Below are 40,473 nucleotides of genomic sequence, written 5' to 3' on the forward strand. Positions count from 1 at the left end.
TGGCTAGATTTTCTCTTATCTTACTTATTAGCTTTTGTGCGGCTTTATGGAATAACTCGAAAGCACAATCAAAAATAGATAGCCTTCTTCCTACACGTGGTTTTTGCATTACTGCTCCTAAAGCCCAGAAAATCGATGATTTTATTAAGTTTATCCAAGAGGAACTCGCTCCGCGACATGTAAATACGTTGATTCTACGCGTTGATTATAATTATCAATTTGAAAGTCACCCTGAACTCAGAGACCCTGAGGCACTTTCTAAAAAAGATGTTAAAAAACTGGTAAAGGTTTGCCAGAAAAACAATATCAGTATCATTCCTCAAATCAATTTATTAGGGCATCAATCTTGGGCAAGCACTACAACAAATCTCCTAAAGGTATATCCAGAATTTGATGAAACTCCTGCTGTAAAAATGCCTGAAAAATACGTTTGGCCTAATCCAGACGGATTGTATTGTAAAAGCTATTGTCCTTTACATCCAGGAGTACATAAAGTAGTTTTTGAGCTTGTGGATGAAATCTGCGAGGCATTTGAAAGCGAGGCATTTCATGCAGGAATGGACGAAGTGTTTTATATTGGCGATGATAAATGTCCACGATGTTCGGGAAGAGATAAAGCAGAGTTGTTTGCGGGAGAAGTAAATGAAATCAGAAATCATTTGGCATTAAAAAACAGAAAACTCTGGATTTGGGGCGACCGTCTCATTGATGGCAAAACAACGGGGATAGGTATGTGGGAAGCTAGCTTTAACAATACTCACAGAGCCATTGACTTGATTGCCAAAGACGTTACCATCTGTGATTGGCACTATGAACGTCCCGACCAAACGGCTGTTTATTTTGCGATAAAAGGGTTAAACGTAATCACTTGCCCTTGGAGAATGCCCAAATTTGCAGTAGCTCAAACACAGGATATGGTGAAATTCAGACAGTCAGCAACATCAACCATGAAACCACATTTTCAAGGAATGATGCAAACGGTTTGGTCTAGTGCTGAAGGTTTTTTAGATGAATTTTATGGAAGAAATTCCAATAAAGTAGCGGAAGAAAACACTTCTGCTAATTGTTTTAGAGCGATGTTTACAGAGATAAATCGCCTTGACAAATAACAATCTAACTTTATAAGCTGATGGAAACCAAACGTATTTTTTCAATCGATATATTCAGGGCATTAACAATGCTGTTAATGATTTTTGTAAATGACCTCTGGACATTGAAAGATATACCTCTTTGGTTAGAACACACCGAAGCCGAGCAAGATGGTATGGGGTTGGCTGATACGGTATTCCCGTGTTTCTTATTTATTCTTGGCATGGCTATTCCTTTTGCCATTAAAAATCGTATTGCCAAAGGCGACACTCCTCTACAGCTAACCAAACATATCATTACACGTTCGATAGCGTTGCTAATCATGGGCGTGTTTACAGTAAACGTACCAGAAATCAATGAAACAGCCACGGGGATGAGTAGTGAAGTATTCCAGATATTAATGGTGCTAGGCTTCTTTTTGATTTGGAATGTTTACCCCAAAACTGAAGGGTTGAAAGGTAAAATATTTTTAGGGCTACAGGCTTTAGGAGTAATCCTATTATTGATATTAGCATATATTTTTAAAGCTGGAACTCATGAAAATTTGGCAGGGATAACGCCCCAGTGGTGGGGAATTTTAGGGCTTATTGGTTGGACTTACCTCACGGCAGCCATCATTTATTTATTTACCTATCGAAAAACATCTTTACTCGTTTTTTTTACAGTATTTTTTAATCTCTTCGCCATTGCTGGTCATGCAGGATTGTTACAAAAAATTTGGAGTACTGGCCCTTCTGATTGGATTTTAGCCAATGGTGCTTTCTTTGCTTTCGCTTTTGCAGGTATCATGGCTAGTGTGTTGCTAGAACAATATGCTAGTTCTGAAAATCGTCAAAGATTGGCAGGGATTTATGTGATAATCGGTATCGTATTATTAATACTGGGCTTTGTACTAAGACAGTATTTTATTATTTCTAAAATTTTAGCAACGCCTACTTGGGTTTTCCTTTCCTGTGGTATTTCCTTTATTTTTTATGCTTTAATTTACTACGTCGTTGACATCAAAGAGAAGGCTCATTGGTTTAGAAGCATCAAAACTGCGGGTACTAGCACGCTGACTTGCTATTTGATTCCTTATTGGTATTATAGCATCGCTAACTTATCAGGCATTGCCTTGCCCGCTTTCCTCACTACAGGTATAGTAGGTTTAGTAAAATCATTGATTTACTCGTTTATCATTATTGGTATTGCTACTTTGCTGGGTAGAATAAATATTAAGTTAAAAATTTGAGGTTTGTGGCTCGACTTGGAAAGTCGTGCTACTCATCCTTTTAATTTATCTTTAATCAAGTCTAGGTTATCCTCATACGATGCCCCAATCGGAATTTCTATTCCTTGGATAGAAACTGTTTGTCTGGCTATTTTTTCTACTTTGCTATAAGCAATAATGTAGGAACGATGGATACGGACAAATAGCTTTTCTGGCAATACTTGTAAAATATCAGACATGGTTTGACGACTCAGCAACTTACCATTTTTCAACATAAAAGTGAGGTAATTCCCTTCGGCTTCGATGTAGAGTATATCATCAAAAAACACTTTTTCTTCTTCATAGCCCGTCTTGATAAAAATAAAATCTCGCTCCTCTCCTTCTTTCAATTGTTTGATAGATAGTGCCTTGTTGCAAGCTTTCATAAAACGAGCTAGCGAAAAAGGCTTTAAAAGATAGTCGAGGGCATCTAACTCAAAACCTTGAACAGCATATTCAGAATAGGCCGTAGTAAATATTACCATCGGTACTTTCTGCAAACAGTGTACAAACTCTATCCCCGATATGTCGGGCATTTTGATGTCTAAAAAAATAAGATCTATTTTATTGTTTTGTAGATATGGAATCGCTTCGAAGGCATCAGTAAAAGTTGCCTTCAAATCTAGAAAGGGAATTTTGGAGGCATGAATTTCTATTACTTCTAATGCTTTGGGTTCGTCGTCGATAGCAATGGCTGTCATTTTTTTATTGAGTAATTGGTTTCTTGAGTGATTAGTGATTGGTAAATAGTGATTAGAAATTTGTTTATAATTGATTACATTTTTCAAGTGTAATATATTTAAAGTAAAACTAAGTTACAGGCTTTTTGGATTAAAGTAACCACATGAATATTACTAATTATGTCAATCTATTTTAGGCAAGTACATCTAATCACCAATCACTATTTACTAATCACTAAAAAATAACAAACGTTAGTGCTACAAAATAATCTTGCTCTGATTGTTGAATATCTAAGCTATATCGTTGGGGGTAAATCAACTCTAGTCGTTTTTTTACATTTTCTAGCCCAATCCCAGACGAGTGTTTTTCTGTGTCATTTTCCTGTTTAGGGTGTAAGGAATTATGTACTTTAAAATAAAGTTTATTGGCATCAAAAGTAAGCGTAATATATATCCAAGAGGGTTTTCTGAAACTAATACCGTGTTTAAACGCATTTTCTACAAATGGATTCAGTAACATGGGGGCTATGTAAATTTCATGATTGAGTGTCTGTATATTTACCCGAATTTCTATCTCATGAGATTCATCCAACCGCATTCGTTGAATATCAATAAAATTCTCTAAATACTCTATTTCTTTACTAAGTGGAATACGGTCTTGGTGGTTTTCATGCAACATAAACCGCATCATATCGCCTAGTTTCTGAATGCCATTAGATGTCTTCTCTGCATTTTCTTTTAGTGCAACGGCATACAATGTATTTAAGGCATTGAACAAAAAATGGGGGTTGATTTGTGTGCGTAGGGTATTTAGTTCAGCCGATTTCTGAAAGACCTGTGTTTGTAATTGCTTTTTCTCTTCAAAGAACATCCACCTAATAATAGCAGAGACCCCTCCTAATACGTTTGGTAACATAACAGTGTCAAAACCAATAAAAGTTCTGACATAAATTTTACTCCAGAACAAATAGAGGACTACAAAATAAGTAAAAATCAGCAGGAAAGGTACAATCAGGTTTTCACGCTTGCTGTAATTAATTTTTCCAAAATAAGGAATTACCTTTTTATAACAGAAATGATGTATTCCAATGGTTAAGAATATCAGGATAACCCCTATAACAAGTCCTGAGCTTCCCACAATTAGGTTTGCTACTTCTCCAAAAAGGGTAAAAAAAATAATGATAACAACACTTATCCCTAAAATAATGTTACTTAATACCTGATGCTTAGCCTCCTTTTTTGCTTCATATAGCTCGGCGGTATAGTAATATAACTGAGCTATGACTTCGTACATAACAATAATAGCCATTACTGCAAAAGAGTCTGTTAATACATGTAATTTCCTATAAAGCGAAAACACCTTAAAACCAATTGGGTTGTTGAAAAACTCATCGTAGCGAAACCGCCAGAAAAGTTTATACTCTTTATATACATAACAACTTGCTATAACCAATATCACTGATAAGAGTAGCAGGATAATCGTTGTAATATCAATGTTCTTCTTTTTGATTTCAGGAAAAACAAGAAAATGAAAAATAGCCCATGCTCCAGCAAAAAACACTGCAGCGGCTATGGTTGGAAAAATGTTATTTACATATTGGTCATAGCCCGCTAAGTCTGCCCAGATAACACTGTTATCTACAGGAATATTTTGGAGGTATTCTATATCAGAATCAAAATCAGAAGCGATACCAAAGAGCCTCCTGACGACGTAAAGAGTAATGGCTAAAAGAATAAAAAACAATTCGTAAGGTCTGAGTCTCTCGTGTGCATTCATGTCGTTTTTTTTTCTTCAAAACTAGTATGCTAGCCTTTTGCGTATTTTAAAATGTTTTAAACACATAGATATTTGGGGTGAAATGTAAGATGTTATCATTTTTGAAGGGTAAAGTGAGTATTATTTTATCAAAGTGTCCTGTTTTTTCCCAAAAGAATAATAGAAAAGGACAGAAAATAAAAAAAATATATTTTTTTATTAAATAATTTGGTATTAGAAAAATACAACGATTTCCCATATCTCTATCCTGATTGATATGCTTTAAAATTGTCTTTTTCTCGTGATAATTGGCAATTTATAGGGTTTTAAGCTGCTATTTTGGGTATATATATCATTAGCAATTTTTTTATACCTCCGCGTAGTGGATGTTGATTTACAGCATATTCACCCTAATTAACTATTCAAATCTATACATTCGCTTGTCTGTTAAAAAGTATGGTATAACACTTTATTTCAGCTTTTTACGTAATCAAACCTGCTAGTCTATGGATTCAATTTGTTTCACTAATCTTTCATTTTTTTTTCACAATATACTAGCTAGGCTATACAACGCATACTTAATTGTTTTTTTATTTTTTTTAAATATGCTCCCTTCCTATTTACCTTCTCAAAAAAATAATTAAAAAAAAATTACAATTTGATGAGTATCAAAAATTGTACTATTCTGATATTTAACAGTACTTACAGGATGGTACATGATGGTCAGCGAAACCTTAATAGGTTATTTTACAATAAATAATTCATAAAATACAAAAATGCTTTTTATGAATTAGGTAAAATAAGCCTTTAATAGGCTAGCAAAAACAAACAATTTCAAGATTATTAAACCATAAATCAAACTTTTTTTATCCCTAAAAGCTAGTCTCAAAGGGTTTTCCCGAGTCCAAAGTATCATTAAATCACTATATAAAACAAACTATTTTCTATGAACAAAACTGTACTCCTTCATAAATTAGTCGAAATGTGTTAAGAAGACACATACTCAACCAAGCCACTTTTGATTACCACAATAATTGCTACGATTACATAAGATAACACTCTAAAAAGAGTTTCATCCAATTTCAACTTAAAATTAATGAAGGTCAAAAATCTTCATGTGAAACCTGTTTGTTTAAAATTAACAAAATCAAAAAATTAAATCACAATCCTATAATATACATAAACCATAAAGAATGATGTATCAATACTCTTTTCGTTATTTTTTTGTCATGCTTGGCATCGTGTTCACTTTGCTTAGTAGTTGTACTAAAGAAGAGCTGGATATATACAAACGTCCAGAAACATTAGAGCCACCCATTTATCAAACACTCCAAAACAAAGGGAATTTCACCACACTGCTAGGAGTTATTGATAAAAGTGGCTATCAACGTACCCTTAGTAGTGCTGGCTATTGGACATTTTTTGCACCCAATGATGAAGCCTTCAAAGCTTATTTTACGACAACAGGTCTTACATTGGCTAGCTTAGATTCTACGAAAGCTCGCGAACTTATACAAAACGTTTTAGTTTTTAATGCTTTTGACAAATCTCGTCTAGCCGACTACCAGTCACCCCTTGGCTGGCAAGAATCAAGAGCTTTCAGAAGAAAGACTGCCTTTTATACAGGCTTCTATGACGAAACTACTTTTGATGGTACGAAATTAAAAGCTGTTTCATTAAATCGCCCTAATAACAACTATATCGTCGGTGATAACAACAACAAGCATATTTCATATTTCATTGATGAGTATTTCACTGCCGTAGGATTAAGCGCTGCCGACTACAATTACTTCTATCCAACTTCAACCTATGCTGGTTTTAATGTGATGGAAGCAAAAGTAGTGAATGCTGATATTTTTGCTGAAAACGGTATGATTCATGAAATTGATAAAGTATTGACTCCTCAACCTTCTATCGATGAGTTTTTACGTACTAAACCTCAATACAGTGTGTTTAGAAACCTGATTGAGAAATATGCTGCTACGTATGCCTTGAACGATGCCATGACGACTAAATATAGTAACCTCACTGGCAAAGGCGACAAGGTATATGTAAAGACATTCAATAAACAAGCTAGTAGTGGTAAGTTTTTGACCTTTGCGACTAACTGCGAAAACTTTTTGAAGAATGCTGATAATGATTCACAATTAGATATGTGGACGGCCTTTATTCCTACTAATGATGTGCTGACACAGTATATCAATACTGTATTATTAGAAAACTATACGTCATTGGATGCAATGCCTCCGGGAATTGTTATCGATCTTATCAATGCGCACTTATTTCCAACTACAGTTTGGCCAACTAAATTCAAAAACAGCTTTAACGCATTGGGCGAGGAAGCTCGCTTTGATGCCGCTAGCAACGTTATCGAGAAAAAAGTATTGAGTAATGCCATGCTTTATGGTACCAACAAAGTACAAGAATCTAACCTTTTCTCTTCGGTTTATTCAAAGGCATATCTAGACCCTAAGTACAGTATCATGACAAGAATATTGGATATGGACTGGAAAAATACCATTCTTAACCCACGAGTAAACTATACTTTGTTCATGATTAGTGACGAAGCATTCAAAGCGGCTGGTTATGACTATGACCCTTCTAAATTTGTATCAAACGTGGCTAACAGTGAATGGGGCTATACAGCACCGGGAACTACTACTCGTACATCGGGTACTTCTATGTTAGCCAACCTTCAAAGAATTGTGGCTACTAGTGTTGTTTATACACCACAAAACCAATTGAATGATTTATCAGGAAAAGGCGTAATTGATGCAATCAATGGTGAGTATATCAAATACGAAAACAACAAAGTAACCTCAACAGGTATCAAATCGGCTCCGTTAAGTATTGTAAAATCTAAAACTGCTTCAAACGGAAAAGTATATTATACTACTGGCTTATTGAATTTTGCACCAGCTAATACTAACATTGCCGACCCTATCGGTAAAGACCTTTCAGTATTAGGTGCTACTTCAGACTCACCTTACTATAATTTCTATCAATACCTTAAAAACTCAACCATTTTCACGGCTGCAACATTTGCGATAAGCAACGTAAACGAGGGTAGTTTTTATACATTCTTTGTGCCAGACAATGCGGCGATTCAGGCAGCAGTAAATGATGGCGTTTTACCGGGAACAGGTACTGGGGCAGTAAAAACACCAAATTTTAATCCTACAAGCTTGCTTGATAAAAAGAAGGTAGAAGACTTCATCAGCTATCATATCTTAAACAAAAAATCAATTGCACCAGACGGTAAAGAATCAGGAGCGATGGAAACTTTGCTTAAGGATGCTGTAGGAGACCCTGTAAAAGTTACCGTACTCAATAGTGTAGGTTCGATGCAATTGGCAGATGCTACTTCAAAGAAATCTAATGTTAGAGTTGACAAAAGTAACAACCTTTCTAACAGAGCGATGATTCATTTGATTGATGGTTATTTAAAGGCCAACTAAACCCCAACGGTATACGACTAGTGGATTTATAGGTCATACAACTCGTTTAAAAAAACTTGCAAATAAGCCAATGAAAATTTTTACCAAATTACTAATAATAACAGGGGTATTGCTATTATGCCAACATTTGTCAATAGCACAAACACCTAATTTACATACTGTTAGAGGTAAGATTATTGACCTCAAAGATAGCTCTGCTGTGATAGGTGCTACAGTAGCTGAGATTGACCGCGACAACCGTATCATTAAAGGGGTAAGCTCGGATGTGGAAGGGAATTTCGTTATCAGGGTTTCTAATGCCAATAACAGACTCTCGATTTCGAGTATCGGTTACAAAACCCAAAAGATTGATATCAAAGGACGTACTTCGATAAAAATCTGGTTTGAGGCTACCACTTCAGACCTTGACGAGGTAGTCGTTTCGGCTCGTCCAACTGATAACGGGTTGATGTCTGTTTCTGAAAGAAATACTACGATTGCCGTTGCGAAAATTGATGCAAAGGCCGTGGAAGATATGCAGGGAACATCTATCGACCAAATGTTGCAAGGTCGTTTATCAGGGGTAGATATTACGGCTGCTTCTGGTGACCCTGGTACAGGGATGCAAATCAGAATCAGGGGTACGTCATCAATCAACTCATCAGTTGACCCTATGATTGTAGTAGATGGTATGCCTTATGAAACATCTATTCCATCTGACTTTAACTTTGGTAGTGCCGACGAAATGGGTTACGCTTCTTTATTAAACTTAGCACCCTCGGACATTAAAAATATTGCAGTGTTAAAAGATGCTGCTGCTACAGCGATGTGGGGTTCAAGAGCAGCCAATGGGGTAGTAGTAATTAATACGAAAAGAGGTACTGTTGGTACACCTAAGGTTACTTATACTTTCAAAGGTTCTGTTTCTAAACAGCCAAATGCTATTCCAATGCTTTCGGGTGACCAATACTCAATGTTGATTCCTGAAGCTGTCATGAATAGAAACGGTGTGCCATTGAATACACAAACAGTAAAAGAATTTCAGTATGACCCAAATGACCCTTATTGGTTCAACAACTACGGACAAAACGTAAACTGGGTAGATGCCATTACACAAATTGGTTATTCACAAGACCATAATGTTTCTATTACGGGTGGTGGTGAAAAAGCTAAATATTATGCTTCTACTGGATACTTTACTCAAAAAGGAACAACGATTGGTACTGGCTTAGACCGTTTGAATACGCGTATCAACCTCGACTATAACGTATCAAACAATATTCGTTTCAAAACCGACTTATCGTTTACACACTCGTCAAATGCCAGAAACTATGTTTCAGCGTTAACAAGTAATAAAGATTTAATTCGTTCGGTAGCCTATAGCAAAATGCCTAACATGAGTATTTTTGAATACAATGATTTAGGAACATTGACAGGTAATTACTTTTCGCCATTAACCAATATTCAGGGTGCTTTTCCAGGGACTTATAACCCTGTTGCGATGGTTGAATCTGCGAAAAACAATATTATTTCAGAAAGAATTATTCCTCACTTTCAAGTACAGTACGATTTAGTACCTGAAAAATGGATAGCTACTTTTGATATTCAGTTTGATATTAACAATAACAAAACAAACTCTTTCTTACCACAAGTTGCTACTGGACAAACATTTACTAGCCCTGCGGTAAACGTTGCGACAGATGGCGATGCTGATGGTTTTGCGGTAACCACTAAAACAAGTTTGATTTATACGCCAAAATGGAAAAACACCAAACATGACTTTACAAGTTTATGGGCGTTGAATACTTCAGATATTAAATCTGTTTGGCAAGAAGCTTATGTTACCAATACGGCATCATCTGATTTGACAGATGTTACCAACCCAGCTCGTTTAACTACTTCAAAATTATCATCAGGTGTTTCGCAGACTCGTAACATTGGTTTGTTATGGAACATTCACTATGGCTTTTTAGACCGCTATATCTTTGATATTGGTATTCGTGGTGATGGTAATTCTCGTTTTGGTCCAGATTATCGTTATGGTTTATTCCCTTCTATTTCAACAAAATGGATTATTTCGGATGAACCTTTCATGAAAAGATTCGACAACTTAATTGAGCACCTAGGCTTAAGAATGAGTTACGGACAAAGTGGTAATGCTCCACGCAAAGACTATCTGTTCTATGGTAAATACAATACTTTGGGTTGGTCTTACCTTGGTTCTGCTGGTGTTGTTCCACAAACGATAGAATTGAACAACCTCCGCTGGGAGCGTATCATTGGTAGAAACATTGGTATCAACTTAATTACTCGTAACAGAAAATTAACGATTGATGCTGAATTCTATAAAAACAGTACTAAAGATTTATTCTTTGAAGACCTACAGATTCCTGCCTTTACTGGTTTCAACACGGTACAAATGAACGTGGGTACAATGGAAAACTCTGGTTGGGAGTTCAGCTTAAACTTGAATGCCTACAAGACCAAATCATGGTTGGTAGATTTCAACATGAACATTGCTCATAACGTCAACGTAATCCGCGAAATCTCTGATTTATATCCTCGCCAGGGTGGTATTTCAACGTTGAATGGTGCTTACATGACTTATATGCAAGTAAACAATCCTTTTGGTTCATTCTATGGCTACCGCTATTTAGGGGTTTATAAAGACAAAGCTGCTACGGTAGCGAGAGGTAAAAGTGGTGAACCAATCATTACGCCAGATGCTCAGTCAGTTTATATGCGTTTCAATTACCCACAAACTGACTATGTATTCCAACCCGGAGATGCGATGTATGAAGATGTTAACAAAGATGGTAATATCAACTACATGGACTTAGTGTATTTAGGAAACAGTAACCCAGCTTTCACAGGTGGATTTGGAGCAAGTGTTACTTATAAATCTTTCAAATTGACTACCTTCTTCAACTTCCGTAATAATTACGACGTAGTAAATGCTACCCGTATGAATACTACTAATATGTATGGTTTCGGAAATCAGAGTACTGAAGTATTGGCTCGTTGGAGAAAAGAAGGTGATGAAACTATGGTACCACGTGCTTTATACAATACTGGTTATAACTGGTTGGGATCAAGCAGATACGTTGAAGATGCTTCATTCGTACGTTTCAGAACAGCTACTATAAGCTATACATTCAAGAAAGAGCTTTTGAAAACCTTGAATATTACAGCCTTGAGAGCATATGCAACCGTAGAAAACTTAATGACTTGGACTAACTATAGCGGGCAAGACCCAGAAGTACAGATGCGTGGGAGTGACCCATTCAGAGTAGCGACGGATAACTCGATGACGCCAGCACCTAAAACGGTGACCTTTGGTATAGCGGCTACTTTCTAAGTATAATCAATACAGATACAACAATTATAGATAAAAATACAATGTTGAAAAAGATATTTTATAACCTGATTTGTGTATGCTCATTACTGATTGCTAGTTCTTGCGACAGTTGGTTAGCACTGAGCCCACAAGACGGAATCGTACAGAGTCGATTCTGGCAAAATAAAGAACAAGTAGAGTCTGCGGTAAGTGGTATCTATGCTTCTTTGATAGATGGTTTGCCTGAAAAAATGTTTATTCTGGGTGAAATCAGAGCAGATATGGTTACTAGTTCATTCAGAATTACCAATGCTGAACTAGACATCATGAGTAGTAATATTCTACCAACGAATGCCTTGACAGACTGGAGAGATTTCTACCGTATTATCAATTACAGCAATACTGTAGTAGCATTTGCTCCAAGTGTATTAGACAAAGATAAGACTTATACAGAAGCTGCTTTAAAAGGACACGTTGCTGAAGCAAAAGCAATGAGAGCGTGGATGTATTTTTATCTGGTAAGATTATTCGGAGAGGTGCCATTGAAATTGTCGGCAACTAGTAGTGATGATGAGATTGTTGCGTTAGCAAAATCGGGTAAGGATGTTATCCTTGCACAGATTGTAAAGGATTTAGAAGAAGCTGAGAAGGATATTCCAAGTACTTATGGCAACAAAGAAAAAGACCATAGTAGAATAACTAAACACATGGTAAATACCCTACAGGCTGATGTGTATTTGTGGATGGAAAAACCAACTGAAGCCTTGGCTGCTACTAATAAAGTAATTGCAAGTGCTAAATTCGGTTTAGTATCAAGCCCCGAAAGAAGTATATCTTGGTTCAATACTATCAAAGCAGGAAATTCAAACGAAGGTATCTTCGAGTTGGCTCATGGTAGTGATTATGTCATCAGATTTGTAGCTACTACTTATCCTTTCTATGCCATTTTTGGTTCGGGTGCTTCTAGTACTTATAGAAGATATCAGGCTACCACTTATGTAACTGAAACACTTTTTACGGAAGACATCATAGACCCTACTAATTATGACACACGTGCTGATGATGCTTCTTTAAGCACAGCTACGGGAGTAATTAGAAAATACGACCGTCTGTCGGGTGATACTCCTTTCAACTTTATCGTGTATCGTTATGCAGATGTCCTTCTGATGAAAGCCGAAGCGTTGGCTTTGTTGAATAGAGGAACAGAAGCTTTAGCGATTGTAAAGCAAATTCGTCAGAGAGCTTGGGCAATTCCACAAACTGAGAAGTCGCCAGAGCCTACCAATATTGATGGTGTAGGCGGTGTGTTGGAATATATCTTAGAAGAACGTGCCAGAGAATTTGCCTTTGAAGGAAAACGTTGGTTTGATGTCCTTAGAAATGCCAAAAGAAGTAATTATAAGCGTCTTGATTTATTGATTGATTTAACAGCCAGAAGTGTTCCTAGCGAAAGACAACAATCTGCGATTGCTAAAATCAAAGACCCTAATAGTCACTATTTGCCGATTTATCTATACGAACTTCAAACAAATACACTTTTGGTTCAGAATCCATTCTATAAGTAACCATCAGAGGTTAAAACAACATTTTTTCAAGATGATTTTGAAGACATTAAAAAAATAAGAAAATGAAAAAGTTAATACAATCGCTCACATTACCATTACTTAGCCTATTAATAGGGCTAGGTATTATGAGCTGTACGGACGTAAAAATTGTTGAAACCACTACGGGTGATGCCAACCTATATAGTTACCTCCTGAAATACCCTGAAAAGTATTCAGATTTTGCCAAAGTTATTGACAAATCTGGCTATAATGGGTTCTTGGATGCTTATGGAGCTTATACGATGTTTGCTCCTACTAACACTGCCGTAAAAGCCTATTTAACACAGATTGGCAAAACTACCGACCAGCTTACTAAAGAGGAGGCTCAGGCTATCGTGAAAATCCATGTTATCAGAGATACCCTTACTACCAACTCTTTTAAAGATGGTAAATTACCACTAGTAACGATGTATGGACAATACTTGCTATCGGGCGTAACGAATGGTACTGAAGGTTCAAGCTATACATTAAATCGCCAAGCGAATATCGTAGAGTCGAACATCAAAACTGGTAACGGTATGTTGCATATTTTGGATGCTGTATTGAAACCTGCGACTAAGACAATTGCACAATTTGTGGGTGACAATCCAGACTATTCAATTTTCACACAGGCATTGAAAGAAACTGGATATTATGATTCGCTAAATGTGATTAACGAGAATATCGATAAACGCTTTATGACTTTGGTAGCGGAGTCGAACACGGTATTAGCAAAAGCTGGTTTTACCGATTATACGAAGCTGAAAGCGAGATATTCGAAGACGGGTAATCCAAAACTTAAAACTGACAGCCTTAATATTTATGTGGCATACCATATCCTAGATGGAGCTAAATACTTGGGCGATATTATTACCGCTACTTCACACATTACAAAGGTATCAACTGAACCTACAGTAGTTAGTTCTAAATTAGAGGGACAAACTGTGTTATTGAACGATGATATTTTTAATGGAATCAGAGAAGTAGGCGTTGAATTGTCACGTACACTAAGCGACAACACTGCCACTAATGGTGTAGTACACAGCAGTTTGGGCGACTACAATGTAAAATTACGTTTGCCTATCAGAATTGACTGGGACGTTTGCGATTTCCCCGAAATCAAAAAGCTTTCAGCATATTATGGCAAAAAGACTTATGCTTTCCCTGTGGGTACGGTATTGAAAGACATCACTTGGGCAAATGCCAGCTTCCCTCCTACGTATGTATATGCTGGTTCTGAAAACGCAGCCAAACGAGACTATTTACAAGTACCGATGGGTGTACCTAGTAGAAACTTATGGCTTGATATGAAAACGCCAATTATTCCAAAAGGTAAGTACAAAGTATGGATGTGCTACAGACGTCAACGTACATCAAACAGCTTTACGATTACTTGTACAGGAGCAATTGATGGTGAAACGCTTACACGTCCTTTCTTATTTATCGACCAAGTTCCTTCATTATCAGCGGGAGAATTAGAATCACTAGGCTGGAAAATTTTTATGTCACCTGGAACAGACATCAATGCTGCAGCACGTTTGCTTGGAACAATTGATATTAAAACAACTGACAGGCATACTTTCCGTTTGCAGGCTATCAATGGTACGCACTCGCCAAACAACATTGATATGATTCAGTTCATTCCAATCAACCAGAATCAGCTTAGTCCTCGCCATTTACCAGACGGTACGCTGATTAATGAGTAACAGCTTGTATTTCGATGATAGAAACTGGTCAATAAAGAGACTTATATTATAAATATTAAAAGCATTCAAATGAAAATAAGATACTTATACTTTTTACTAATTGCCTTTTGGGGAACAATCCTACTATCGTGTAAGACATGGGATGACCGTTTAGTATCTGCAAATGATGATTTAGGGAAAACCTTATTTGCTGAAATTAGTGCACAAACTAACTTAAGTAAGTTCAAAGAGCTTTTAGAGAAATCGGGGTACAGCAAAGTGCTTTCTTCTTCTAAAAACTATACGGTGTGGGCTCCTACCAACGAAGCTTTAGCTAGTTTGAGTACTACCATTATCAATGACTCGGTAGCATTAAAAGCCTTTGTTGGCAACCATATTGCTTTGCAAAGTCATGTTATGCCTACAACTACCACTACTGAATCAGTTGGTTTAGTAAATGGTAAATATGTTACTTTCGGAAAGGATATTTTTGGTACAGCAGCCATTACATCGTCTAATAAATATGTAGGCAATGGAGTATTGCATATTATTGGTTCGGCGGTTCAGGTATTTCCTTCGTTGTGGGAATATGTTAATACGACCAAAGGCACTTACGCTCAGAACTCAGCTATTATCAACCTTACTTCACAAGTATTTAATGCTAGTAAGGCTACGATAGATAGTATTAGTGCTACAACTGGTTTGCCAGTATATCGCCCAGGAACAGGTTTTGAAACAGTAAACGCTTTCACTCAGAAAGTATATGATTTGAATGATGAGTCGAAAAAATATACTTACTTCCTTTTGGCTAACGATGTGTTTAATCAAGAAGTAACGAAGATTTCTCCATATTTCAAAACAAGTACCACTGATAGTACCTACAGAAAAGCCGCTTATGAAACCATCAAAGATTTAGCCATTGAAGGGGAATATTCAATCAATCAACTACCTGCTACTTTAAAATCAAAGTTTGATGTAACTCTTGCGATTGATAAGTCGGCCATCGTGCAAACGATAAAAGTAAGTAACGGAACAGTGTATGTATTGAATAAAATTGGTGTAACTATCAACGATAAGTTTAAGCCCATCATTGTTGAAGGTGAAAATTATGCTAGCAGAATGACGACAGCATCAAGCCTTGCCTCTACTGTAATTGCGGTACGTACGCTATTAAACCCATTGACTAATACAAATTTCAAATCGGTCTTTGTAGTTGGACATGGAAACAGCGGTTTTTGGCTTCGTTACAACTTGCCAGAAACACCATCTATCAAATACAAAGTGTATTGGGTAGCCGTAAACGATTTGTACGGTTCTAACACAGCAACGGGGGAAACAGCCACTTTTGCCATTAACCAAAAGTTATCGATGGGCTCGTTGAGTTCAGCAACCTTTGCTTATCCAGCAGCGGCACTGCCAGTGAAGAATTATACAGAACAATTACTCGGTGAGTACACAGTAAGTTCTTATGGTACACTAAGCCTATATTTAGTAGCCAACGGAACCAATGCCATGGCCCTTGACTACATTAAGCTTGTACCAGTTCTTTAGTTTGCTACATAATATTTTGCCAAAAAACGAACGATGATTCTAATGAAGTATTTCATAAAAAATATACAAACATTCCCCAAAACGACTGTCGCTTTAGCATCTTTTTGTGGATTAGTGCTGTGCGGCTCGGCTGTACAGGCTCAGGATACCCCAATTCAGGAAGTAGTTAAAATTCATCCAAAATATAATACCGAAATTTCGGGGGTTATTATCAGTGCATCAACAGGTAAACCTGTGACGGGTGCAAGGGTGTATTACAAAAGCATGACTTCGTCTATTACTGCTGAAGATGGTACATTCAAATTAAGTATTCCTAGCCCAATGGTTTCAATTTCGGTTGAATGTCCGGGGTATGAAAGTACTGAAATTGCTGTAGCTAAACGTAGTAAAATCAACATTGTTATTCAAGACCAAACTGGGCTTGAAAAATCATATGTTTTGCCTACAGGTATTTCAATTGGAAAGCGTGTAATAGGTGCTGCAAGTTCATTGCCTGTGCCTGATGCTTGGTCAAAAATCACAGATTCTCCAGATAGCTATTTACAAGGCAGAGTAGCGGGTTTAAACAACACTCGCTATTCGGGTACTGCAAACAGCGGGACATTTACTACTTTGCGTGGGTTAAATTCATTGCAAGGTACAAACCGCCCGCTTTATGTAGTTGATAATATCATTTATGATGCTGGCGTATATGGAAACTCACTGAATAGTAATTATTTCGATAATCCATTAGGATACATTGATGTAAGAGATATTACGAACATTACTGTATTAAAAGATGCCTCAGCGGCAGCATTGTATGGAACGAAGGCAGCGAATGGCGTGATTTTAATTACGACGTCAAGAGCGAAAGAACTAGGAACAAAAATTGACTTTGCGATGTATGGCGGAGTAAACATGGCTCCTAAAGACTTGCCTGTAATGAATACAAATAGTTATAGAAGTTATTTATCAGATATTTTATCTTCATCGGGCTATTCAAATTCACAGATTGAAAGTTTGCCTTATATGAATGATAATAAGGCAAACAATCCTGACTATTATACATATCATAACGAAACTGATTGGCAAAAGAAAGTATATGCTAGCAAGCCATTAACCAACATGTATTTACGTGTAACAGGTGGTGACAACATTGCAAAATATGCCCTTTCAATCAATTATCTGAGCAATAAAAATGGTGTGGCTGGTTCTACTTTAGAAAAATACAGTACCCGTTTTAATGCTGACATGAACCTTAGCCGTAAGCTTACTGCTGCTGCAAATTTGAGTTTCTCTTATAACGAGGCTGAAACAAAAGATTTTGGTTTTGCTTCTAAGACCAACCCCATTTATTTATCATTGGTAAAAGCACCTTTCTTGACAGATTATAGTGTTTCAAATACTGGGATATTCTCGCCATTTTATGCAGACGAAGATATTTTCTCAGTAGGTAACCCTGCGGTGGCTGCTACCAGTACTATTGGGGGTAACAAGGCGTATCGTTTCTTTGGTGTACTTGATTTCCAATATGCTTTTTCGAGTGCGTTAAAAATCGGGACTAATATTGCTGTTACGTTTGATAAAATCAAAGAAAACCGCTTTATACCAAACTATGGTTTAGTGAGCGATACCCTTAAAAATGTACTGGCTCTTAATCAGTTAAGTTCACAAACGAAGCGTTTGTTCAATGTTTCAAACGAAACGTATTTAGCGTTTAATAAGACTTTTAAAAACGTTCATGATTTATCAGGACGCTTAGGAGTACGTTTTATTAATTCAAGAGTAGAACAAGACAAAATCTTTGGGTATAACTCAGCTACTGACCAATTAATCAGTGTGGGTAATGGTTCTGTTATTTACAATGATATTAAAGGGGGTATTGGTACATACAACTGGATGAATACCTATTTAAACTTGAATTATGTTTATTCAGACAAATATTTCTTATCATTCAACGTAGCCATGGATGCGTCGTCTCGCTTTGGTAAAAGTGTATCAACCAGCGATGCTATCAGCATAGGCAACACGCCATTTGCATTGATGCCTTCGGTTTCTGCGGCTTGGTTGCTTTCGTCTGAACAATTCTTAGCAGATGGGCCTTTCGATTTATTAAAACTTCGTGTATCTACTGGTCGTGTTGGTAATGATGATATTGGCAACTATGCTTCTAAGCAATATTATGTTGGACAAAACTTACTGGGTCTTCAAGGTATCGTACGTGGAAACATTGCTAATCCGAACTTGAAATGGGAAAGTGTATCAAAATTCAATGCTGGTTTAGATATGAATATTCTTCATGAGCGTATAAGCTTAAGTGTTGATGTATTTAGCAATAAAACAACGGATATGATTGTGGCTGAAAAATTGCCAACAGTAACGGGATTAAGTTATGTAATGACAAACAGCGGAGCCATGAGTACTACAGGGGCTGAAGCTAGTTTGAACATTAAATTATTGAACAAATCAGACTTGAAGTGGGATTTTGGTGTTACTATCGCTCAATCAAAAACAAAGTTGGATAAGCTACCGAACGGTAATGCAGACATCGTTTCTAACTACGGACAGGCTTCGTTCTTGAGCAGAGTAGGTGAAAGCCCAAATGCATTCTATGGTAATGTTTCAAAAGGTGTATATGCTACAGATGCTGCTGCGGCGGCAGATGGTTATATGTCAAGACTGGCTGATGGTTCTTTAAGAGCTTTCAAAGGTGGTGATATAAGATTTGAAGATGTAAATGGTGATAAAATAATCGATGACCAAGACAAAAAGATTATCGGTGACCCAAATCCTGATTTTTATGGTGGGATTAACAACCGTATCATCTATAAAAACTGGACGTTAGATGCCCTTTGTAGTTTTGTATCTGGTAATGAAGTATATAACTATACACGCAGAGTGTTAGAGTCGGGTAATGGTTATTTAAACCAATCGCAAGCAATGGTAATGCGTTGGAGAGGAGAAGGACAAATAACAGATATTCCAAGAGCTACGTATGGTGACCCTGTTCAAAATTCACGTTTCTCGAACAGATGGATTGAAGATGGTTCATATTTTAGATTAAAATCAATTTCAGTTTCTTATAACTTCTCTGTCAACAAAAGTCTTTTGAAGTATTTAACCGTGTATGCTTCGGCAAACAATGTGTTAACACTGACAAAATACCTTGGGTATGATCCAGAATTTAGTTCAACAAATGCAGTAGTAGGACAAGGCGTTGATAATACTTTAGAGCCTATCCAAAAATCATTTCACTTAGGCGTTAAAATAGGTTTATAAGATTAAGCCTAACAGAATCCTCAGTAAACTGAAATTATTAATCGTTAAAATTATCGAAATAAGATGAAATCAATTTTTAGAAAAATAATCATCAATCTAGGTGTACTTTCTTGTGTGTGGATTGGTACTTCTTCGTGTTCAAAGGTATTTGACCTTGACCCTGAGGAAGCCCTAACTACCCAACAAATGTATCGTGACATCTATGATGCCGATGCTGCCATTATTGGCTTATACGGTAAGTTTTCAACACTTGCTAAACAATATGTAGTATTGAACGAACTTCGTGCTGATTTGCTCGATGTTACTGAAAACGCTGATTTATCACTCCGTGAAATCAACAATCACAGCGTTTCAGCCAATAATGCTTATGCTGACCCTCGTCCTTATTATGAGGTGATTCTTAACTGTAACGATATCTTGAAGAATTTCAAGATGATGGTGGAGTCTAACAAAATAAAAAGAACTGAATACAACCAACGTTATGCCGACGTAATAGCCCTAAGAAGCTGGCTTTATTTACAATTGGCTATTCATTTCAATAATGTACCCTACATTACTGAAACAATAGAACAAGTTTCAGACGTTTCGGCTATTGCTAGTAAGCCTACTATTCCATTAAAGGAAATGGTAAAACAGCTTATTACGGCAATGGAAACGATTCCAAGTGTGTATCTTGACCCTTATTCGTTAGATAATACTTTTGTTTCAAACAACGTGGATGGCTACTCTCCTACTACTTTCTTTATTGAAAAACACGTTTTGTTAGGCGATTTGTACTTATGGGACAACCAATATAATAAGGCAGCAACAATGTATAAATATATCATGACTACATCTGACCGCCTTGGTTTTGAAGCAACAGATATTAACGTTTGGTATCATTTATACAAAATTACTCGTGGACAAATATCAAGTGGTATGGGTCCAGTAGCGGTAAGCTATGATAGCAATATCAACGACGAAAGTAGATTACTTGATAACAACAATACTGGATGGCGTTCACTTTTTGCACGTGACCGTTCGAACACTAACTACAATGGTACTTCTAATACATCATCTATCTCGCGTGACCCTGAATGGCTTTGGTTACTACCATTTGATAATAAGTTTTTACCTCAAAACCCGTTCATTGACCTTTTCTCGAACGTAGGTGGTAGTTATTTATTACAGCCTTCGCAACAAGCGCAGGATATGTGGAATACGCAAACACAAACTAATAATTTCTCGTTTGATGCTCGCGGAAGAATGTCGTACAAAATGGTCAATGGTAGACCAGTTGTGTATAAGTACTTATACAACTATCTTAATCCAAACTTAACAGGTTCTGTACTTAGTTTAGTGGGTAAAAGTCTGCAAGAAAAGAATGGTCGTTGGTTCTTGAACAGAGCAGCTAACGTACATTTAAAATTTGCAGAAGCAGCTAATCGTGAAGGTCGTAGAAAATTAGCCTTTGCTTTAATGAATAGTGGTGTTGCCAATATTTATAATGGTTCATCTAGTGATAAAACCAACTTGATGAATACGTTTGATGTTCCTCCTTATGACTTTGACGCAAGAAACGGTGATGCCCCAGTTCGTTATCGTTCATCATGGCACTTAGCTACGGGAATCAGAGGTAGAGCGATGTTGAAGGATGTAGCAGTAGTTGGTGACAGCACGTTATCTATTGAAAATTCTATCATTAATGAAGGCGCTTTGGAGTTAGCTTTTGAAGGACACCGTTGGAGCGACTTGTTAAGAGTAGCCCTTCGTAGAGAAGACCCAACTTTCTTGGCTGATAAAATCTATGATAAATTAAGAAAAGCTAATAACCCTAACGCTGCAGCAATAAGAAGTAAATTGATGAATAAAGACAATTGGTTTTTGCCTTTTAAGATTCAATAGATATATTGAATAGGCGGAGATTTGTCAAATATCACATACAGATTGGTCAACTTTTAAAAAGTTGACCAATCTAAAAGAGCCTAATAAAAATCCATCCGTTCTTATAGAGTGGATGGATTTTTGTTTATTAATCTCTCCTAACCGCACTTCCATATTTTTTATACAAAACCAGCGATACGATAGCGGTAACAACAATCAATACCAACAAAGCCATTACTGTTTTAACATCCTTGAATACCGAGCTAAGAATGCTGAACAATAATGATTCAATAAAGAAAATAACCCCTGTGTATATCCACCATGCATTATAAGTAGGTAAATTTTCAAGTTCAATATTTACGGTAAAGTTATCTGAGAAGAAAAGCGTTTTCCATTTAGGGAAATCCCAAAGTAATAATCCGATTGAGGCTATCAATAATAGGAATGTGATATAAACTGTCCCCGCAAAATTCATCGAAAAGGTTATCAGAAAAATGTTGGTAATGATACCTAAGAAGATAAGGTTTCCGAGGGTAGCAAACCGTTGGGTCATCAATAATAAGGCAGCAATTATTTGGGTAAAACCTAAGAATTGCCAGTAGATACCAGTTTGGTACATGGCTTCAAAGAAGAATCCGATTGGGTTAGAAATTGGGATAGTTGTAAAACGATTTCCCATTAATTTAGTCAATCCAGAGGGGACAAAGGCAAAACCAATGAGGTACCTCATCCAAATCACAAAAAATGAAAGGTACTCGTTACGTCGTACACTAAGGTAAAGGTTGAATAGTATATTCACAAAGCTGTGGAAATGGTTTAGTTGAAGATATTCAAATATAGCGAATTTATAGCTTTGACAACTTTTAAAAGTTGTCAAAGCTGTATTTCTCACTACACATTCCAAACGCTACACTCCAAATCAATGTGCTTCTAACCAATTCAAGCCAACGCCCATACCTGTTTCCATTTTTACAGGGAAAGGAAGCGCATTTACCATCAATTCATTTACTTTTTCTTTCATCAATTCCAGTTCTGATTTATGTACATCGAATACTAATTCGTCATGCACTGTCAGAATCATGCGTGATTGCAATTTTTCTTCTTTGATAAAGTTGTTTACTTTAATCATCGCCAACTTAATCATATCCGCTGCCGACCCTTGAATCGGTGCGTTTACGGCGTTACGTTCGGCAAAACCACGCTCTACCATGTTGTTTGAATTGATGTCACGCAGGTAACGTCTTCTTCCCAAAATGGTTTCTACATACCCTTTATCACGGGCGTCGATTACAGCAGTATCCATGTATCGTTTAATGGCAGGGAACTCTCGCCAGTAGCTATCAATGATTTCTTTGGCTTCAGTTCTAGAAATAGCAATTTGCTGTGCCAAACCAAAAGCCGAAACGCCATAGATAATACCAAAGTTTACGGTTTTGGCTTTTCTACGCATATCAGAGGTTACTTCATCCAAGCTTACATTAAATACCTTGGCTGCCGTTGTTGCGTGAATATCACGCCCTTGGTTAAAGGCTTCAATCATCGACTCGTCTTTGGCAACAGCCGCCATGATGCGTAATTCTATCTGCGAGTAATCGGCTGAAAGAATTAAAAAGTCGTCATTTTTAGGAATAAAAGCCTTCCTGATTTCACGGCCTCGTGCTGTACGAATAGGAATATTTTGCAAGTTAGGATTGGTACTTGACAAACGACCAGTAGCGGTAACAGCCTGATTAAATGACGTATGAATACGACCAGTTCTTGGCGAAATCATCAATGGCAGGGCATCTACATAGGTAGATTTAAGCTTTTGTAATTCTCTAAAATCCAGAATCTTACGAGCAATCTCGTGTTCAGATTCCAATTTAGACAATACCTCTTCACCCGTCATATATTGACCAGTCTTCGTCTTTTTGGCTTTAGGGTCAAGTTTTAGTTTTTCAAATAAAATCTCTCCTAATTGTTTTGGCGAGCCAATATTAAATTCTTGTCCTGCTAATTCAAACACTTTGGTTTGTACCTCTAGCATATCTTTCTCCAAAGTTTTTGACATCACTTTCAAGAAATCTATATCTAGCTTCACTCCCTCCATTTCAATATCACAAAGCACTTGGGTCAGAGGCATTTCTACTTCTTCCAATAGCTTTACTGCACTCGGGTTTTGGGCTAGAATAGGATGTAACTTCCCTTTTAACTGTAAAGTAATATCAGCATCTTCAGCAGCGTATTCTTTGATTTTCTCAAACTCTACCTCACGCATATTGCCTTGTTTAGCACCTTTTTTACCAATCAGCTCTTCAATCGAAACAGGAGTATATTGTAAAAAATCTTCTGCCAAAATATCCATCCCGTGGCGTTTTTCAGGTTCGATGATATAATGTGCCAGCATCGTATCATACGTTTTACCTTTTACCTCCACACCATATTGAGAAAGCACCATTAAATCATATTTGATATTCTGAGCTATCTTTTCAATTTTCTCATTGGCAAAAATAGGCTTAAATTCATCTACGATGGCTTGTGCCTCTTCCCTGTTTGCTGGAGTAGGTACATAATATGCCTCACCTGCTCGATACGCAAACGACAATCCTACTAATTCGGCTTCTACGGCATCTACACTGGTTGTCTCGGTATCAAAACATATTTCATCTTGTAAACTCAAAAAATGAATTAACGATTGACGTAGTTCTGGTGTATCAATCAAATGGTATTGATGTACCGTAGTATTAATTGTTGCTTTTTGATGGGATGCATTATCATCACCTTCGGTAATATCAAAAAGCTCTAATTTCTTTTCTTCCACAATACTTCCGAACAAATCAAATTGTCCAGTCGCCGTTTTTGCTTTCCCAGAAGCAATAGCTTTTTTCGGTTCCGTATTGATTGAAACTTGCTCAGTGCTTTCCTCACCTAATAATCTTCTGCGTAATGTTCTAAATTCTAGTTCGTCTAAAAGTGGAGAAAGTAGTTCTTTGTTTACCTCACAAACTTTTAAATCTTCCTCATCAAAAGTCACAGGCACTTCACAGTGGATAGTCGCTAATTCTTTAGATAATAACCCTTGTACTGCAAAATTTCTAACGTTTTCCTGCTGTTTTCCTTTCAGTTTATCTACGTTTTCGATAAGGTTTTCCAAAGTACCATACTCCTGAATGAGTTTCTGAGCAGTCTTCTCTCCGATTCCCGGAATCCCTGGAATATTATCCGATGCATCTCCCATCAAGCCCAAGGTATCAATTACTTGCGAAACATTCAGAATACCCCAACGGTCTAGAATCTCTTTTACACCCAATACCTCCGCTGGTTTACCCATAAAAGCAGGCTTATACATAAAAATACGTTCTTCCACGAGCTGACCGTAATCTTTATCGGGTGTCATCATGTAAATCTCCATATCTTCATGTTCGCGAGCTGCCCTTTTGGCAATCGTTCCGATAATATCATCGGCTTCGTAGCCCTCCATGATTAACATGGGGATATTCATGGCCGCACAAAGACGTTTGATATAGGGAATGGCAATGGTAATATCTTCTGGTTGAGCCTGACGCTGAGCTTTGTAAGCTTCAAACTGAATGTGTCTGAAAGTCGGAGCAGCCGTATCAAAAGCCACACCAAGGTGCGTAGGTTTTTCCTTCGTGAGTACTTCCAACAAAGTATTAGTAAACCCAAACACCGCACTGGTATTCAGTCCTTTAGAAGTAATACGAGGAGTTTTCTGGAAAGCAAAGTGCGCACGATAAATCAAGGCCATTGCGTCGAGAAGAAATAGTTTTTTCATCTGATTGTAACGAAGAGTATATGTCTTGAAAGACAAGATTTCCTCAAAAATACCAAAATCTATTGGTTCTGTTTCACGAAGATTGAAAAGATGGTTAATATTGTGTAAATAAATGAAAAGAAGATGTTACGAAAAGTAAGAATACAGAACTTCAAGAGCCTTAAAGATGTGACGCTCGAACTCCAAAAAGTAAATCTCCTGATTGGTCCAAACAATTCAGGGAAGAGTAATTTTTTGAAAGGGTTGGAGTTTTTTACAAAAGAAGATAAAAGTATATATGACAGTACTTTACTTTTTAAGAGGAATTTGGAAAATATTTTAAGCATTTCTTTCTACATAGAAAATTATAACAAAAAAAGATTAATAAAACTTGAAGGTACAAGTGATAAATTCGGTTTATTCGTATCAGAAGAAATTAATATAAATCTTTCTAACAAAAATTTAGAAGACACAATAGTTCTTGTTAAAAATGGGCATGATTCAATATCTTCTTATGTTGAGGAATCCAACATTTATAAACCAGACCCAAATACGTTTACAAAACTTGCGGATTTAAACTCGGCGGATAAATTATTACCTAACTGCTCAAACTTAGTTCCTTTCTTATTTAATTTAGGTCAGAATCATAAAAAGTTATTCAAAACCCTTGAGGATAATTTAGCCAAATGTATAGAGGATTTAGTTTCAATTGGTACACCAGCAGAAGGAAATAAATTAAGATTAAAGCTTTTTGATAAAGAGGATAATGATTACTGGGCAGACGAAGTCTCCGAAGGCGTTTTATACTTTCTAGCTCTTCTCTGTATTATCCACCAACCTAATCCTCCAAAATTATTATTATTAGAAGAACCTGAAAAAGGGATTCATCCACGTCGTATCCATGAAATCATGAAATTTATTTTTCAATTAGTGGAAGATAAAGATATTCAAGTAATTATGACAAGTCATAATGAACATGTTTTGGAAGAATTTAGCACAATGCCAGAATCAGTTTTTATTTTTGATAAAGATGAAGAAGGAGCAACTTTTGTCAAAAATCTTCAAAAAGATATTATTGAACCTAGTATTGTTAAAGCAAAAGAATTTGGTATTGAACCAATTGATTATACAGACAATATTGGCGATAATTGGTTTATGGGCTTAATGGGAGGTGTACCAGCATGAAAGAAAAACTAACCTACACCTTACTTGGCGAAGGATACGCCGAGTATGCTTTTATAGAAATATATTTGAAAAGAGTTTTTGAACAAAAAAACTCAAATCGTCAACCGGTTTCAAGTAGATTAATGAGACCAAGTGGAGGTAAATCAAGTTCTTCAAAAGTATTAGCCAATCTTAACAAACTCTGTCAAAATTCATTTATTGATAGAAAAGATATTGAATTGTTTATTGCAGGAGTTGATTTAGACAAGCCTGATTTCGATGAAGATTTACCGATTTATCAAACAAAAGCTAAAGAAATGGAGCTAAAACTTGGGAAATTATATACATCTTTCAAGAACAAAATCATATTATTTGTACCCATTCAAGCTATAGATTATTGGATTTTATATCAAAAATATCAAGTTGATAAAGCTTCGGCAAAAGTGCCAAATAATTCTTTAGAGTCAAACGACAAAGATACTGTAAAGAAAGAGTTGTATGGTATATCCAATCCTGATTCAAACAAAATCGAAACAGTTGTCAAGAAGATTACCGAAAAAGCAGACTTTGAAGAACTAGCCAAACAATCAAAAAGCTTCAAGCTTTTCCACAACCAAGTCAAATTATTTATAAAGAATCTCTAAACACAATAACGGCTGTTTCCCTCCCAGAAAACAGCCGTTATTTCTTTACATCCTTTCAATACTCATCTTTCAACATCTTTACAAAATCATCTTCATAGGCTTTTAGGGCCTTTAATAATGCTTGTAATTCGTTGTATTCCGACGAGCCTTTTTTGGCATTGTAAAGTTTGTCTGCTCGTTCCGAGGCCTTTTCGTATTCAGCTTCGTTTTTAATCTTTATCATCTGATTTATCGGTAATTGTTATTGAGTTTTTTCTTCCCAAATTTTACACAAATTTATAATAGTTTCCGTAGCTTTTTCCATATCCTGTACAGAAACCCATTCGTGTTTTCCATGAAATGCATGTTCGCCTGCAAAAATATTCGGGCAGGGCAATCCCATAAACGAAAGCCTTGACCCGTCTGTACCTCCTCTGATACTCATCTGTTTAGCTTCGATGCCACTTCTTTGAATAGCTTCTAAGGCATAGGCTGTTACTTGTGGTGTTTTGTCCAATACTTCCTTCATATTGCGGTATTGTTCAAATACTTCAAAGATAGCTTTTGAATGTGGATAATTAGCCAAAACGCCCTCCATTATTTCTTTCAATTTAGCTTCGTGGGCATGTAATTTTTCTTCGGAAAAATCGCGGATGATAAATTCAATCGTAGCTGTTTCTACCATGCCCGAAATACCAACAGGGTGGATAAAGCCTTCCATGCCTTCTGTTGTCTCTGGCGATAAACTATCTTTTGGAAGATTAGCCACAATATCTGCTGCAATTTTCAACGCACTTTCCATTCTGCCTTTGGCAAAACCAGGGTGTTGACTTACACCTTGAATCGTGATTTTTACGCCATCAGCCGAGAAGGTTTCATCTTCTAATGAACCCAACGTTTCGCCATCAATCGTATATCCAAAATCTGCCCCTATTTTTTGTAAATCTACTGCGGCTGTCCCTCTCCCAATTTCTTCGTCTGGCGTAAATAAAATCTTGATAGTACCATGTGCTATATCAGGATTATTGACTAAGTGATAAGCCGCATCCATTATCTCAGCTACACCAGCTTTATTGTCTGCACCCAATAAAGTTGTCCCACTTGCCGTTATAATATCGTTACCATATTGATAAGCCAAATCTGGATGTTCTGCCAATTTAAGGATTTGTGAATGATCATCTGGTAAAACAATATCATGTCCTTGATAGTTAGGATGAATAATAGGTTTTACGCCTGCACCCGAACAGTCGGGGGAAGTATCCACATGTGAACAAAAGCAAATGACAGGAACATTTTTGGCTGAATTGCTAGGAATAGTAGCATAAACATAGCCAAATTCATCTAAATGGGCATCTTTCACACCCATTTCAATCAACTCCTGAACTAAAACTTTGCTTAAATCCTTTTGTTTTAAGGTAGAGGGTTGAGAAGAAGAATTGGGGTCAGACTGCGTATCAATTTGTACGTATCTCAAAAATCTTTCTGTCGATGTATTTTTATAATTAGTTAGCATTTAGCGTGTTTTAAATTGTCTGTTTAATTATTAAGGTATTTTATTTACAAAGGTAACAAAGGTTTAAATTTTCGTGATTAACTTGCGACGAGATTATTGCAGAATATAAGGTTCTTATTGAAAAATAGAATTTTTTCAACAACTATCTAAATTTTGCAAAGAAAAACCGACTTATCCATTAGAAAGAGGATTTTTCATTTAATTTCGTATCAACAAAATAAAAACATATTTTTTCAAGATAAAGCCCAATAAATTATAGGTTATGTCAGAATTTGCAGAACTCTCGTTAGGTGACAAAAAGTATCAATTTCCTGTAATAACAGGAAGTGAAGATGAAAAAGCAATTGATATTGCCAAACTCCGTGATGAAACAGGTCATATCACCATTGATTCTGGTTACAAAAACACTGGAGCAACAAAAAGTGCTATTACGTTTTTGGACGGTGAACTAGGGATTCTTCGTTATAGAGGTTATTCTATCGAAGAATTAGCAGAAAAAGCTACTTTCTTGGAAGTTGCTTATTTGTTAATCTACGGTGAACTACCCACTACAGAGCAATATGCCGCCTTCGAAAACGAAATCAAAATGCACACCATCGTTAACGAGGATATGCGTAAAATTTTTGAAGGTTTCCCTGTAAATGCACACCCTATGGGCGTACTTTCTGCAATGGTTTGTGCAATGTCTGCTTTCTACACAGGCGACAAAGCGGGGGCTGATGAATTAAACATTATTCGTTTAATGGCTAAAATGCCTTCAATGGCTACTTGGTCTTACAAAAAGTCTCAAGGTCACCCAGTAAATTATCCAAACAACTCGTTGGATTATTGTTCAAATTTCTTGAACATGATGTTTGCTTTACCAGTTGCTCCTTACCATGTTAATCCTGTGGTGTCGGCAGCTTTAAATAAATTATTGATTCTTCATGCTGACCACGAACAAAACTGTTCTACTTCTACAGTTCGTTTAGTAGGTTCTTCTCATGCTAGTTTATATGCTTCAATTTCGGCAGGTATCAATGCACTTTCTGGTCCATTACATGGTGGAGCAAACCAAGAAGTAATTGAAATGCTAGAAGCTATCAAAGCAGATGGTGGTGATACTTCTAAGTACATTGCGATGGCGAAAGATAAAAACTCTGGTTTCCGTTTGATGGGCTTTGGTCACCGTGTTTATAAAAACTTTGACCCTCGTGCTAGAATCATCAAAAAAGCAGCAGATGATGTGTTAGCAGCTTTAGGTATCAATGATCCAGTATTGAAAATTGCTTCAGAATTAGAAGCAGCAGCTTTGAGTGACGAATACTTCGTAGCACGTAAGCTATATCCAAACGTAGATTTTTACTCAGGTATCATCTACCGTGCTTTAGGAATTCCAACTGATATGTTTACAGTAATGTTTGCGATTGGTCGTCTTCCGGGTTGGATTGCACAGTGGAAAGAAATGAAAGCTAACAAAGAGCCTATCGGTCGCCCACGCCAAGTATATGTAGGAGCTACTGAACGTGCTTATGTTGATCTTGCTGATAGAAAATAGTTTTTTCTTGATAGATATATTGAAAGAGGTGTTTTGCGATAAGTAAGACACCTTTTTTTGTTTTTTTTTATTGTCTGTACCATACCACTTCAAGCACATAAGTGACTGACAATCATCCTTATGACTAGCGAGGGACTTAAGTCCCTCGCTAGTCATAAGGATGCGAACCTCACTCATATAGTCAGATAAGGACACCAAAAATTACTCATGGCATGACTTTGATAGTTTTATCATAATTGCCAATAAATTGGAAGTCATGCCATGAGTTACTACTAGTTTGAGGGAATACAGCCTTTTTTTATTAGATTTGTTAAAATCTAAAATCCTTCATCAATCATGAAAAAAACGCTTCTATTTTTAGTTTTAGTATTATCTCATCTATCCTTTGCACAGAAAGGTAAGGAGAAAATTTTGGTTACCGACATGACCAAAATCAAACAAGCAGGCAATGTGTCTATCTCGCCCGATGGCAAAAGAGCTATTTATGTATTAAGAACCAACGAAGGTAGCGAGACTGATAAACTAGACTTTGATTATCGCTCGCATTTATGGCTTACTGATTTTCAAACGGTTAAACAGTTAACACGTGGTACTGAAAGCGTCGGCGGTGCTACATGGTCGGCAGATAGTAAACAGATTGCCTTTGCTCGAAACGTTAAAGGAAAATCACAAATATTTATTATGCCCTTGGATGGCGGAGAGGCTTATCAATTAACAGACTTCAAATACGGAGCTAATAATCCCCAATGGTCGCCAGACGGCTCTAAGATTCTCTTTTCAATAAGTGTTACTTTCTCTGATATTCTGAAAGATTCCTTGTTGAACCCCACTAAAAAACTGCCTTCATGGTCAATTGAAAAAGCGGGTTTTAAAAACAACGATTTCTTGAAAGGTGATAAAAAGATTAAAGCTAATCCAAACGGAAGCATCGAAGAAATCAGGGCTTATCTTGAAAAAGATGTGGAAGACAAGAAAGCTAAGGTGATTAACCGTCTGAATTTTCAAGGAGAATCTACCACTGAACCTGAAATTCGTTTTAGCTTATTGTTTGTCATTGATGCGAAAGAAGGAGCAAAACCTGTTCAGATTACAAAAGGCTTCTGGTCGTATAGTGGTGGAACGTGGTCGGCTGATAGTAAAAAAGTATATGCTTCGAGCGGTAGAGATAGTTTACAACACCCCGACCGTGAGCTTAATTCAGCTATCGTTTTATTAAATGCTGATGGTTCGGGTCTAAAACAGCTTATTGCTGAAAAAGGTATTTCGTATAGTGGTGCTACACCTTCGCCTGATGGAAAATTGTTGATTGCTACGATGTCTAAAACAGATTGGTTAGGGTTTAATCAAATTATTTTAGCCAATGCCGATGGTACGAATAAAACAAATGTGGTATTTGATAGGGCTGCCAATAATTTTGAATGGACTGACGACAGTAAGTATGTGTATTTCACAGCAAGCTCAAACGGCGGTACTCCTATCTACAGGTTAGATGTGCAAAGCAAAAAGATAGAAAGATTAAGCGATTTTGATTCAGGCGTTAGCAGTTTTGACATTTCTAAGGAGCGCATTGTTTTTGCAAAAACAGAAGTAAAAAACCCTTCTGAGATATACACGGCTGACATTCTGATGAAAAATGCCATCAAATTGAGTGCGCATAATGATGAATGGCTACAAAATAAAGCCTTGAGTTTTCCTGAGAAACGTGTATATAAAAACTCTAAAGGACAGTCGGTAGAATACTGGATTATGAAGCCTAGTAACTATGAAGCTGGTAAAAAATATCCTTTATTGTTAAATATGCATGGTGGCCCAACGGCGATGTGGGGACCGGGAGAAGCGTCGATGTGGCATGAATTCCAATATTTCTGTGCACAAGGTTATGGACTTGTCTATGCGAATCCAAGAGGTTCGGGGGGCTATGGGAAAGATTTCCAGTTTTCAAATTATCAAGATTGGGGTAAAGGGCCTACGGAAGATGTATTAGCTGCCGCAAGCGATGCTGCTAAAGAAAGTTGGGCTGATACTTCTAAACAGGTAATCACAGGAGGTTCGTATGCTGGCTATTTAACTGCATGGATTATTTCGCACGACCACCGTTTCAAGGCGGCCTTTGCACAAAGAGGTGTTTATGAACTCTCTACCTTTATGGGTGAAGGTAACGCTTGGCGACTAACGCCTAATTATTTCGGGGGTTATCCTTGGGAAGAAAACATCAAACCTATCTTAGCAAGGGAATCTCCGTATACGTATATTGATAAAATCAAAACGCCGTTTTTAATCAAGCATGGTGAAAATGATTTAAGAACTGGCGTCATACAATCTGAAATGATGTATAAATCATTAAAGATTATGGGTAAAGAAGTGGAATATGTACGAATGCCAGGAGGTACACACGAGCTTTCGAGGTCGGGAAATGTTCGTCAGAAAATTGATAGAATGCTTAGAATTTATGAATTCTTTGAAAGATATATCGGAACAAAGTAAGTAAATGAGTATTTTTACTATAGAAATGGGGAAAATCAACATGATTTTCCCCATTTCTTTTTTGCCCATCTATTCCTTAATAGACGTATACTTATGCAATCGTGTAAAAAATGCCACACATTAAAGGAATTATCAAGATGGAATAGGTTTTTTCTATATCTCTACATCAAACAGAAGAATAATATTTCTATCTCTTCATTAAAATTATTAAAACATGAAAAAGCTATTTTTAACATTCGCCATCTTAGCTACTGCTTTAGTTGCTACAACTCAGAAAGCTGCTGCTCAATTCTCATTAGGTATTCATGGTTCATATTTCGCACCTGATGCTAAAGATGCTAAGGGTCTTTATGGTGGTGGTTTACAAGCAAAAGTATTTGTAACTGAACAATTTGCGGTTGGTGTGGGTGTAAAATCTATCCAAGAAGAATTTAAAGGCACTGGTTACGAGTTCACTAATACCATAATTCCTGTTACTGGGATGCTTGAATACTATTTAACAAAAGGTATTGTTCGTCCATATATTGGTGCTGAAGCAGGGGTTTTTACGTCAAAAGTAAAAGGAAATGTATTAGGTGTAAGTTCTGAAAGTAGTTCTTCAAAATTCGGAGCAGCTCCAAAATTTGGTATCGCTATTCCAATCGGGAATCTAGGTATTTTTGCAGAAGGTACTTATAACTTTATCTTCGATAACAAAAACGGAAATGATAATGGCTCACCTACTAATGCAGACTTTAGTACTTCTTCTAAATTCTTCATGGTAAATGCAGGTTTGACTTTCGGATTCGGAGGAAAATAATTTAAGTGATTAGTTTTAATCAAAAAAAATGCTTCGCTGTTCGGCGAAGCATTTTTTTATTCTTTTACTGGTAAACTCATTGGTCTGGTAGCAGTTGAATCCAACCTAAACCTTCCTTCTGAATCTCTTACAACCATCATATACATTGGTTTTCTGCTTAATAACACATCAACCATTGATGTTTGTTGAGTACTATCTACACCCATTGGTGTTTCATCTTCCTCTTCATTCAAACTCACAACACCATCGCCAAAAGAAAGTACTTTAATCTTAACTGAGGCTGTTCCTATACCTATCAACCCTAAATCTTTAGCTGCTGCATAAGAAACATCCAAAACTCTTCCTCTACTATGTGGCCCTCTGTCGTTTACTTTCACTACCGTCACCAAACCATTTGAAGGATTGGTTACTTCTAATAAAGTACCAAATGGAAGGTATTTATGAGCAGCGGTTCTGCGAGTGGCTTTGTAGCGTTGACCGCTTGAAGTTTTTCGCCCTTCGAACTTACTAGCATAATACGAAATCTTTCCATGTAAAGTCTTCTTAGGTTTGGAAGGAGTTGATAAACTAGTAATTGTGGCTGTAAAAAGCAGGAAAACTGTTTTTAAAATCATAATAACATATTTAGAAACCTACCGCAAAAGCCTAGCGATGTAGTACAATTGATATTGAAAAAGATTATATCAAATCGTTTTACAATAAGGGTTTCGTGAAACAATCATTTAATATTCAGATACGCTACCGTTAACTTAAACCTTAAAAAATTGCAAAAAAAATTCACCAAATACTATTTCTTTAAATACCATTTGTTAAATCAAGGCTGCAATTTACACTTTTTTATCCAAAATTCGGATGTATAGACCATGACAATCCTTAACAAGTATCAAGGCTAAATCTATAAAATCAGGGTAATATCTTAATTTCTCAACTATTTTCACTTCAACCACTACTCCTATTCCGTTTGTAAATTAGCTGATTATCAGCACTTTTCAAATTTTCAGGCAATAATTCTCCTACCCTGCCTACCTATCACCTATCTTTTATGAAGTTTTCACATTAAATTTTCAAAATTTGGCTAGTTTAACAAACTTTAACAAAAAATCTACAAAGTATATTTATTAAAAAAAGAGGTTTCGTTGATAACGAAACCTCTCCAAAATTTCTTTTTAATCTATTCTACTACAAAGCTCCCGCTTTTATTTCTTCCACTACTGCTGGGTCTAACAAAGTAGAAGTATCACCTAAATTATTGGTTTCTCCTTCGGCTACTTTTCTTAGAATCCTTCTCATGATTTTTCCAGAGCGTGTTTTTGGCAAGCCACTTACAAACTGGATTTTATCTGGCTTGGCGATAGGCCCAATTAAACGGGTTACAGTCGCTAAAATATCTCTACGGGTTAAGTCAGAATCATCACCTTGCACTTTTTCGCAAATGACATACGCGTAAATACCTTGTCCTTTAATATCGTGTGGATACCCTACTACCGCAGACTCTACCACACCCAAGTGCATATTAATCGCATTTTCTACCTCTGCCGTACCAATTCTATGACCCGATACATTGATTACATCATCTACACGTCCTGTAATTCTGTAATATCCGTCTTCATCACGCATACAGCCATCGCCAGTAAAATAAAGATTTTTATAAGTAGAAAAATACGTTTGGATACAACGATCATGATCGCCATAGGTAGTACGGATAATCCCTGGCCACGGGAACTTGATACATAAATTACCAGAAACGCCGTTGCCTGTTATCTCCTCTCCTTTTTCATCTACCAAAATTGGTTGTACCCCCGGCAAAGGTAAAGTGGCATAAGCTGGTTTTGTTTTGGTAACGCCCGCAATAGGTGAAATCAAAATACCGCCTGTTTCGGTTTGCCACCAAGTATCTACTATCGGGCATTTGCCTTTACCGATATTTTCGTTGTACCAGTTCCAAGCTTCTTCGTTGATTGGCTCTCCTACTGAACCTAATACTTTCAACGAACTTAAATCTTTTCCGTTGACATAGTCTAACCCAAAGCCCATCAATGAACGAATGGCTGTTGGTGCTGTATATAAAATATTAACTTTGTGCTTATCAATCACATCCCAAAAACGACCCGCATCTGGATAAGTGGGTACACCTTCAAACATCAAAGAGGTTGCACCATGACACAATGGCCCATAAACGATGTACGAATGTCCCGTAATCCAACCAATATCTGCCGTACAAAAATGAACCTGCCCTTGCTGATATTGAAAAACATTGGCAAACGTATAGGTAGCATATACCATATAACCTCCACAAGTATGTACTACGCCCTTAGGCTTGCCTGTTGAGCCTGAAGTATAAAGGATAAACAACATATCCTCTGCATCCATTTCTTCTGCTGGACAATCAGACGATACCGTTTTTACTTCATTTTCCCACCATACGTCACGTCCCTTCAACATTGAAACGGGTGTGCGGGTACGAGTAGAAACGATTACTTTTTGTACTGATGGACATTGAATTAAAGCATCATCTACTGTTGACTTCAACCCAATCTCTTTATTTCCTCTGAACGAACCGTCTGAAGTAATGACAATATTACATTGTGCATCGTTGATACGGTCGGCGATTGACTGTGCCGAAAAACCTCCAAAAACTACCGAATGGATTGCTCCAATTCTAGCGCAAGCTAATACTGCAATAGCCAATTCTGGAATCATTGGCATGTATATACAAATTCTATCTCCTTTTTTAGCCCCGTGTTTCTTCAATACATTGGCAAACTGACAAACTCTTTGATGAAGCATTTTGTAAGTAAGCGTCACTGATTCCTCATTAGGGTCATTAGATTCCCAAATGATGGCCGCTTGGTCTCCACGGGTTGCCAAATGACGATCAAGTGCATTCTCAGTAATATTCATTTTACCACCAGCAAACCATTTTGTAGTAGCTGTTGTAAAATCCCATTCCAATGTTTTTTTCCAAGGCTTACGCCATTGAAAATTTTGAGCTACCTCTGCCCAAAAACCTTCAGGGTCTGTTACTGACTGATTATATGCTGATTCGTAATCTTCAAAAGAGCTAATTTGTAAATTCATCATTAATTTGGATATATAAATTGTATGATATTGACTCGCTTCAGAATTTAATATTTTGTACCGTAAAAGTACAAGACATTTTTTTTATTCAAATACACTTTTTTAGGTTTTACGCTAAAATAATATAGCTATTCTTACTAAACAAAGTATAGTTTTTTGATTGATATTTTGAACTTTTACCATAAAAGTATCTTATTTTGCTTAAAAAGCTGTCAATGGCATATCTATAAGGTAAAATACAAAATCTTGTAAGCCTATGCACACTCCTGCCTTCTAATTTGAAACAATCCCTAATGCCAAAGTATTGATTTTTGCCACTAATGTTCTTGTTGAAAACGGCTTTGATACATACAAATCCGCGCCTGTCAAATACCCTTTTTCAATATCTGCTTCTTTGTTTTTGGCACTTAAAAACACAATTTTGATATGCTGAAACCGAATGCTTTCTTTGATAATTCTACATACTTCATAGCCATCCACACGGGGCATCATAATATCTAATAGAATAATAGAAGGCACTTCTTTTTCAATAATTTCTAAGGCTTCAGAGCCATCACGTGCGATAAAAACACTGTAGCCTTCTTTCTTCATTAAAAATTCTAAAGACATCAAAATGCTAGGTTCATCATCAACGATTAATACTTTTATTATCTTTTTCATATCTTTATTTCAATAGTATATGTGATTATTATTGATGGGTAAGCTAAACAACCGAAATCATAAAAGTGAATTTCGCACCCTTTCCGACTTCACTTTCTACCCAAATTTCTCCGTTATGTAACTCTACAATCTTTTTGGAAATAGCCAACCCTAAGCCACTCCCGATTGGTTTTTTAATGGTTTGATCTTCTGCTTGAAAAAATTTATCAAAAATCAACCGCTGGGAATGCTTATCTATTCCAGCGCCATTATCTTGCACACTGATATAAATATTGTTGTCTGCATAATGGGTTGCTAATATAATTTCTCCTGTGTGGGGTTCGCAATATTTAATAGCATTCGATAATAGATTGACCACTACCTGAATCAGCTTGTCTCTATCAGCCTTGAACCTCGGTGCAAAACGGTCGGGAATAAAAGCTACCTTTATTTCCTTTTCCTTAGCTTGTTGATATAGGGCATCGATAGAATCTTTTACAATCTCTTGAATATCAACATCTTCTAAAATCAGCTTTTGTTTGCCCGATTCGTATTTTTCTAAATCCAGCACTTGGTTGATTAACCTGCTGAGTCTGTCGGATTCCTTTACAACGGTGCTTAAAAAATGTTCCCGTTCCTCCAAGTCCATATCAGGGTTATCATAAACAATTTCTGATAATGCCCTGATGGAAGTAAGTGGTGTTCTGATTTCATGGGCAACGGTAGACAGAAAATCGTCTTTGAGCTTATCCGTCTTTTGCAGTATCTCGTTGGCCTCTTTTAGTTCGGTGGTGGCTCTTTCTAACGCGACAGATTTTCTTTTTAGTTCTTTATTGGCAGACAATAAACTTTGTGAGGATTTCAGGATTCTAATTACTTCTTCAGTCGAGATACTTTCTTCTTTTGATACCGACGAAATCATCATTCTGGCCGAAGCTGTTCCTACAATACCTGCTAACAGTTTTTCAACATAAGTCACAATTTGTGGGTCAACCTTCGCATTAATCAACCTTATCTTATGTTTTTGGGCATAGAGATTTAATATTTTCTCTGCTCTTTTTTCACCCAGAAAGTTACTTAATAACGATTGAATGTCTGATAAATGAGCCGTCCCTCGCCAAATCGTTGGGTTTTCTACTTGTTCTGAATATTCAAAAATATCTACAAAAATTAAGGCCTGATTATGCTCTATCGAGCTGACATGACTATTGATGGAGAAATAAATATAACAGAAAATATTCAAGAGTAAACTCCAAAACAAACCATGCGAGATGCTATCCATGCCTTCTAAACCAAACAATGAATACGGTTTCAAGGCCGAAAAGCCCATCAATCCCGTTTCGACTATTGATTCTGGCAAGAAACCCGCCCTCACCATCGACGGAACGACTAAGGTATAAAACCAAAAAAATGTACCTACTAATAGCCCTATTAAAGCTCCTTTTTTAGTAGCATTTTTCCAAAAAATTCCACCAATAATGGCAGGACCAAATTGGGATACCGCCGCAAAAGACACCATTCCGTTGGAAACCAACGAGTAATGTTCGGCAATAGTTTTATAATATAAATACGCAAGCAACAATATCAAGATAATAGAGGCACGACGGATGTATTTTACTAAAGCACTTAAATTCCCTGCAAACCTATCTTGCAAAGTCGTTTTCTTGAGTATCACTGGCATGACGATATTGTTGGAAATCATCACGCTCAGGGCGATGGTTTCCACAATAATCATACTGGTGGCTGCCGAAAACCCACCTATGTAGGTAAGGAGGGTAATAAAATCTTGGTTGAATTTCAGCGGAATCGCTAACACGTAGCCATCAGAATTCACTAGATGATTGGGAAATAGCAATGCCCCACCCATGGCTATGGGTATCACAAAAATATTGATTAACAATAAATACAAAGGAAAAAGCCAAAGAGCTTTATTAAGGTGTTTTTCATCCACGTTTTCTACGACGGCTACTTGAAACTGGCGTGGTAAAAACATGATGGCCATCATGGATAACAATAAATGCCAAAACCAACCAGAAGTATCCTGTTGAGCATCTATGACAAAAACCTTGTGTAAGGCAGGCACTTTTGATGCTTTTTGAAAAATATCTCCTAAACCATCAAAAATAACATAGCTAACAAATATCCCCACCACCAAAAAAGCAACTAGCTTGATGATAGACTCTACAGCAATAGCAGTTACCATGCCTTCGTGACGCTCGGTAGAGTCGATGGTACGAGTACCAAAAATAATGGTAAAAACGGATAGTACGATAGTAATATAAAAGGCTAAATCACCCGTAAAAAAGCCTTGATTACTAATTTCGCCTGAGGCTTCGGCAACAATCAGGAAGCTATTTGAGATGGCTTTTAGCTGAATAGCAATGTAGGGCAAAATACCTAAAATACAGATAATGGTTACGATGACTCCCAAGGTGGCATTTTTGCCATAACGAGAAGAAATGAAATCGGCGATAGAAGTAATCCGTTGAACCTTACAAATTCTGATAATTTTACGAAGGACTATCCACCAAAGGGGCATCATTAAAGACGGCCCGATAAACACAGTTACAAACTCAATGCCATTGGTTACGGCCCTACCTACTGAGCCATAGAATGTCCATGCCGTACAATAAACTGCTAGAGATAAGGCATAAATATAGGGATTGTTAACAATACTTTTGCCTTTAGCAGAACGCTGTTCAGCCCAATAAGCTACTCCGAAAAGGAAAACCAGATAGAGCAGAGAAGTTAATATCAAAATAGCACTATTCATCTTTATTAATTTCTTGCTCTTTGTTGCGGACGCTCCAATAAATGATGATGATGAATAATACCCAAATGGAAAAGAAATAGAAGTAGAGTGTAGGAATACCATTAATCTTTGTGTCGTGATTGACAATCGAAAGAATAGGGAAATTAAAGAGAATTGTAAACACAACTCCTAAAACCAAAAGTTTTTGATTCTTTAATTTCTCTTTCATGATAAACGATAAGACCTTTGACACCAGACCTTAATTTTATCACAATTTAAGGTAAAAATTTAACTCTTCTCAGAAAGAGATAACTATAGTTGGTAAAATACTATACACAATCACTTTAATAGAAATATCTAAACAAAAAAAATATGAGTCATTTTGATTTTCAATTAAAATAGAGAGGTTTAATAAGCCTCATAGAGGCGATATATCGGTAGTGCTTAAACAACATTTTTCTCCTAGCCCCATCGGGGTGAAATATTTCGCCCCGATGGGGCTGGGTTGGGATATTAATATGATATTTCTACCGATATTCTGTTCCTAACGGAACTATCAATCATAAAACATGAGTCATCCGGAATTTTAAAATCATAAAAAAGCGGTCGAAATTAGTTTTCCGACCGCTTTTTTATGATTGA

At 36.7% G+C, this 40,473-nt stretch carries 25 protein-coding genes (1 of these 25 cut by a window edge); 14 read left to right on the plus strand and 11 right to left on the minus strand.

From position 1 onward, the window contains the following. Together AC07XN_RS00190 and AC07XN_RS00195 are read left to right on the plus strand one after the other, a co-directional pair. Window positions 1-1,109, plus strand: partial view of a family 20 glycosylhydrolase gene (locus AC07XN_RS00190; RefSeq protein WP_494741600.1) — the 3' portion only. The gene continues 1 nt to the left of window position 1, outside the view; the window shows 1,109 of its 1,110 coding nt (coding positions 2-1,110); the start codon is cut by the window's left edge — 2 of its three bases fall inside, at window positions 1-2; its stop codon occupies window positions 1,107-1,109. Window positions 1,110-1,129: 20 nt separating this feature from the next. After that, window positions 1,130-2,320, plus strand: coding sequence for a DUF5009 domain-containing protein (locus AC07XN_RS00195; protein WP_494741601.1), 1,191 nt, complete (start codon window positions 1,130-1,132; stop codon window positions 2,318-2,320). 32 nt (window positions 2,321-2,352) lie between these two features. Here AC07XN_RS00195 and AC07XN_RS00200 read toward each other — a convergent pair whose 3' ends face one another. Both AC07XN_RS00200 and AC07XN_RS00205 read right to left on the minus strand, forming a co-directional pair. Further along, entirely contained in the window at window positions 2,353-3,039 is a 687-nt protein-coding gene (locus tag AC07XN_RS00200) for a LytR/AlgR family response regulator transcription factor (protein ID WP_494741615.1), read from the minus strand. A 214-nt stretch (window positions 3,040-3,253) separates the two neighbouring features. Next, window positions 3,254-4,795, minus strand: coding sequence for a sensor histidine kinase (locus AC07XN_RS00205; RefSeq protein ID WP_494741602.1), 1,542 nt, complete (start codon window positions 4,793-4,795; stop codon window positions 3,254-3,256). Window positions 4,796-5,967: 1,172 nt separating this feature from the next. On the opposite strand from AC07XN_RS00205, the gene AC07XN_RS00210 reads away from it, so the two are divergent. From AC07XN_RS00210 to AC07XN_RS00240, 7 genes are all read left to right on the plus strand, one after another. Continuing rightward, a complete protein-coding gene (locus AC07XN_RS00210) occupies window positions 5,968-8,232 on the plus strand; it encodes a fasciclin domain-containing protein (protein WP_309914537.1) in 2,265 nt (754 codons plus the stop codon). 70 nt (window positions 8,233-8,302) lie between these two features. Then, a complete protein-coding gene (locus AC07XN_RS00215; RefSeq protein WP_309914534.1) occupies window positions 8,303-11,569 on the plus strand; it encodes a SusC/RagA family TonB-linked outer membrane protein in 3,267 nt (1,088 codons plus the stop codon). Window positions 11,570-11,610: 41 nt separating this feature from the next. Next, the gene (locus AC07XN_RS00220) at window positions 11,611-13,113 is read left to right on the plus strand and encodes a RagB/SusD family nutrient uptake outer membrane protein (RefSeq protein WP_494741603.1); all 1,503 of its coding nucleotides are present in this window, start codon (window positions 11,611-11,613) and stop codon (window positions 13,111-13,113) included. A gap of 62 nt (window positions 13,114-13,175) precedes the next feature. Then, window positions 13,176-14,837: a fasciclin domain-containing protein gene (locus AC07XN_RS00225; protein ID WP_494741604.1), complete on the plus strand. Its 1,662-nt coding sequence runs from the start codon at window positions 13,176-13,178 to the stop codon at window positions 14,835-14,837. A 69-nt stretch (window positions 14,838-14,906) separates the two neighbouring features. Continuing rightward, window positions 14,907-16,367: a fasciclin domain-containing protein gene (locus tag AC07XN_RS00230; protein WP_494741605.1), complete on the plus strand. Its 1,461-nt coding sequence runs from the start codon at window positions 14,907-14,909 to the stop codon at window positions 16,365-16,367. Between the two features lie 42 nt (window positions 16,368-16,409). After that, window positions 16,410-19,625, plus strand: a complete 3,216-nt coding sequence (locus AC07XN_RS00235) for a SusC/RagA family TonB-linked outer membrane protein (RefSeq protein WP_494741606.1) — start codon at window positions 16,410-16,412, stop codon at window positions 19,623-19,625. Between the two features lie 63 nt (window positions 19,626-19,688). Beyond that, entirely contained in the window at window positions 19,689-21,509 is a 1,821-nt protein-coding gene (locus AC07XN_RS00240; protein WP_494741607.1) for a RagB/SusD family nutrient uptake outer membrane protein, read from the plus strand. Window positions 21,510-21,636: 127 nt separating this feature from the next. On the opposite strand, the gene AC07XN_RS00245 is transcribed toward AC07XN_RS00240, so the two are convergent. Together AC07XN_RS00245 and polA are read right to left on the minus strand one after the other, a co-directional pair. Next, window positions 21,637-22,218, minus strand: coding sequence for a hypothetical protein (locus AC07XN_RS00245; protein ID WP_494741608.1), 582 nt, complete (start codon window positions 22,216-22,218; stop codon window positions 21,637-21,639). Between the two features lie 189 nt (window positions 22,219-22,407). Beyond that, complete coding sequence (polA, locus tag AC07XN_RS00250) at window positions 22,408-25,263, minus strand: DNA polymerase I (RefSeq protein WP_494741609.1); 2,856 nt, start codon at window positions 25,261-25,263, stop codon at window positions 22,408-22,410. Window positions 25,264-25,386: 123 nt separating this feature from the next. On the opposite strand from polA, the gene AC07XN_RS00255 reads away from it, so the two are divergent. Together AC07XN_RS00255 and AC07XN_RS00260 are read left to right on the plus strand one after the other, a co-directional pair. After that, window positions 25,387-26,427 carry an AAA family ATPase gene (locus tag AC07XN_RS00255; protein ID WP_494741610.1) on the plus strand — a complete coding sequence of 347 codons (1,041 nt, stop codon included), beginning with the start codon at window positions 25,387-25,389 and terminating at the stop codon, window positions 26,425-26,427. Beyond that, window positions 26,424-27,050: a hypothetical protein gene (locus AC07XN_RS00260; protein ID WP_494741611.1), complete on the plus strand. Its 627-nt coding sequence runs from the start codon at window positions 26,424-26,426 to the stop codon at window positions 27,048-27,050. The genes AC07XN_RS00255 and AC07XN_RS00260 overlap by 4 nt, the downstream gene beginning before the upstream one ends. 55 nt (window positions 27,051-27,105) lie before the next feature. On the opposite strand, the gene AC07XN_RS00265 is transcribed toward AC07XN_RS00260, so the two are convergent. After that, window positions 27,106-27,273 (minus strand): hypothetical protein, encoded by a 168-nt coding sequence (locus AC07XN_RS00265; RefSeq protein ID WP_309914503.1) that lies wholly within the window; start codon window positions 27,271-27,273, stop codon window positions 27,106-27,108. 18 nt (window positions 27,274-27,291) lie between these two features. Then, complete coding sequence (gene pepT / locus AC07XN_RS00270; protein WP_494741612.1) at window positions 27,292-28,542, minus strand: peptidase T; 1,251 nt, start codon at window positions 28,540-28,542, stop codon at window positions 27,292-27,294. Between the two features lie 262 nt (window positions 28,543-28,804). Here pepT and AC07XN_RS00275 point away from each other — a divergent pair, with 262 nt between their 5' ends. From AC07XN_RS00275 to AC07XN_RS00285, 3 genes are all read left to right on the plus strand, one after another. Continuing rightward, entirely contained in the window at window positions 28,805-30,079 is a 1,275-nt protein-coding gene (locus AC07XN_RS00275; RefSeq protein WP_309914496.1) for a citrate synthase, read from the plus strand. Window positions 30,080-30,415: 336 nt separating this feature from the next. Further along, a complete protein-coding gene (locus AC07XN_RS00280; protein WP_494741613.1) occupies window positions 30,416-32,563 on the plus strand; it encodes a S9 family peptidase in 2,148 nt (715 codons plus the stop codon). A 214-nt stretch (window positions 32,564-32,777) separates the two neighbouring features. After that, window positions 32,778-33,362, plus strand: coding sequence for an outer membrane beta-barrel protein (locus AC07XN_RS00285; RefSeq protein WP_309914487.1), 585 nt, complete (start codon window positions 32,778-32,780; stop codon window positions 33,360-33,362). Window positions 33,363-33,418: 56 nt separating this feature from the next. On the opposite strand, the gene AC07XN_RS00290 is transcribed toward AC07XN_RS00285, so the two are convergent. The 5 genes from AC07XN_RS00290 to AC07XN_RS00310 all read right to left on the minus strand — a co-directional run bounded on the left by AC07XN_RS00290 (window position 33,419) and on the right by AC07XN_RS00310 (window position 40,060). Next, window positions 33,419-33,976 (minus strand): septal ring lytic transglycosylase RlpA family protein, encoded by a 558-nt coding sequence (locus AC07XN_RS00290; protein WP_309914484.1) that lies wholly within the window; start codon window positions 33,974-33,976, stop codon window positions 33,419-33,421. 565 nt (window positions 33,977-34,541) lie between these two features. Then, window positions 34,542-36,455: an acetate--CoA ligase gene (gene acs / locus AC07XN_RS00295; RefSeq protein WP_309914684.1), complete on the minus strand. Its 1,914-nt coding sequence runs from the start codon at window positions 36,453-36,455 to the stop codon at window positions 34,542-34,544. A 258-nt stretch (window positions 36,456-36,713) separates the two neighbouring features. After that, window positions 36,714-37,100 carry a response regulator gene (locus AC07XN_RS00300; protein ID WP_309914481.1) on the minus strand — a complete coding sequence of 129 codons (387 nt, stop codon included), beginning with the start codon at window positions 37,098-37,100 and terminating at the stop codon, window positions 36,714-36,716. Window positions 37,101-37,143: 43 nt separating this feature from the next. Further along, window positions 37,144-39,852 (minus strand): ATP-binding protein, encoded by a 2,709-nt coding sequence (locus AC07XN_RS00305; RefSeq protein ID WP_494741614.1) that lies wholly within the window; start codon window positions 39,850-39,852, stop codon window positions 37,144-37,146. Beyond that, on the minus strand, window positions 39,845-40,060 hold the full coding sequence (locus AC07XN_RS00310) for a hypothetical protein (protein WP_309914475.1): 216 nt from the start codon (window positions 40,058-40,060) through the stop codon (window positions 39,845-39,847). The genes AC07XN_RS00305 and AC07XN_RS00310 overlap by 8 nt, the downstream gene beginning before the upstream one ends. Between the last annotated feature and the right edge of the window lie 413 nt (window positions 40,061-40,473).

The sequence above is a fragment of the Arcicella sp. GW458-12-2-14-TSB2 genome (genome assembly GCF_059423785.1).

Bases quoted from the DNA above. Each gene is read 5' to 3' on its own strand.
- AC07XN_RS00260 (WP_494741611.1), top strand. From the start codon at position 26,424: ATGAAAGAAAAACTAACCTACACCTTACTTGGCGAAGGATACGCCGAG.
- AC07XN_RS00240 (WP_494741607.1), top strand. From the start codon at position 19,689: ATGAAATCAATTTTTAGAAAAATAATCATCAATCTAGGTGTACTTTCT.
- AC07XN_RS00265 (WP_309914503.1), bottom strand. From the start codon at position 27,273: ATGATAAAGATTAAAAACGAAGCTGAATACGAAAAGGCCTCGGAACGA.
- AC07XN_RS00200 (WP_494741615.1), bottom strand. From the start codon at position 3,039: ATGACAGCCATTGCTATCGACGACGAACCCAAAGCATTAGAAGTAATA.
- AC07XN_RS00210 (WP_309914537.1), top strand. From the start codon at position 5,968: ATGATGTATCAATACTCTTTTCGTTATTTTTTTGTCATGCTTGGCATC.
- AC07XN_RS00215 (WP_309914534.1), top strand. From the start codon at position 8,303: ATGAAAATTTTTACCAAATTACTAATAATAACAGGGGTATTGCTATTA.
- pepT (WP_494741612.1), bottom strand. From the start codon at position 28,542: ATGCTAACTAATTATAAAAATACATCGACAGAAAGATTTTTGAGATAC.
- AC07XN_RS00290 (WP_309914484.1), bottom strand. From the start codon at position 33,976: ATGATTTTAAAAACAGTTTTCCTGCTTTTTACAGCCACAATTACTAGT.
- AC07XN_RS00195 (WP_494741601.1), top strand. From the start codon at position 1,130: ATGGAAACCAAACGTATTTTTTCAATCGATATATTCAGGGCATTAACA.
- AC07XN_RS00300 (WP_309914481.1), bottom strand. From the start codon at position 37,100: ATGAAAAAGATAATAAAAGTATTAATCGTTGATGATGAACCTAGCATT.
- AC07XN_RS00305 (WP_494741614.1), bottom strand. From the start codon at position 39,852: ATGAATAGTGCTATTTTGATATTAACTTCTCTGCTCTATCTGGTTTTC.
- AC07XN_RS00245 (WP_494741608.1), bottom strand. From the start codon at position 22,218: ATGAGGTACCTCATTGGTTTTGCCTTTGTCCCCTCTGGATTGACTAAA.
- AC07XN_RS00220 (WP_494741603.1), top strand. From the start codon at position 11,611: ATGTTGAAAAAGATATTTTATAACCTGATTTGTGTATGCTCATTACTG.
- AC07XN_RS00230 (WP_494741605.1), top strand. From the start codon at position 14,907: ATGAAAATAAGATACTTATACTTTTTACTAATTGCCTTTTGGGGAACA.
- AC07XN_RS00285 (WP_309914487.1), top strand. From the start codon at position 32,778: ATGAAAAAGCTATTTTTAACATTCGCCATCTTAGCTACTGCTTTAGTT.
- AC07XN_RS00255 (WP_494741610.1), top strand. From the start codon at position 25,387: ATGTTACGAAAAGTAAGAATACAGAACTTCAAGAGCCTTAAAGATGTG.
- AC07XN_RS00235 (WP_494741606.1), top strand. From the start codon at position 16,410: ATGAAGTATTTCATAAAAAATATACAAACATTCCCCAAAACGACTGTC.
- AC07XN_RS00225 (WP_494741604.1), top strand. From the start codon at position 13,176: ATGAAAAAGTTAATACAATCGCTCACATTACCATTACTTAGCCTATTA.
- AC07XN_RS00280 (WP_494741613.1), top strand. From the start codon at position 30,416: ATGAAAAAAACGCTTCTATTTTTAGTTTTAGTATTATCTCATCTATCC.
- polA (WP_494741609.1), bottom strand. From the start codon at position 25,263: ATGAAAAAACTATTTCTTCTCGACGCAATGGCCTTGATTTATCGTGCG.
- AC07XN_RS00205 (WP_494741602.1), bottom strand. From the start codon at position 4,795: ATGAATGCACACGAGAGACTCAGACCTTACGAATTGTTTTTTATTCTT.
- AC07XN_RS00310 (WP_309914475.1), bottom strand. From the start codon at position 40,060: ATGAAAGAGAAATTAAAGAATCAAAAACTTTTGGTTTTAGGAGTTGTG.
- AC07XN_RS00275 (WP_309914496.1), top strand. From the start codon at position 28,805: ATGTCAGAATTTGCAGAACTCTCGTTAGGTGACAAAAAGTATCAATTT.